Source organism: Sphingomonas hankookensis (genome assembly GCF_001619955.1).
GTDB lineage: Bacteria > Pseudomonadota > Alphaproteobacteria > Sphingomonadales > Sphingomonadaceae > Sphingomonas > Sphingomonas hankookensis_A.
On record NZ_LQQO01000006.1, the window covers coordinates 1 to 55,084 of the forward strand.

Genomic DNA, 55,084 nt, shown 5'->3' on the forward strand with positions numbered 1-55,084 from the left:
CTCTTGACCTGAGAACTCCCATGTGAGGGGCCGTCCTCGCGGACAGCCCCCTCTCCCAACCCTCTCCCCTTCCGGTAGAGGGCTACAAGTTACTTCACCGCAGCATCATAACGCTCACCGACCTTGTCCCAGTCGACCACATCCCACCACGCCTTCAGATAGGCCGGACGCGCATTGCGGTACGTGATATAGTACGCGTGCTCCCACACGTCGTTGCCCAGGATCGGCGTGCCCTTCACCGGCGCTACGTCCATCAGCGGATTGTCCTGGTTCGGCGTAGAGGTGATGGCGAGCTTGCCGTCCTGCCCGACGATCAACCACGCCCAGCCCGAGCCGAACTGGTTCGCGCCCGCCGTGTTGAACTGCTCCTTCAGCTGATCGAGACCACCGAACTGCTGGTCGATCGCGTCCTTCAGCGCGCCCGACGGCTGCGACCCGCCGCCCTTCATCGTTTCCCAGAAGAAGGTGTGGTTCCAATAGCCACCGCCATTGTTGCGCAGCTTGGCCGGCGCGCCCGACATGTTCGCCATCAGCTCCTCGATCGACTTGCCCTCGAGGCTCGGATCCTCCGACACCGCTTCGTTGAGCTTGTCGGTATAGGCCTGATGATGCTTGTCATGGTGCAGCGTCATCGTTTCCTTGTCGATCGTCGGCTCCAGCGCGTCATAGGCATAGGGCAGCGGCGGAAGTTCGAAAGCCATGGGGGTTCCTCCTTGGGCATGTAAGCTCTGGTCGACCGAACGAAGGTCGGCGCGCTTGGCTCCGGTCGTTACGTTCGAGGAACATCTAGGCGTTGGGGGAGCCGGTGCAAGGCCGCTCAGCCCCCCTGCCCCAATAAACCATGCCGTTTCAGCGCGTGGCGCAGCTGGTCGTAGGTCAGCCCCAGCGCATCGGCACAGGTCCGCTGATTATAGCGCGCCTCGGCCATCGCCCGGGTCAGCAGCTGGCGTTCGAACCGGTTCACCCGCGTCTTGAAATCGTCGCACGGATCGTCCGGCGCGGCAGGCTCGGGTGCGTCACCCGTAATGGGCGCCGCCGCCGGTATAGGCGCGGCACCGGCGGTACGTGGCCGGAAGGGTGAGGCGAACGGATCGATCTCCACCAGATCGATCGGCCCCGGCCGTTCCCAGCGATAGACCGAGCGTTCGACCGCGTTGCGCAGTTCGCGGACATTGCCCGGCCAGCGATGCTCCATCAGCTGATCGACCGCGTTGGGGCCGAAGCCCGGCCATTCGTCGCGCCCGATCTCCGCCGCCATGCGCCGCCCGAAAAAGTCGGCCAGCACCATGATGTCGCCCGGCCGCGCGCGTAAGGGGGGCAGCGTCACCACCTCGAAGCTCAACCGGTCGAGCAAATCGGCGCGGAACGTGCCGCGCTCCACCCGGTCGGGTAGGTGCTCGTTGGTCGCGGCGACGATGCGGACATCGACCCGGATCGGGCGCGACGACCCGATGCGCGTCACCTCGCCATATTCGACCGCGCGCAGCAGCCGTTCCTGCGCACCCATCGACAGCGTGCCGAGTTCGTCGAGGAACAGCGTGCCGCCGTCGGCCTCCTCGAACCGCCCGGCGCGCGCCTTGGTCGCGCCGGTGAACGCGCCCGATTCATGGCCGAACAGTTCCGCCTCGATCAGCGTCTCGGGCAGCGCGGCGCAGTTCATCACCACCAAAGGCTGATCCCAACGCCCCGACAGGCGGTGGAGCCGTTCGGCGACCAGTTCCTTGCCGGTCCCCCGCTCCCCGATCACCAGCACCGGACGGTCGAGCGCGGCGGCCCGGCTGGCCCGTTCGAGGGCATCGAGAAAGGGGCCGGATTGGCCGACGACCTGGCTTGCGCGTTCCATCGCCGATGTGTGGCGTATTTTCCCAAACATTCGCAAGCGTCAAATTCATCGACCGGGCGGCCACGCGAAAAGTGACGCAAAACCGTCATTTTCGAAATTGGCACGCCTCCTGCAATGTATTGTGCAAGCCCGGCACAGGGCGCACAAAACAGCTTCAGGGAGTTCCACCATGATCCGCATCAACAAGAACGTGACCGCCCGCCAGTCGATCCTCAGCCTGATGGGCGCGGTCGCGGTCTGCTTCTTTGCCTTTGGCGTCACGACCGCAACCGGTCCGACCGCCGCAACCGTTGCCGCCGCGCCGATGGCGTAAGGCGGCGGGCCGGGGCGGTTCCGCCCCGTTCCACCCCGGCCACCCAGTATCTGTCAGGAGTAACCGATGGGCATTTTCTCCCGCACCCGCGACATCATCGCCGCCAACGTCACCGACCTGCTCGACAAGGCGGAAGACCCCGCGAAGATGATCCGCATGATCATCCTCGAAATGGAGGAAACCCTGGTCGAGGTCCGCGCCTCCGCCGCGCGCACCATCGCCGACCAGAAGGAAATGCGTCGCCACATCACCAAGCTGGAAAAGCTGCAGGACAGCTGGACCGAAAAGGCGGAGCTGGCGCTGAGCAAGGACCGCGAAGACTTGGCGAAGGCCGCGCTGGTCGAACGGCAGAAGGCGGTCGACATGATCGAACAGCTCAATGCCGAGATCGTCGTGCTCGACGATGCGCTGCGCGCGTCGGAAGCCGACATCGCCAAGCTGCAGAACAAGCTGCGCGAGGCGCGGACGCGGCAGAACGCCATCCAGACCCGGATGGAAAGCGCCAACAACCGCACCAAGCTGCGGGAGATGTATGCAGGGTCCAAGACCGCCGAAGCCTTCAGCCGCTTCGACGTGCTGGAACGCCGTGCCGACCTTGCCGAAGGTCGCGCCGAAGCGGCCGGCATGGGCCAGGGTGGCAAGAGCCTGGAGGACGAGATCGCCGAGCTGCGCCAGTCCGACAAGATCGACGCCGAACTGGCCGCGCTGAAGGCCCGCCTCAACCGGGAGGGCTGATCGCATGGGCGATTTCCTGACGGCGGCGGTCGCGATCAGCGTCCTCTTCATCGGTCTGCCGTGGCTGATCCTTCACTATATCACCAAGTGGAAACAGTCGCCGACGCTGACCAACGAGGACGAGCGACTGCTCGACGACATGCACGTCACTGCCCGCCGGCTCGAAGAGCGGCTCCAGACGATCGAGCGGATCATCGCCGCCGACAATCCCGACTTCCGCCCTTCGATGCCGCGCCGGGAATATCCGGAAAGCGATTTCCGCAACAACGATTACGCACGGAGGGACTGATGTCCGGCGCACGCACCAAATTCTATGTCGACAAGGCGAATGGCAAGATGTCGGGCGTGTGCGCCGGCATCGCCGACTATACCGGTGTCGAGGTCATGTGGATCCGCATCGGCACGGTGTTGCTGACGCTGGCCGGTGGCTTTCCCTGGACGGTGATCGCCTACTTCATGATCGCCTGGATGGCGCAGAAGAAGCCGGTCGGCCTGTACGAAAGCTATGAGGACGAGAAATTCTGGCAGGGCGTCCGGTCGAACCCGACCCGCTCGGCATCGGAAATGCGCTCGACCTTCCGCGATATCGACCGTCGCCTTGCCGACATCGAAATGTACTATACCAGCCGCAACACCCGTCTGGCGGACGAGATCGACAGCCTGCGCTGATCGGGTCCCCGCCTGAGCGGACGAAAGGGAGAGAGACGATGAGTTGGGGTGGACCGGGGTTCGTGCTGGCCCTGATCGCGATGAGCATGATCGGCTGGGTCGTGACGACCGCCATTCGCGCCAAGCACGGCTATCCGCTGAACGACGATTGGGGCGGCCCCGCCGCCCGCCGCGACGAGGTGGAACCCAGCCGGCAGGCCCGGCTGATGGCCGAGGAGAACGAACGTCTCGCAGCAAAGGTCGGCCGGCTGGAGGAGCGCATCGCCGTCCTCGAACGCATCGCCACCGATCCTGCCACCCGCACCGCCCGCGAAATCGACGCGCTGCGCTGAACCGTACGGAGTTCCAGTCATGATGAGCTATGTCGACAATGCCACGCCGGAAAAGGTCGCGATGATGCAGATGATCTTTCCCTTCATCGGAACGATCGTCGCCATCTCCGTCGCCGGATGGGTCGTCACCACATGGCTGCGGATCAAGCACGGCTATCCATTGCAGGGCGGCTGGGGCCAGAGCGTCTATCCCAAGCGCGACGACGAGACCGTCGAACGCGTGAAGCTGCTCAGCCAGGAAAACGCCCAGCTCAAGGCCGAGCTGGGATCGATCAAGGACCGGCTCGCCAATGTCGAGCGGATCGTGACCGACGGCGCCCACAGCCTCGACCGCGAAATCGAAGAGCTGCGCAGCCGCGCGAACTGAAAGGACCGGCCATGAGCCCCTTCATCATCCCCATGCTCGCCCTGATGATCCCGATCGTCGCGATCCTCAGCAAGCTAGTGTTCCAACCCTGGCTGGAACTGAAGGAACGCGAACTGCAGGTTCGCGGCACCGAAACCGCCGAAAAGGCCGCGCAATACGCCGCACAGACCGAACGGCTGGAACAGCGGGTCCGCGTCCTCGAACGCATCATCACCGACCGCGGCGTCGACCTCTCCGACGAGATCGAACGGCTCCGCGACAAACCGCTCAACTGACAAACCCGAATGAACAGGGCAGTCCGATGAACCTCACCCTTACCCTCGCACTCGCCATCACCACCCTCGCCGCCGTCGCGATCGTGGCGGTCACGACGCTCGCCGGCTGGCGCGGCTGGCTGGCGCTTCAGCAACAGCGCCTGGGCGACAAGCCGATGGCCCAGCCGACGCCGAACGCCGGCACCCGGATCGAGATCGCCGACCTGAAGGAGCGCATCCGCAAGCTCGAAGCGATCGCCGCCGGGGTGGAACTGTAGGACCAAATGCCTATAGCGGCGTCATGCAGAGCATCGACGACATCCGCGAAGAATATGACTTTCTCGACGGCGACGACCGTTACCGGCTCCTGATCGATCTGGGCCGCCAGCTGGAGCCGATGCCCGATCCCCTCAAGACCGATGCGACCCTCGTCCGCGGCTGTTCGGCATCGGTCTGGGTCTATCCCCAGCCGCAGGGGGACGGCACGCTCCATTTCCTCGCCGACAGCAACGCTGCGATCACCAAGGGGATCATCGCGCTGGTGCTGGCGACCGTACAGGACCGGCGGGCACAGGCGATCCTCGACACCGATATCGAAGCCGCCCTCGCCCCGTTCGACCTGCGCAACCAGCTGAGTTCGAACCGGACGCAGGGCATTCCCAACATGATCGCGCTGATCCGGGAAACGGCCGCGCGGCTGGCCGGAGCCCCCTCCGGCCAATAGCCCGACGCCCCTCGTCGGCGCGACCGGTTCGCCCGGCGGGCATCCGCACGTCGTTCCCGAAAAATTAACCAAGAACCGTATACCAATGGGCCGCATCGGCGGACGGCAGGGAACGGGGATGCGGGTAGATATCAGACTGCTGGAGCAGCAGCACGCCACCATCCGCGCGGCGATCGAGGAACTGCATGCGCTGACCGACATGCCGGCCGATCGCGGGTTACCGATGGTCGTCAAGGCCCGGCTGCGGCTGGCAAAGGCGGTCGCCGACAATGTCGCAACGGAAATCGCCCAAATCCATGCCCCGCTGAAAGCCCATCGGCTGACGCATCACATTCCCGAATATGGCGCGATCGAAGCCTGTTCGAACGAATTGCGCGGGCTCTTTTCCACCCATATCGCCCGGTGGACACTGCCTGCGATCCGACAGGACTGGGTCGGCTATGCCCGATCGATGCGCGACATTACCGGCCAGCTGGCCGACCTGATCGACCGCGAAGACCAATGGCTCTTCCCCGCCGCCGCCGCGCTTCTGGCCAGGATCGAGCCGACCGGATAGCCGGTCGCCGCACCCTATTTTCCCGCCAGCCCCAGCCGTTCGGCCACCGCGTCCAGATCGTCGCCCGGCCGCACCAGCAGCCAGTCGTTCGGCCGCGCGCTGTCCACGACGACCACCGCGCCCTTGGGACATACGTCGAGGCACTTCACCTCGACCACGCCGGCGGCGGATTTCGGTCCGTTCTTCAGCTTCAGATGCTTGCGCAGCGCCTTGGCCAGCGGCTTGCCGCCGTCGCCGAACCCGTCGTCCAGCTTCTTCGAACATTTGGCACAGACCAGCACGGCCTTGTCCCAGCGCGATCGGACGCCGGTTCTCACTGGGCGCTCCTCACGCCGGCTTCCAGCTCCGCCGTTCCTCGGCCACGCGAAGGACATCATAGGCCGCCTGGATCGCGTGGAATTTCTTCGCCGCCTCGGCATCACCCGGCCGGACGTCGGGGTGGAACACCTTGGCCAGCTTGCGCCATGCCAGCCGGATCGTGTCGAAATCGGCATCGGGGTCGCATTCCAGCACTTCGAGCGCGCGCATCTCGTCGCGCGACCGGGTGCCGTCGCCCGATCCGGCCCAGGCGTTCGACGCCGATGCCGCGTAGCCATTGGCGGTGCGGCGTTCCTCGGCTTCCCTCGCGCGGGCCTCTTCCTCGTTCAACCCTTCGAAGTAATTCCAGCCCTTATTGTATTCGGCGGCATGGGTTTCGCAGAAATACCAGCGATCGGGGTTGTTGGGCGATTTGGGCGCGGGGCATTTGCCGGGTTCGGTGCAGCCGTGGCGATCGCACAGCTTGACCGTCTGCGCCTCGCGGCCCTCGCTATAGCCGCGCCAGCGGGGAAAGCCCCAGTCGTTCGATCGCGTTTGTCGTGCCATTGGGTCCGAAATAAGCCGCCGCAGCCTGCACGCAACCCATTGTCGCGTACGAATGTCAGAGGGTCTGTAAGCCGGGTTCTGTCCACCCGCCGAAAGCGGGATAGGCGACCATTCCTCTCGGACGACGCTTGCACGCCGTCTCCAGCAACCAACCCGGGCAGCGGGCCGGAACATGCCCCGAAGCACTTGCGCACTCCATGCCGCCCCTATTCGGTCTTGCTCCCGGTGGGGTTTGCCATGCCGCTGCCGTTACCGGCCGCGCGGTGCGCTCTTACCGCACCCTTTCACCGTAACCCGGCCGAAGCCAAAGGCCGTCTGCTCTCTGTGGCACTGTCCCTGAACCCCGCATGCCGAAGCCTGCGAAGCCCGCCGGGCGTTACCCGGCACCGTCGTTTCCGTGGAGCCCGGACTTTCCTCGGCACGTTCGACACGTGACGCGGCCGCCCGACCCTCTGACGCACCCGCCCCTAGCCGAGCGCGCGCGCCGGTTCAATCGTCGCCTTGCGGCTTGGGCAACAGCAGCGCGAGCAGCAGCATCCGGCATTCGCCGTCGATCACGCCATCGACCATCTCCGGCCGAAACCGCCGCTGGAACGCCGTCACCGCCGCCGTCGCATCCGCCACATCGTATCCGAAGCGCTCCAGCGCCAGCAGGAACCCGGCATCGCTCCATCCCGGGTCCATCAGGTTGCGGGTCGGGCGCGGCAAGGCCAGCCGCAGCCGCGCCAGCCGGTTCCACGGGAACAGTTCGCCCGGATCCTGCTTGCGCACCGGTGCGATGTCCGAATGGCCGACGACATTGCCGCGCGTGATCTGGTGGCGGTCCTTGATCGCATGGACCAGCGGGATCAGCGCGTCGATCTGCGCATCCGGAAACGCGCGATAGCCCCATTCATGGCCGGGATTGACCAGCTCGATGCCGATCGAAGCGCTGTTGACGTCGGTGATCCCGCGCCAATGCGACCGCCCGGCATGCCAGGCGCGCTTGTCCTCGGCCACCATGCGGTGGATCGTGCCGTCCTCGTCGACCAGATAATGCGCCGACACCTGCGCCGCGGGGTCGGTCAGCCGGGCGATCGCCGACGCGGAATCGGTCATGCCGGTATAGTGCAGGACGATCATCGTGATCGGCAGCATGCGTTCGCCGAAGTTCGGCGACGGCGTCTCGATCATGTCCACCCTGGCGCTCCCCTCGTCCACGACCCTCCCCGATTGCGGCGGGACGGACCGAAAGGCAAGCCTAGTGCGCGGCGGGCCGGTACATGCCGCGATAGCGTTCCGACGGCACCAGCGCCTCGGTATGCCCGATCACCGTCTCGCCCGCGCCCAGCACCAGCAGCCCGCCGGGCCGCAACACGCCGGCGATCCGATCCAGCACCTGCCGCCGTGTGGCCGGCGCCAGATACATCAGCACGTTGCGGCACAGCACGATGTCGAACTTGCCCGCCGGCATCGGGTCGGACATCAAATTCTGCTGGCCGTACAACAGGCGGAAACGCAGCTCGGGCTTCGCCTCCCACGCTTCCTCGTGCACATCGAACCAGCGCATCATCCGCCGGATCGACAGCCCGCGCTGGATTTCGAACTGGGTATAGCGCCCCGCCCGCGCACGCTGCAGCGCCCGCGCCGAAATATCGGTCGCGCGGAATTCGGGCATGGTCAGCCCGTCGCGCTCCTGCGCCTCGGCGAACAGCATCGCCAGCGACAGCGGCTCCTGCCCGGTCGAGCAGGCTGCCGACCAGACGCGCAGCCGGCGCTGCACCGACTGCGCCATGTCAGCGGCGGCCGCCACGACCTGATCGAGGACCGACGAATCGCGGAAAAACGAGGTTTCCTGATTGAGCAGCGCGTCGACGACCAGGTCGGCCAGCCCCTGTTCGCACCGCCCGCCCGCGGCGATGCGCGCCACCAGTTCGTCGAGCGAGGTCAGCCCGCGCTCGCGCAGCATCGGCTGCAACTGGCTGTCGATCCGCCATGCGCGCCCGGCGTCGAGCTGTTGCCCGGTCCGCTGCTCCAGCAGGGTGACGATCTTGTTCGCGGCGCTGCTGAGCGGCGGGTGGACCTGCGGCGGCGTCATGCGGAACGCTTTCTCCGGGCGATGAACGCGCCCAGTTCTTCGGGAGTACCTATGGTGGACGCAAGGCCGCTGACCGCGATCGCGCCGGGCATGCCCCACACGACCGAGCTGCCCTGGTCCTGTACCGCGACGACGCCACCGGTCGCGCGGATGCGTTCGGCGCCGCGGCATCCGTCGCGCCCCATGCCCGACAGCACGACCGCCAGCGCGCGCGCACCGAACACTTCGGCGACCGATTCGAACATCGGGTCCACCGATGGCATGCAGCCGCTGACCGCCGGGGTGCGATCCAGCCGGGTCGCCGCCCCTTCGATCGTCGGGACGACGCGGATATGCGCGTCGCCGGGCGCCAGGATCATCCGCCCGCGCTGGATGCGCAGGCTGTCGGCCGCGACATCGACCGGGCGCCTGGCGAGCGCCGCCAGCTGCTGCGCGAAATAGTCGGTGAACGACGCCGGCAGATGCTGGGTGATCAGGATCGGCACATCGAGATCGTCGGGCAGCGCGCGCAGCAGCGGGGCGATGGCGTGGATGCCGCCGGTCGACGCCCCGATGGCGATCACGTCGAACGGACTGCCGCCCGCTGCCGCCATCGTCGCGGCGATCGAATGGGGCGATGCGGCCATCACCTCGCCGACCAGCGCGGTCAGCCGCGCGGCGAAACCCCCGGCCAGCGGCGAGGATTCGGGCTTGGCCAGCGTCGCCGCGGCGCCAAGCGACAGCGCGTGCAGCGCGGTCGGCGACCCGGCGGCGCAACTGCCCGACAGGACGATGACCCGTGCGTCGGGGGCGACCGCGAACAGGGCGGGCAATCCCGACAACCCGTCCCGGCCGGGCAGGTTGATGTCGAGCAGGATCAGGTCCGCCGCCCCCTTGCCCAGCGCCGCTTCGGCCTGGGCGATGCTGCCGACCGCCGCGATCACCTCATACTGCGGGATCGCATCGACGATCCGGGCGATGACGCAGCGCGTGACCGCCGAATCATCGACGATCAGCACGCGCAGCGTGCCCGAGGGCGACGCCGCCGGTCGTGGACAGGCCGCCGCCACCCTGGGTGCTTTTACGAAACGCCGACGATCTGGAGCTTGCTTTCCAGCGTCTCGCGATCGAACGGCTTCATCACATATTCGTCGGCCCCGGCCTCGATCGCGGCACGGATATAGGCCATGCCGTTCTCGGTCGTACAGAACACGACCTTGGGGTGCATGCCGCCTTCGCTCTGGCGCAGCGCGCGCAGGAAATCCATGCCGCTCATCACCGGCATGTTCCAGTCGAGCAGGATCACGTCGGGCTGCCGTTCGGCACAGCGGTCCAGCGCCTCGCGTCCGTCGCCCGCCTCGCGGACCTCGAACTGCAGCGTTTCCAGAATGTGTCGCGCAACCTTGCGGATCACCTTCGAATCATCGACGACCAGGCAATTCTTCATCACGACATCCTAACTCTGCACGCATCCAGCCTAGCGCGACTTCGTAAGCAGCCCGTTAAAGCCTTCAGGCAGCGGCACGTTCTGTGCCCGCCGCCCGCGCGACGACGGCGGACAGGTCGAGCACCAGTACCGCACGGCCCAGATGATCGATGACACCGGACACCACCGGCCCCCATGCCGCACCCGGCATCAGCCCCGATGCCAGCGGCCGCACCTCGCAGCGATAGGCATCGTCGAGCATGTCGACCAGCAACGCATAGTGATGCCCGTCGACCTGCGTCACCACCGCCCGCTTCCGCCGGGACGGCTCGCCATCCGGGTCGATCGCCAGCGCGGTGTCGATCACCGTCACCACCCGGCTGCGCAGCGCCGCCAGGCCGCATACCGCAGGCGCGGTGCGCGGCACCGGCGCGATCGCGGCGATATCCACCACCGATTCGACATGGTCCGACAGGATCGCGACGTCCTGCCCGGCGACCTGGGCGAGAAGGAACAGCTTCGGCATCGTTACCTCCCCACCGCCTGTCGCACCGCCTGCAACACGCCCTCCCGGTCATAGCGATAGACGCTGCCGTCGCCGGTATCGGCCACCGACGCGCGCAGCCGCACGACCGGAGTCGCTCCCGCCGCCGCCACAGGGCCCTCCGCCTGCGCCAGCACCAGCGCGGGGCGTTCGTCGTCCTTCAACCGTTCGACCGCGCGATACCCGGCCTGTTCCAGCATCGGCCGCAGGAAGGTCCGCATCCATCCGCTGCCGCCATCGGCCAGCAGGCAGGTCGGCCGCGCGTCGGAACCCCTGGCCCCCACCCCCGGCGCCACGTCACGCGCATGGCGTTCGAACAGCCAGAGCGGATCGACCTGCTCGACCTGCTCGCCCTTCAGCAGCACGATCCCGCCGCTCGGCCCGAACTCACCCGCCGGCGCCGCCAGCTCGGGCAGCATCACGATGTCGACCGCGTCGTCGATGGCATAGGCCAGCTCGACCATGCCGTCGGTCAGGCGCAGGACCGTCGTCACGCGGTCGATCCCTTCGACTGCGCACGCCGCCACCGGCAGCACCCGTCCGTCGATCGACAGCCAGATACGCCCGCCGCTGCGTTGCAGGCTGCCCGCGCGAATCCGTTCGATCCGGTCGATCACCGCCAGCGGGATGACCCGCCGCCGCCCGTCAAGATCGTCGAACAGCAGCGCGGCGATCCCCGGGTCCGCCACCTCCTCCGCCTCGGTCGCCAGCTCGCGGTCCATCGCGTCGGCAAAGGTCAGGCCGGCGGCACTCGCGACGCCAGCACAGTCGAGCATCAGCATCGGCTGCCCGGTGTCGGGCAGGGTCTGCCCGGCGAACAGCCCGGTCGCCATCACCGCCGGAGCGGCCGGCTTGACCACCAGTTCCTCGGTATCCAGCACCTCGTCGACCGACACGGCCAGGTCGCCGCCGGCGATGCCGACCACGACCAGCATCTTGCCGCACGCCTCGGGCCGCGATTCGACGCTCAGCACCTCGCACAGGTCGACCATCGGTATCCGCCGGTCGCGGATCTGCGCGATGCGGATATCGCCCAGCCGGTCGATCCGGATATGCGCGCCGCGTTCGCGCACGATCTCGCCGATGGTCTGGCGCGAAATGGCGAAGCGATGCTCGCCCGCACGCACGACGATGGTCGACACGATCGACAGCGTCAGCGGCACCTGCACCGCAATCCGCAGCCCCCGGCCGGGCTTGTTGTCCAGCGTGATCCGCCCGCCGATCTGGTCGATCGCCGATCGCACCACGTCCATGCCGACACCGCGTCCCGAAATCTCGGTCGCGACGTCGCGCGACGACAGGCCCGGTGCAAAGACCAGTTCGCATTGCTGGCGCTGGGTCATCCGCCGCAGCTCGGCCTCGCTGCGCTGTCCCGAACCCGCCATCTTGGCGATCAGCCGCTCGGTATCGATGCCGCGCCCGTCGTCGATCACCTCGATCACGATCTGGTTGCCCGACTGGCGCGCCGCGACGTGCAGCCGCCCGCTCTCGCGCTTGCCGGCGGCGCGGCGTTCGGCGGGCGACTCGATGCCATGGTCGATCGCGTTGCGCACGACATGGACCAGCGGATCGCGCATCACCTCGATCATCTCGCGGTCCAACTCGACATCGCTGCCGTCGACGCTCAGCGTCACCGCCTTGCCCACCGCCGCCGCCGTGTCGCGCACGATCCGCGGCAGCGGAGAGAACAGCGTCTCGATCTTCTGCATCCGCGTCCGCGTCACCGCGTCACGCATATCGGCCACCGACGCCGACAGCCGCTCCAGCGCCCCTTCGACCGCCGGATCGAGGTCGAGGTCGCGCAGGCGTCGGAACAGTTCGTTGCGGACCAGCACCATGTCCGACATGCCGCTCATCATGCGGTCGAGCAGGTCGACGTTCAGCCGGACGCTGCGCAGCGGCGTGCGCCCCTGCGCGATCGCCGCCGCCGCGACCGGCGTCGTCGCCTGCGCGATGCTCGCCCCCGGTGCCAGCGCGGCGATCAGCTCGTCCTCACCCTCGTCGGTCAGCGGCAGGCCGGCGTCGATCGCCTCGACCAGTTCGCCGATCCGGTCGACGATCGCCAGCACCGCGTCGACCAGCGCGCGGTCGGGCCGCCGCGTCCCGTCGCGGACCTCGCACAGCGTATCCTCGGCGGCATGGCTCAGCCGCAACAGGCGCGGCAGGTCGAGGAATCCGCAGCTGCCCTTGACCGTGTGGACGAAGCGGAAGATCGCATCCAGCCGCGCCCGATCCTCGGGCGCCGCCTCCCACGCGACGACCTCCGTCGACAACGCTTCCAGCGTCTCGCGGGTCTCGGCAATGAATTCCTGTAACAGATCGTCCATGCGGCCCCGCCCGGTTGTGGCGCGACCATGGGCGGGATCAGGTTAAGGCGGGGTTAGTGCAGGCGCCAATGTCGCGCACGACCGCTTCCACTTCCGTTACCCCGGACTTGATCCGGCGTCCCGCTTCCTCTTGACCTTCTGCATGCAAACGTCACCCCGGCGCAGGCCGGGGTCTTGGGCGGCTCTTGTCCCGCGCGATAACCGGGAAATCCCGGTCTTCGCCCGGATGACGCGATGGGGAGCGATCACCCCGTAACCAGCGACGCCCCGAACAACAGCACCGGCGAATCGACCGGCGAAACCTGCAGCGTCCCGCCGCCCTGTTCGACCAGTTCGCGCACCAGGCACGCCGCTGCCGCACGCGGGGTCATCATCGCCGCGTCGCCCAGCAATGCACCGCGCAGCTCGGCGTCGAGCACGATCCGCAACCCGTCGGCACGCACCGCGATGTCGATGCCGTTCGCGGTCGGCTCCGCCCCGATATCCAGCTGCCCGCCGCGCACCAGCGCGTCGCCCGCGATCAGCGCCAGGTTCAACAGCACCTTGACCGCCGGCTTCGGCAGCGAAGGCGCATCGACCATCCAGCCCAGCTTCACCCGGTGATTGTCGCCGAACAGCCCTTCGAGCGCCGCCCGCGCCTCGCGCGTGTCGATCGAATCGCCCAGCCCGCCCGACGCGCCGAACGCCAGACGGAAGAATTTCAGCTTGTTCGCCGACGCCCGCGCGCTGTCGGCGAGGAGTTCGAGGCAGCGGGCGCGCATGTCCGGATCATGTTCGTCGGCCAGCAGTTCGAGGCCGTTGTTGAGCGCCCCGACCGGGCTCAGCAGGTCGTGGCACAGTCGCGAACACAGCAGGCTGGCGAAATCGGCTGGGCTGATGTTCAATGCGACGACCCTTGTGCTTTGGCGAACGTCATCGTCCGCCCGGCCCGGTCCATGTGCACCGCTTCGCAGTTTTTTTCAACGTGGCCGCCGTCCTTTACCGTGAAGGCGACCGGGTCGAACCGGCCATGGCGTGCCCCGTCCGCGATCGCCCGCCACAGCCGCGCGGTGCCGCCGCCCAGGATCAGCCAGATCATGCCGTCCGCCGCCGCCTGCGCCGCATCGGTCGCCGACGGATCGGCGCTGCCCGAGGGATGCGAATGATACCAGCCCAACACCGGCATCCCGCCCCGCCGCGCATCGCGCAGCGCCACGAACAGCGCGGCGGGATCGATCTCGAAGTGCCGCGCCGGGTCCACCGCGACGTTGCGCGCCGGCTCGGCAGCAATGATCCGGCCGTCGCTTCCCCGCAGGATTCCGCAGATTTCGACAGCACTTTCGTTGGCCGTCCGTAACAGTCGGGCCAGCAGTTCGCTTGAAATTTCCGGTTCCATCCCCATCTCCATACGCAATGGACCGGGGGGTTTCCACGATCGAGGCGCGCATCACCGATGCGGCGCACGGGCAACGGATCGACAAGGCATTGGCCGAGGTCGTCGCCGACCTGTCGCGCGAACGGATCAAGGCGCTGATGGCCGCCGGCCATGTCCGGGGCGAGGACGGACCGGTGTCGGACGGCAAGCGCAAGGTGTCGGCCGGGCAGGTCTTCACCATCACCCTCCCCGCCGCCGTGCCGCTCGACAATGTCGCGCAGGATATTCCGCTGATGATCGCCTATGAGGACGATCACCTGATCGTCATCGACAAGCCCGCCGGGCTGGTGGTGCATCCCGCGGCGGGCAATCTCGACGGGACGCTGGTCAACGCGTTGCTCCACCATTGCGCGGGCAAGCTGTCGGGCATCGGCGGCGTCGCGCGGCCGGGCATCGTGCATCGCATCGACAAGGATACGTCGGGCCTGCTGGTCGTCGCCAAGGACGATGTGGCGCATGAAGGGCTGGCGCGGCAGTTCAAGGATCACAGCATCGATCGCCGCTATCTGGCGATCGCGGCGGGGCGGGTGGCAACTTCGGCGGGAACGGTGGACGCCCCGCTGGCGCGTTCTCCCAATGATCGCAAGAAGATGGCCATCGTCCACAGCCCCACCGCAAAACATGCGGTGACTCACTTTCGCAAACTTCGGCAGCTTCGCGACGCGTCGCTGATCGAATGTCGGCTGGAGACGGGGCGCACCCATCAGGTGCGGGTGCACATGGCGTCGATCGGCCATCCGCTGCTGGGCGATCCGGTCTATGCCGGGCGGCGACCGGCGTTGAAGGCCCAGCTGGAAACCCTGAATTTCCGGCGACAGGCATTGCACGCCGCACATCTGGGGTTCATCCATCCGGTCACAAAAAACGCTTTGTCGTTCGATAGTGACCTTCCGGCAGACATGCAGGAACTGTTGGACCATCTTCACGTATAGGTTTCGGCGATTCCGCGGTGCGGTGTAGCCACAAGGACAAAGGGAGTTTCACGCGATGGCAACTGGCAGCAACGTCCCGGCGACGATCCCGGCGCTTGGCGGCGAGGCGAGCCTCAACCGCTATCTCTCCGAAATCCGCAAGTTCCCGATCCTCGCGCCCGAGCAGGAATATATGCTCGCCAAGCGGTTTCAGGAACATGGCGATCCGGAGGCGGCGGCGCAGCTCGTCACCTCGCACCTGCGCCTCGTCGCAAAGATCGCGATGGGCTATCGCGGCTACGGCCTGCCGGTCAGCGAACTGATTTCCGAAGGGAATATCGGGCTGATGCAGGGCGTGAAGAAATTCGAACCCGACCGCGGCTTCCGCCTCGCCACCTATGCGATGTGGTGGATTCGCGCCTCGATCCAGGAATTCATCCTGCGCTCGTGGAGCCTCGTGAAGATGGGCACCACCGCCGCGCAGAAGAAGCTGTTCTTCAACCTGCGCCGGATGAAGTCGAAGCTCGACGCGTTCGAGGACGGCGACCTCAGCCCCGAACACCTCCAGAAGATCGCGACCGACCTCGGCGTGACCGAAGAGGAAGTCACCTCGATGAACCGCCGCATGGCGATGGGCGGCGACACGTCGCTCAACGTCCCCATGCGCGAGGATGGCGAGAGCCAGTGGCAGGACTGGCTGGCCGATGACAGCCCGTTGCAGGACTCGGTCGTGGCCGAGGCACAGGAAGCCGATGTCCGCCACGGCATGCTGGTCGAGGCGATGGACGACCTGAACGACCGCGAAAAGCACATCCTGACCGAACGCCGCCTGACGGACGACCCCAAGACGCTGGAAGAGCTGAGCCAAGTCTACGGCGTCAGCCGCGAACGCGTCCGCCAAATCGAGGTCCGCGCCTTCGAAAAGCTGCAAAAGGCGATGATGCGCCTCGCCGGCGACCGCCGGATGCTCGCCGCGGTGTAAGGCCGGGGGCGGGGGTGGCGACGGACCACCCCCGCCCCAACCGTCATCCCGGCGAAGGCCGGGATCCATAACCCATGCCGCCCATGGCTCCTCCACCAACGTCAGTTGCCACCTTGCCCTCGCCCGCTCGCTCCGGCTAGCGAGCCTTCATGGCCGCCCGCACCGCATCCCGCCCAAAGCCCGCTGCGAACCGCCGCTGGCCCCGCCGCCTGACCGGCTGGGCGATCAAGGCGATCCTCGGCTTCGTCATCCTCTCGGTCCTCTGGGTGCTGATCCTGCGCTTCGTGCCGCCACCGATCACCCTCACCATGCTCGGCGACGTGCCCACCGGCCACGGCGTCACCAAGAGCTGGCGCCCGCTGTCCAAGATCGACCCCGACATGCCCCGCGCGGTCATCGCGGCGGAGGACAGCCGCTTCTGCGCCCATAACGGCTTCGACTACATCGCCATCGCCAACGCCGCCCGTCGCAATGCCGAGGGCGGGCGCATCCGCGGCGGATCAACCATCAGCCAGCAGACCGCGAAGAACGTCTTCTTGTGGCAGGGCGGCGGCTATTTCCGCAAAGGCTTGGAGGCCTATTTCACCGTTCTGATCGAGGCGATGTGGGGCAAGCGGCGGATCATGGAAGTCTATCTCAACGTCGCCGAAACCGGCATCGGCACCTATGGCGTCGAAGCCGGCGCGCGTCGCTACTTCAAGCACGGCGCCGACAAGCTGGGCGCGCGCGAGGCCGCCCAGATCGCCGCCGTCCTGCCATTGCCCAAGAAGCGCGCCGGCATCGCCCCGACCGGCTTCACCCGCCGCTACGCCCGCACGATCGAACGCCGCATCGCCATCGTCCGCCGCGAGGGGCTGGACAGCTGTCTCAAGTAGCTGCCCCCGCCCCAAACGTCATCCCGGCGAAAGCCGGGATCCATGGTTACGAAACGTCAGCGGCTCCATCGAACCGGCCCGTATCCATGGATTCCGGCCTTCGCCGGAATGACGAGGCAGGGCATAGGAAGTACCTGCCAAAGCACGTCACCCCAGCCTCCGCTGGGGTGACGCTTGTCTCCGGTCAGAAAACGACGTTACTTCGTCGCCCGCTCAACCGCATCGCCGGCCTTGTCCGCCGCATCGCCGACGCTCTTCGCCGCCGACGTCACCGCACCGGTCCGGGCGTTGTCGTTGTTCGCGTTGTTCAGCAGGAAATAGGCCCCGACGATCACCGCCAGCAGGATCGCCAGCCCGATCAACAACCCGCCGCCCGACCCGCGCCGCTCGACGATCACCGTCTGCGGCGCGCCATTGGGGTTGGTTTCGATCCGATCGGGTTCCATGGCCTCTCTCCCTCAATGATGGATGAGCCCAAGAACCGTCACGCCCGCCGCTTGTTCCAGCAGCGTTCCGAACCGCTCAGAACGGCAGCTTGAATCCCGGCGGCAGCGGCAGGCCGTTGGTCAGCTTCGACATTTCGGTCGAGCTCGCCGCATCCGCCTTTGCCCGCGCATCGTTGAACGCGGCGACGATCAGGTCTTCGAGCATCTGCTTTTCCGACGGCTGCAGCAGCGAATCGTCGATATCGACGCCCAGGATGCGCCCCTTGGCCGAGGCACGGACCTTGACCAGCCCCCCGCCCGATTGTCCGTCGACCTCGATCGTGTCGAGGTTCGCCTGCGCCTTGGTCAGTTCGTTCTGCACGTTCTGCGCCATGGCCATGATGTCGTCGAGATTCTTCATCGCGCGATACTCCCGTCGCTGCGTTGCCAATGATCGAGGGTGGCGTCCGGAAACGCCGCCAGTGCCGCCTGTACCAGCGGCGAGTTGAGGACCTGATCGCGCTCCGATTCCGCCTTGGCCGTTTCCTGTTCGCGCAAGGTCGGTTCGCCCGTCCCCTCGCCGATCAGAACGCGCCAATGGCTGCCGGTGATCCCCTTCAGCGCATTTTCCAGATCACGGGTGAAGTCGGCAGGCAAGGGCCGCGCGCCGCTCAGTTCGATCAGCTGCGGCTCCAGCCGGATCAGCCGCGCGCAATTGCGAAACTGCGCCTCCAGCGAATGCCGCCCATGCTTCGATAGCAGCTGGGCGACCTGTTCGGCCGTCTCCGGCACCGGATCGGCCACCGCCACCGGTTCGGCGGCAGGCGCGGGCGCCGGCGCAGGAGGCGCGCCCATCGCCGGAACCTGCCCCGCCGCCAACTGCTTCGCCAGCGTCCCCGGATCGGGCAGCGACGATGCATGGACGATGCGCAGCAACGCCATCTCGCACGCCTCGATCGGCAACGCCGCGCGCGACACTTCCTCATGCCCCTTCAGCAGCAACTGCCACAGCCGGTGCAGCATCGGGAACGACAGCGCGCTCCACCCGTCGAACGCCGCGCGCTCCTCCGCCGACTGGCCCGGTCCGCGATCGCCGCCGACCTTGACGATCGTCACCGCATGCACGGTTTCGAGCAGCGTCCGCAGCACCGACGCCGGATCGACGCCCAGATCATATTGCGCCCTGAGCGCCCGCAGCGCCCCCGGCCCATCCGCCTTCAACAGCAGGTCGAACAGCGTCCGAATCGCCCCCCGATCCGACAGGCCCAGCATCTGCCGCACGGCATCGGCCCGCACGCCCTCGCCGTCCAGCCCGCCATGCGCGATCGCCTGGTCGAGGATCGACAGCCCGTCGCGCGCCGATCCTTCCGCCGCCCGCGCGATCAGTTGCAGCGCCTCCGGTTCGGCCTCGACGCCCTCCGCCTCGACCACATGCGCGAAATGCCCTGCCAGCAGATCGGCAGGAATCCGCCGCAAATCGAACCGCTGGCAACGCGACAGCACCGTCACCGGCACCTTGTGCACCTCGGTCGTCGCCAGCAGGAACTTGACGTGCGCGGGCGGCTCTTCCAGCGTCTTCAGCAGCGCATTGAACGCCGGCGTCGACATCATGTGCACTTCGTCGATGATGTAGATCTTGAAGCGCGCCGACACCGCGGCATAGCGCACCGCCTCGGTCATCTCGCGCACGCTGTCGACGCCGTTGTTCGACGCGGCGTCGATCTCGACCACGTCGATATGCCGCCCCTCGGCGATCGCCCGGCATGGCTCGCACACCCCGCAAGGATCGATCGTCGGCCCGCCCTGCCCGTCCGGCCCGATACAGTTCAGCGCCTTGGCGATCAGCCGCGCGGTCGACGTCTTGCCGACCCCGCGCACCCCGGTCAGCAAAAACGCATGCGCCAGCCGCCCACGCTTGATCGCATTGCCCAGCGTCGTGACCATCGCATCCTGGCCGATAAGCTGGCTGAACGTCTGCGGCCGATATTTGCGCGCGAGCACGCGGTACGGCTGCGCCGCTGCAGGCTGTTCGGGGATATCGAGGGCGAGGAAGGAGTCGGACATTGGGGGTGTCTTAGCGGCTGGCGGCGGCGGTGTCGCCTGTCGTCCGCTACCGTGTGCCGCGGACATCGTCTTGGCACTCAATCGAGGTCGACGACTACGCGATACCTGTCGCCATCCAGTTGCTTGAAGATGAGCGCGTAAGGAACAAGACTGGACTCCTGCCTATATCCAGCGAAACCTTCCTCGATAGCTTCGTCGACTCCAGGGAGGTTTATCAATGCGGCGTTGTCACCATATCCCATAAATGCAAGTGGAATTCCATTGATGACTGGCCACTCGAATGGATTAAAGCAACGTACGCCAGGTGTTCGTGTTAGAACTTCCTTTGCAAGCGAAATCTCTGCGCCAAAGATATCCACATCATGCAGTGTAGCAAGATCATCTTGGAGAAAACCTAAAAGACGATCCTCGGCAATGCATCGTGCACAAACGGTCGGTCGTAGGGAAGTCGTGTAGATGTTACCCGTATATTCCCAGACACTTGCTCGCCGACACAGCTCGCAAACGTCTTGGGAACGTTTGAATGATATTTCGTCCACATACGCATTTGGGTTGAAGCGAAAGAACGGTTGATCAGCGTCCATCACTACAGCTTGCTCGCCATACCAAATGTCCGCAAGCGAATTTTAGCATTGCCCGGCGGCACATACACCAAGACGCATAATTCGACGGGATAGCGGTGACGCCAATCCCCCTACGCCGCCAGCGCCTCCAACGCCTCGTTCGCCTCCATCCACTTCGTCTCCGCCACCTCGATTTCGGTATCGAGGCTCGCGCGGCGCTTCATCAACTGCGCCATCGTCAGCTTGGCCAGCGCAGGCGACGCCTGCCCCGCCATCGCCGCATCCAGGGCATCGCGCTGTTCGGTCAGCCGCGCCAGATCGCGCTCGATCGCCTGCGCCCCCTTGCGCAACACCTGCGCCTTTTCGCGCGCTTCGGCGGCGGCCTTGCGGTCGTTCTTCTTGTTGGCCTTGGCTGCCTTTTCCTTCGCCGAATTGCCCAGCACCAGCGCGATATAGTCGTCGATGGTCCCGTCGAACTCCTTCGCGGTCCCCTCATCGACCAGCACCAGCCGATCCGCCGTCGCCTCCAGCATATGCCGGTCGTGGCTGACCAGCAGCACGCAGCCGGTATAGGCGTTCAATGCCTGCACCAGCGCCTCGCGCGCATCGACGTCCAAGTGGTTGGTCGGTTCGTCGAGGATCAGCATGTGCGGCGCATCCCGCGTAATCAGCGCCAGCGCGAGGCGCGCCCGCTCGCCGCCCGACAGCTTCCCGACCAATGTCGTCGCCTTGTCCCCCGAAAAGCCGAACCGCCCCAACTGCGCGCGGACGGCGGCGGGCGACGCGCCCTTCATCTGCCGCGTCATATGCTCCAGCGGGGTGTCGTCGGTGCTCAGTTCCTCCACCTGATACTGGGTGAAGTAGCCAACCTTCATCTTGCCCGCGGCGTTCATGTCGCCGTCCATCGGCGCCAGTTGCGCCGCCAGCAGCCGCGCCAGCGTCGTCTTGCCGTTGCCGTTGCGGCCCAGCAGCGCGATGCGATCCTCGGGATCGATGCGCAGGTTCAGCCGCTTGAGGATCGGCGTCTCGCCATAGCCGACACTCGCCATGTCGAGCGTGATGAGCGGCGGACGCAGCTCATCGGGATCGGGGAAGTCGAACGACAGGCTGGGGTCCTCGGCCATCGCCGCGATCGGCTTCATCTTGGCGAGAATCTTCAGCCGCGACTGTGCCTGCTTGGCGGTCGAGGCGCGTGCCGAGTTCTTGGCGACATATTCCTGCAGCTTGGCCCGCTGCGCCGCCTGGTTGGCGCGCGCCGCCTCCAGCTGCGCCAGCCGCTCGGCGCGCTGCTTCTCGAACGCGTCATATCCACCCGGATACAGCGTGATCTTGCCCTGATGCAGGTGCAGGATATGGTCGACGACGTTGTTCAGGAAATCGCGCTCGTGGCTGACGACGACGATCGTCGCTTTGTACCCTTTCAGGAAATCCTCGAGCCACATTACCGCTTCAAGGTCGAGGTGGTTCGACGGTTCGTCGAGCAGCAGCACGTCCGGCTGGCTGAACAGCAACGCCGCCAGCGCCACGCGCATCCGCCAGCCGCCCGAATAGCTCTCCAGCGGCCGGTTCTGCATCTCCTCGTCAAAGCCCAGCCCGACCAGAATCCGCGCCGCGCGCGCCGGGGCACCATAGGCGTCGATCGCCAGCAGCCTTTCGTGAATATCGCCTAGCCGGTCGGGATCGGTCACCGTCTCGGCATCGTGCATCAGCTTCGCACGCTCGACATCGGCTTCCAGCACGGTTTCGAACGGCGTCGCCTGTCCGGCCGGCGCTTCCTGCGCGACATAGCCCAGCCGACTGCCCCGCGGCATCTCCGCCACGCCATTATCGGGCTCCAACTGGCCGGCGATCACCCGCACCAGCGTCGACTTGCCCGCGCCATTGCGCCCGATCAGCCCGACGCGGCTGCCCGGCGGCAGCGCCGCACTGGCGTTGTCGAGGATCGTCCGCCCGCCCAGGCGCACCGTGATACCGTTCAGATTGAGCATGGCCGGGCCGTTAGCAGTTTTCACGGCACTTGCGAAGGGTGGCGGGAACGGCCTTTCCTACACGCCATCACCGGCGCATGATCCGCCCCGGCCGCCCCCACGCGCCTGCTCTTTGACACGTCCGATCGCCTGCGCGCGCTTCGCTAGCCGCGCGCATTCAACCGCCCCAGACGTCATCCCAGCGAAGGCTGGGATCTCCCCGTGACGGCACGGGACAATCGCCGCGAATGCTGGATGAACCGTTATTGCAACTGAATAGCATTGTTTCGCTGACTATGTGGCGAGTGTGAACTTAGTGAACTTTAACCGCCTCACACGGTCCGTACCTAAAGCCCGCCACGGGCAAAGCCCGTGTCGTCGGACGGCGCTTCAAGCGCCGCCGGCCGGCCGCGCCTGGAGGCTCGGCCTAGCTGCGCTACGCCTTCGCCCGGCGCGGCGAGTGTGAACTTAGTGAACTTTGACCGTCGCACCTGGGCCCGTACCGAGGCCCGCCGCGGGCAAAGCCCGCGTCGTCGGACGGCGCCTCACGCGCCGCCGGCCGGCCGTGCCTGAAGGCTCGGCCTAGCTGCGCTACCCCTTCGCCCGGCGCGGCGAGTGTGAACTTAGTGAACTTTGACCTTCTCACACGGTCCGTACCGAGGCTCGCCACGGGCAAAGCCCGCGTCGTCGGACGGCGCCTCACGCGCCGCCGGCCGGCCGCGCCTTGGGGACGCGGCCTAGCTGCGCTAGGCCTGGCCCGGCGCGGCGAGTGTGAACTTAGTGAACTTTGGCCGTCGCACCCGGGCCCGTACCGAGGCCCGCCACGGGCAAAGCCCGCGTCGTCGGACGGCGCCTCACGCGCCGCCCACCGGCCGCGCCTCCTGCGGCTCGACGTAGCTGCGCTACGCCTTGCCCGGCGCGGCAAACATCTGGCGCAGCTCGCTTTTCAAAATTTTCCCATTGGCATTGCGCGGCAGCACCGTGTCCGAGAACCGCACCGCCACCGGCACCTTGAACGCCGCCAGCCGCGCACGGACGAAGGCCTGCAGCTCCGCCTCGCTCGCCTCGCATCCCGGACACAGGTGGACGACCGCCGCCGGCACCTCGCCCAATGCCGGATCGGGCACGCCGACCAACGCGGCATCGGTGACCGAAGGATGCGCGTACAACACGTCCTCCACCTCGATCGAATAGATATTTTCGCCACCGCGGATGATGATGTCCTTGGCGCGGTCGACGATGGTGCAAAAGCCCTCCTCGTCCAGCCGCGCCAGATCGCCGGTGCGCACCCATCCGTCGACGAAGGTCTTGGCCGTCTCCTCCGGCGCGTTCCAGTACCCACGCACGATCATCGGCCCGCGCGCCCACAGCTCGCCGACCTCGCCGACCGGCCGTTCGGTCACGCCGTCATCGGCCATGATCTTCAGGTCGGCGACCGGCACCGGCGCACCGCAACTGGTCGGCCGCGCCAGATAATCCTCGCCGACATGCTGCGTCACCGTCGCCATCGTCTCGGTCATGCCCCAGCCATTGCCGGGCAGCGCACCGAACACGTCGAAGATCCGCTTCACCAGATCGGGCGCCGACGGCGCGCCGCCATATTGCACGACCTCCAGCGACGACAGGTCGTATTTCTCGCGGTCGGGATGCTCCAGCAACTGCCACGCGATCGTCGGCACGCCGCCGGTCACCTGCACCCGCTCCCGCTCGATCAGCGCCAGCGCCTCGCCCGCATCCCATTTGCGCATCAGCACCAATGTCGTGCCCCCGGCCAGCGCCCCCATCAGCGACGCGCTGCACGCCGTCACATGAAAGAACGGGATGACCAGCAACCCGACCTTCGGCTCCGGCTCGGGTGGCATCTCGCCCCGCCGCAGATAGGACCTTGCCGCAACATAGGCCGCCGACAGGATATTGGTCGACAGGTTGCGATGCGTGCCCAGCGCCCCCTTGGGCCGCCCGGTCGTGCCGCTGGTATAGAAGATCGTCGCCGCATCGTCAGGCAGGATCTCGACCGCCGGCAGCGCAACCTCAGGCAGCGACGCATAGCCGCTACAATCGCCGATCGCATCCTCCAGCCGCCGGCAGATCCCGCTCAGCGGCACCCGCGCCCGCGCGACCAGCACCGCCTCCAACCCCGGCATCGCGCGATAGTCGCCGTCCAGCCGGTCGTGCCGCTGCCGGTCGACGATCAGCACCCGCGCGCCCGAATCGTTGACACCGAACGCCAGCTCCTGCGGGCTCCACCACGCGTTGAGCGGCACGCAGATCGCCCCGGTCGCGACGATGGCAAAGAAGGCCACCGGCCATTCGGGCATGTTGCGCATGGCCAGCGCCACCCGGTCGCCCTTCGCCACTCCCATCGCGCGCAGTTCGGCGGCGAGCGTCGCGATGGCGCGATACTGCGCCTCATAGGTCACGCGCTGGTCCTCATGGATCGTCGCCAGCCGATCGCCATGCGTCCGCGACAGCGCGATCAGCTGCGTCAGGTTCGCCGGCGCATTCTTCCACACCCGCGTCGCGATCCCGTCGATCGTCACCTGATCCATCTCGAACGGCTGGCCCGGCGCGGTCAGCGCACCCCGTACCGCCGCCATCGACATGCGCGGCCAGTCCGCCGGCACCGTCATCCCTGCTTCGCTACCTGCCACGCAACCGCTCCTGACTATCTGTCGAAGGTCGGGTTTGCCCCGCTCCTTCCGCTTTTCATGGCCGACACTATTGATTGTCATCCCGCGAAAGGCAATAGAATGCAGCAACCCCGCCGGCGTTTAGAATGACCGGTATGGCATTTTATGGAGAAGATGCGACATGCCCGTGACTACCGAACGCCATGGCGACGTCCTGGTCGTCATCGCCGACAATCCCCCGGTCAACGCCCTGTCGGCTCCGGTCCGCAAGGGGCTGACGGCCGCGATCGAGGAAGCCGCCGGCGACGGTTCGGTCCGCGCGGTGGTGATCGCCTGCGCCGGGCGGACCTTCTTCGCCGGGGCCGACATCACCGAATTCGGCAAACCCCCGATCGAACCGATGCTGCCGGAGGTGGTCGACCGGATCGAGGCGTCGGACAAGCCGGTCGTCGCCGCGATCCACGGTACGGCGCTGGGCGGCGGGTGCGAGGTTGCGATCGCCAGCCACTACCGCATCGCCGTTCCCAGCGCGAAGCTCGGCACGCCCGAGGTGAAGCTCGGCCTGCTCCCCGGTGCCGGAGGCACCCAGCGCCTGCCTCGGCTCGCCGGCGTCGCGGTCGCGCTGGAGATGGTGGCGAAGGGCGATCCGATCTCCGCTGCCAAGGCTAAGCAGGCCGGCATCGTCGACCGATTGGCCGGCGAGGACAGCCTGCTCGCCGACGCCATCGCCTTCGCCCGCGAAGTCGCCGACGTCCGCCCGATTCCCCGCGCGTCCGAGCGCCCGCTCTCCCCCGACCCGGAAGCTATCGCCGCCTTCGAGAAAACCAACGCCCGCCGCTTCCGCGGCTTCGAAGCACCCGCCGCCAACATCGCTTGCGTCGTGAAGGCAACCGAAACCCCCTATGCCGAGGGGGTCGAGTTCGAACGCCAGCAGTTCATGAAGCTGATGTTCGGCGTCCAGTCGGCGGCCCAGCGCCATATCTTCTTCGCCGAACGCAAGGCATCGAAGATCGACGGCATCGCCGACGACGTGAAGCTGCGCCCGATCGACCGCGTCGGCATCATCGGCGCCGGCACGATGGGCGGCGGCATCGCGATGAACTTCCTGTCGGCAGGCGTGCCCGTCACCATCGTCGAGATGCAGCAGGACGCGCTCGACCGCGGCACCGCCACGATCCGCAAGAATTACGACGCCACCGCCGCCAAGGGCCGGATGAAGCCCGAACAGGTCGACCAGGCGATGGGCCTGCTCACCCCCACGCTCGACCTGAACGCGCTGGCCGATGTCGATCTGGTGATCGAGGCTGTGTATGAGGAAATGTCGGTCAAGCAGGACATTTTCGCCAGGCTCGACGCGATCTGCAAACCCGGCGCGATCCTCGCGTCGAACACCAGCTATCTCGACGTCAACGTCATCGCCCAGGCGACGAAGCGGCCGGAGGACGTACTCGGCCTGCACTTCTTCTCGCCCGCCAACGTCATGAAACTGTTGGAAATCGTCCGCGGTGATGCGACCGCCGACGATGTGCTGGCAACGGCGATGGCGCTGGCCAAGAAGATCCGCAAGGTCGCGGTCATCGCCGGCGTCTGTCACGGCTTCATCGGCAACCGCATGCTGGAACCGCGCCAGGTCGAAGCGTTGAAGCTGCTGCTGGAAGGCGCCACCCCGGAACAGGTCGACCGGGTCCATGTCGAATTCGGCATGCCGATGGGCCCGTTCCAGATGGCCGATCTGGCCGGCGTCGACATCGGCTGGCACCGCGATCCCAACCGGATCGAAAACCTGCGCGACGCCCTCGCCGCCGAAGGCCGCTGGGGCCAGAAGAAGCAGGCCGGCTTCTACGATTACGACGCGAAGCGGACCCCGTCGAACAGCCCGCGCGTCGCCGAGATCATCGAGGATTTCCGCAAGAAGACCAACACGCCGCAACATGAGGTGACCGATCAGGAGATCATCGAGCGGACGCTCTACACGCTGGTCAACGAAGGCGCGAAGATCCTGGCCGAGGGCAAGGCGCAGCGCGCGTCGGACATCGATGTGGTCTGGATCTATGGCTATGGCTGGCCGGTCTATCGCGGCGGCCCGATGTTCTGGGCCGATACCGAAGGGCTGAAAAAGATCGTCGAGGGGTTGGAGCGCCACGGTTTCGAGGTATCGCCGCTGCTGCGCGAGAAAGCCGAACAGGGCGGGAGGTTCTCGGCATGAGCGACCTCGCCCAATTCCGCGCCGACACCCGCGCCTGGCTGGAGGAGAATTGCCCGCCCTCGATGCGCGAACCGGTCCGCTCCGACAAGGATGCGACCTGGGGCGGCCGCAACGCGACCTACGCCAACCCCGACCAGAAGATCTGGCTCGACCGCATGGCGGCACGCGGCTGGACCGTGCCCGATTGGCCGACCGCCTATGGCGGCGGCGGCCTGTCGCCGGCCGAAGCCAAGATTTTGCGCGAGGAAATGGCGGCGATAAACGCCCGCAACCCGCTCTATTCCTTCGGTATCTCGATGCTCGGGCCGGCGCTGCTGAAATACGGCACCGAAGAACAGAAGCTGGAGCATCTGCCGAAGATCGCCCGCGGCGAAATCCGCTGGTGCCAGGGCTATAGCGAACCCGGCGCCGGCTCCGACCTTGCCGGGCTGCAGACCAGCGCGGTGGAGGATGGCGACGACTTCATCGTCAATGGGCAGAAGGTGTGGACCAGCTATGCCGACAAGGCCGACTGGATCTTCTGCCTCGTCCGCACCGACCGCTCGACCAAGCAGGGCGGCATCAGCTTCCTGTTGTTCGACATGGCCTCGCCCGGCGTCGCCACCCGCCCGATCAAGCTGATCTCCGGCAACTCGCCCTTCTGCGAAACCTTCTTCGACGATGTCCGCGTGCCCAAGACCAATCTGATCGGCGAACGGAACAAGGGCTGGGACGTCGCCAAATATCTGCTCGGCCATGAGCGGGAGATGATCTCCGGCATGGGGCTGACCGATGATCGTCCGCTGATCGACCGCGCGGTGGCGACGGTCGGGCACGACGATCAGGGCCGGCTCGCCGATCCGATGCTGCGCGCCACGCTCGCGACCTTCGATGTCCGCGCCCGCGCCTTTGCCGCCATGTCCGAACGCTTCATCGACGAACTGAAGGCGAACCGCGCCCATCCGGCGCAGCCCAGCATGATGAAATATGTCGGGACCGAGCTGAACAAGACGCGCCACGAGCTGATGATGGCGGCGGGCGGCAGCGACCTGCTCGAATGGGAGGGCTCCGACAGCCGAGACGGCGCCGAAGCCCGCGCATGGCTGCGCACCAAGGCCAATTCGATCGAGGGCGGCACGTCCGAAATCCAGCTCAACATCATCGCGCGTCGTATTCTCGACCTGCCGACCCAGTAACCGTCTGTCAGGAATTACCATCATGCCGTTGTTTCTGAACGAAGATCAGACGATGCTCGCCGATACGGCGCGCGAATTTCTGGGGGAGGCCGCGCCGGTCGCGCATCTGCGCGCGCTGCGCGATGCTGACGACCCCACCGGCTTCGACCGCGACCTCTGGGCCAAGTTCGCCGAGATGGGCTTCACCGGCATGATGGTGCCCGAAAGCGCCGGCGGCCTGGGCCTTGGCCATGTCGAGGCCGGCATCGTGCTGGAGGAGATCGGCCGCAACCTGTCGCCCTCCCCGTTCCTCACCACCTCGGTCGCCGCCGTCGCGGCGCTGGCCGGCACGTCGTCCGGCGAACGCTGGCTTCCCGAAATCGCCGCAGGCCGAACCGTCGCCGCGCTCGCCATCGACGAGCGCGCCAAGCATGGCGACAGCGTGGCGCTCCGCGCCGAGCGCGCCGGCAACGGCTTCCGTCTGTCGGGCACCAAGCAGTTCGTGACCCATGGCCATGTCGCCGACCTGATCCTCGTCGTCGCCCGCACTGCCGGCCAAGCCGACGACAAGGACGGCCTGACCCTGTTCGCGCTGCCGGCCGGCACACCGGGCATGACTGCCGATCCGCGGCGGCTGGTCTACAGCAGCATCGCCGCACGGCTGACCTTCGATAACGTCATGGTCGATGGCGACGCGGTGGTCGGCGCGGTCGATGACGGCGGGACGGCGCTTGCCCGCCTGCTCGGCGCCGCACGGACCGGGGCGGCGGCGGAATCGCTCGGCGTCGGCGATGGCGCCGCCACTCGCACCCTCGACTATCTGCGCCAGCGCAAGCAGTTCGGCCAGACCATAGGCAGTTTCCAGGCGCTGCAACACCGCGCCGCGCATCTTTATTGCGAACTGGAGGTCGCCCGCGCCGCCGTGCTGAAGGCGCAGCAACTGCTCGACCAGGGTTCGCCCGACGCCGACCTCGCCGTCTCCGTTGCGAAGGCGATGACCGGCATCGCCACCACCCTGTCGGTGCAGGAAGCGGTGCAGATGCATGGCGGCATTGGCATGACCGACGCGGCTGATATAGGCTTCTTCATGAAGCGCGCCCGCGTCCTGACCGAAATGTTCGGCGATATCGGCTATCACACCGACCGTGTGGCGCGCGCCGGGGGATATTGATGGAGCCAACACCCGACGATCTGATCGCCGGTCTCGTCCGCCTGCTCGATATCGAGGAGATCGACACCGACCTGTATCGCGGCGCCCGCAATCCGGGCGGCGTCGGCCGGGTGTTCGGCGGGCAGGTTATTGCTCAGGCGCTGCAGGCCGCCCAGCGTTCGATCGGCGGGGAGAAGATCGCGCACTCGCTCCACGCCTATTTCATGCGGCCGGGCGATGAACAGCATCCGATCGTCTATCGCGTGGTCCGCGACTTTGCCGGGCGCAGCTTCGCCAATGCCCGCGTGATCGCGATGCAGCGCGGGCAGGCGATCCTTAACATGGCGGCATCGTTCCAGCTGCCCGAGAACGGGCTGGCGCATCAGGATGCGATGCCCGACGTGCCGCCGCCCGAGGCTTTGCCGACCGACCGTGAACTGCGTGAAACGATGCAGGACCGCATTCCGGAGAAGTTTCGCCGCCTGTTCCTGCGCGCCCGTCCGATCGAGATCCGCCCGGTCGAGGCCGAGCACTGGAGCGACCCGACCAAGCGCGCCCCGCTGCAACATGGCTGGTTCCGGGCGGTCGCGCCGATCGGCGACGACATGACGCTGCACCGCGCGATCCTCGCTTATGCCAGCGACATGATGCTGCTCGGCACCTGCATGTTGCCGCACGGCATCCACTGGATGATGGACCAGGTACAGACCGCCAGCCTCGACCACGCGCTCTGGCTGCACGAACCGTTCCGCGCCGACGACTGGCTGCTGTACCAGACCGACAGCCCCTGGGCCGGCCACGCCCGCGGCTTCAACCGCGGCCGCTTCTTCAGCCGCGACGGGCGGTTGGTGGCAAGCGTCGCGCAGGAAGGGCTGGTGCGGGTAAGGGAGTAGCCACGCCCGCTCCATGACCGTACCCCCGCGAAGGCGGGGGTCCAGGGTTGCCCTGTCACAAACGTTACCGTTTGCCGCCCTGGACTCCCGCCTCCACGGGAGTACGAAAGCCCCCTCAACCCGGCTCGTGCAACGGACACCCGTTGAACCGCCGTCGATACTGCACCGAATGGTCGTAGATCGGCTTGCGCACCCGGTTCACCCCGCCCAGCGGCTGATGCGCCGCCAGCCCGGTCCACACGCTGAAGCGCAGATTGTCGTCCACCTCGGCCACCTGGTCCGCCGACCAGCTGTCCTGCGGCTCTGTCCGGATCGTCGCGACGGTGATGAACGGGCTGACATCTTCCGGCCACGGCGTCGCCGCATCCTCGATCGGCTGGGCATCGGTATCGCGCAGCAGCTGCACCCGGACCTCCCATTCGCCGCGCACCCGGCGGGCATCCGCCTGCATATCCTCACGGATCGCGTTCGGCCGGTCGCTCGTATCGATCACCCGATCGGTCAGCGCGACCAGATCGGGCGACACAGGCACCAGCTGATATTTGGCGACGAACGCCCCGTGGCGGAACGGCGTCGCGGAGAAATAGGTCTCGCCCAGCGGATGGACGTTCTTCGACCCGCCCATCGTCTTGAGCAACGTACTCTCGGTCCCGACCGCTTCCAGCGCCGCTTCCGCCCCGCGCAGGACATAGGACAGCGCCTTCTTCGCCCATTCCGCCTTGTCGGTCGTCTTGGCGAGCAGCTTCAGATTGCCCGCGAATTTCTGCGGCGTCGGCGCGGCGAAGGCAGGCGCATTGACCATCACGAAGTCCTGCGTCCGCCCCTCCGCACCGGAAAGCCGCTCGCCGTCGACCTCCAGCACCTTCCACGCCAGACCACGCGGCAACCCGATCGCATCGTCGATGATGTCGCCCGGATTGGTCGAGAATCGCAGGATCACCGGATGCACGCCCGGCGTCGCGAACAGCCCCTGCGCCAGTTCCGGCGGCAGGTCGTCATGGATGGTCAGCTCACCCTTCAGGATGCCATGCCCCTTGGCATGGACCGCGCGAACCGCCTTGCCATAATCCTTCGAGGTCGTCTCCAGGATCGTGTCGAACGACCGCTCCATATCCGCGACCGCCTCCGCTTCGTCTGGCTGCGGCTGCTCCAGGCTTGCCGAATAGCGGATCGGCGGTTTCAGCAGGGCGGTCATCGGCAAACTCCTTTGTCTTTGAACGACAAAGGGCGGCAATCCGATTCGTTCCGCCCCGTCAGATGGCGGTACGCCCATAGTCCTGCCGGGTGACCGGATGGCTCGACGACAGCCCGCCATCGACCGCCAGCGCCTGCCCGTTGACATAGCTCGCCTCGGCCGAGCTCAGGAACAGCACGACTGCCGCCACCTCCTCCGGCTCGCCACCGCGCCGCAGCGGGTTCAGCCGCCCGATCCGTGCTTCCTTGCCCGACTGCCGCGCATGGTCGTACACCATCGCGGTCATGCCGGTCTCGACCAAGCCGGGGCATACGGCATTGACCCGCACGCCCGATCCGGACAGCTGCTGCGCGGCGGTCTGCACCAGGTTGATGACGCCCGCCTTCGACGCCGAATAGGCCGCGCCACCCGCGCCCGATCGCAGCCCGGCAACGCTGGCGGTGCACACGATCGCCCCGCCGCCGGCCGCCGCCATGATCGGCGCGGCATGGCGGATCGCCAGGAACGGGCCGATCAGATTGACCCGCAGGATTTCCGACCAGTCCTCGGCGGTCGTGTCGAACAGCCCGGCGATCCCGCCCGATATGCCGGCATTGGCATGCACCACGTCGATCTCGCCGAACGTGTCGACCGCCAGTGCGATCGCCCGCGCGACATCCGCGTCCTCCCCGGCATCCATCGCGCACGCGACCGCCCGGCCGCCCATGTCCTCGATCATCGCCGCCGTCACGTCGCCCTGCGCCACATCGGCACACACCACGCCCGCCCCTTCGCGGGCAAAGGCCAGCGCGGTCGCACGCCCGATGCCGGATCCCGCCCCGGTGACCAGCACCGACTTGCCCGCAAAGCGCATCACGCCCCCGCCTTCTTCGCGAAATCCCATGCCATTGCCGCCAGCATCGGCACCTTGGCCGCCATCGCCGCCGCCTGCGCGCTCGCGGCATTGCCGTCGCGCAGCCGCTGCTTGATGCCCTGCACGATGCCGGTCAGGCGGAACAGGTTATAGGCGAAATACCATTCCAGCTGCGGCACGTCGCGCCGCCCGGTCGCGGTGCAGTAGCGCGCCACCACCTCGTCCATCGTCGGAATGCCGCTGTCGCCGCCCGCCAGCCCCTTGATCCCCGACCGCCCATCCGGCTCGGTGCCCCAGTTCATCAGCAGATAGGTGAAATCGGCCATCGGATCGCCCAGCGTCGACAATTCCCAGTCGAGCACCGCCGCGACGCGCGGTTCGGCTTCGGCAAAGATCAGATTGTCGATCCGGTAATCGCCATGAACGATCGACACCCGCTCCTGCGCCGGTACGGTGCGCGGCAGCCAGTCGATCAGCCGTTCGACATCGGGCAGGTCGTCGGTCTGGCTCGCACGATATTGCCGGGTCCAACGCGCCACCTGCCGCTCGAAATAATTGCCCGGCTTGCCATAATCGCCCAGGCCCACCGCCACCGGATCGATCGCATGCAACGCGGCCAGCGCATCGATCATCGCCTCATAATGCCCCCGCCGCTCGACCGGGGTCATGTCCGGCATCGACCCGTCCCAGATCGTCCGCCCGGCCACCCGCTCCATCAGGTAGAAGGGCGCACCGATCACCTCCGTATCCTCGCACAGCGCGATCGGCCGCGGCACCGGAAAGCCGGTCGGATGCAGCGCCGCGATCAGCGCATATTCCCGCTCGACAGCATGGGCACTGGGCAACAGCGGTCCGAACGGCTTCCGCCGCAAGACGAACGACCCCGCTGCCATCTCGACCCGGTAGGTCGGATTGCTCTGCCCGCCCGGATAGCGCGTAACCTCGACCGGCCCCTCGCCCACCGTCGCCGCCAGCCACGGCCCCAGCCGCGCGAGATCGAGGTCAGCGTTCATCGGCCACCTTCGCGAACTCGGCACGGGCGATGGCGCGGTTGTGGACCTCGTCCGGCCCGTCGGCAAAGCGCAGCGTGCGCACCCCGGCCCATGCGGCGGCGAGCGGAAAATCCTCCGACACCCCGCCCCCGCCATGGGCCTGGATCGCATCGTCGAGAATTTGTAGCGCCATGGTCGGCGCCTGCACCTTGATCATCGCGATCTCGCCCTGCGCCGCCTTGTTACCCGCACGGTCCATCATGTCGGCCGCCTTCAGGCACAGAAGCCGCGTCATCTCGATATCGATCCGCGCGCGCGCGACCCGCTGTTCCCACACCGAATGCTCGGCGATAGCCTTGCCGAACGCCACGCGCGATTGCAGCCGCTTCGCCATCGCCGCCAGCGCCATCTCCGCCACGCCGATGGTCCGCATGCAATGATGAATGCGCCCCGGCCCCAGCCGCCCCTGCGCGATCTCGAACCCGCGCCCCTCGCCCAGCAACAGGTTCGCAGCCGGCACCCGCACCTGCTCCAGCACCACCTCGCCATGGCCGTGCGGGGCATGGTCGTACCCATAGACCGGCAGCATCCGCTCGATCCGTACCCCCGGCGTGTCCATGGGCACCAGGATCATGCTCTGCTGCTGGTGCCGCCGCGCATCCGGATCGGTCTTGCCCATTACGATCGCCACCTTGCAGCGCGGATCGCCGGTGCCCGACGACCACCATTTGCGCCCGTCGATCACATAATCATCGCCATCGCGCACGATCCGCGTCTCGATATTGGTCGCATCCGAAGACGCCACCGCCGGCTCGGTCATCAGGAAGGCGGAGCGGATCGTGCCTTCCATCAGCGGCTTGAGCCACGCTTCCTTCTGCTCGCGCGTGCCATAGCGGTGCAGCACCTCCATATTGCCGGTGTCGGGCGCGGAACAGTTGAACACCTCGCTCGCCCAATGCCATTTGCCCATCTCCTCGGCGCACAGCGCATATTCGACGTTGGACAATTGCGTCCCTTCGAACGCAAAGCTCTCATCGACCATCGGCGCGCCCGAATGCGGCGGCATGAACAGGTTCCACAGTCCGGCGGCCTTCGCCTTTTCCTTCAGCGGCTCCAGCATCGCGACCGGTGCCCAGCGATCGCCGCGCGCGACCTCGGCATGATATGCATGGTCGGCCGGGGCGACATGCTCGGCGATGAACGCCGCCACGCGGTCGCGATATTCGGTTTCGCGCGCACTGAACCGAAAGTCCAACATCCGTCTCCCATTGCAACTGTTTTGCCCGGTCTACGCCATACCGGATATTCGGTAAAGCGCAGATGACGTCGCGGTATGGTGCGATAATGGGGCTTGGGGTCCACACCCGATCTGCTAGAGATGGGACCATGACGACGACCGACGGGGCCACCAAACGCTACCGCGCCAAGCGCGACGCCATCCTTGCCGCAGCAGCCGAGGCGATCAACGAAGCGAGTGCCAAGGGCATGACCTTTGCCGATGTCGCGCGCCGCGTTGGGCTGAACACCACCAGCGTCACCTATTACTTCAAGCGCAAGGAGGACCTCGCCGCCGCCGCCTTCGACCACACGCTCGACTGGCTGCACGCGGCGCTCGACGAATCGCTGCGCCAGCCGACGCCACAGGCGCGCGTCGCCGAATTCCTGTCGATCCATTTCGACCGCCAGCGCCGGATCGAGGCGGACGAGGAACGTCCCGTCGCGATGCTGTCCGACCTGCGCGCGATGGAGGATCCGTTCAAGGCCCGGCTGCTGGCGCGCTGGCGCGACGTCTTCCGCAAGGCACGCACGTTGTGGGGGGAACCACGCGACCGCATCGCCAAGGATGTGCAGGGTGCCCGCGCGCACATGCTGCTCGAAAACTGCTTCTGGCTGACCGTCTGGATCGACCGTTACGAACCCGACCAATATGACCGGGTGGAGGCGCGGTTGATGGACGTGTTCACCCACGGCCTTGCCGGCCCCGGCCAGCGCTGGGACCCCGAACCGCTGGTGCTGGAACAGGCGGATGCGGAGCCGGCGCGCGACGCCTTTCTGCGTGCCGCCACCCGGCTCATCAACGAACTCGGCTATCGCGGCGCCTCGGTGCAGCGGATCGCGTCCGAACTGAACGTGACCAAGGGGTCGTTCTACCATCACCTCGATGCCAAGGACGATCTGGTCGCCGCCTGTTACCAGCGCAGCTTCGACACCATTTCCGCCGCGCAGCGCGCCGCCGACCGTGACGGCGGCAGCCACTGGCAACGCCTGTCCAGCACGCTGGCGACGCTGGTCGACGCGCAGTTCACCGAACAGGGGCCGCTGCTGCGCACCACCGCGCTCGCCGGCCTTCCCGTCGGCGTGCGGCAGGCGATGGTCGACCGCTCCAACCGGATCGCCCGCCGCTTTGCCGGCACGATCAGCGACGGCATCACCGAAGGATCGGTCCGTGCGGTCGACCCGCTGATCGCCGCACAGGCGCTGATGGCGTTGCAGAACGCCGCCTTCGACCTGCGCGGCTGGGCGGCGACCATGCCGCGCGACCGCGCGGTCGGCTTCTATGCCTCGACGGTGATGACCGGGCTGTTCACCGACCCGGTCGTGTAGCGATCACGCCAGCACCCCGCGATATTCCCCGCGCAGCGCGGCCTTCTTCAGCTTCCCCGTGGCGCTGTGCGGCAGCGCGTCGACGAAGATCACCCGGTCGGGCAGCCACCATTTCGCGACCTTGGTCGCCAGATGGGCCATCACCGCTTCGACCGTCACCTCCGCATCTGGCCGTTTCACCACCAGCAGCACCGGCCGTTCGTCCCAGCGCGGATGCGGCACGCCGATCGCCGCCGCCTCGGCAACACCCGGACAGCCGACCGCTGCATTCTCCAGATCGACCGAACTGATCCATTCGCCGCCCGATTTGATGACGTCCTTCGCCCGGTCGGTAATCTGCATCGTGCCGTCGGGGTGCAGCATCGCCACGTCACCGGTGTCGAACCAGCCATCCGGCGTCAGCGCGTCGCCCGCCTCGTCGCGGAAATAGCGTTTGATGACCCAGGGGCCCCGCACCTGCAACTGGCCCGACGTCTGCCCGTCGCGCGGCAGGACGTTGCCCTCCTCGTCGACGGTGCGCAGCTCGACGCCGAACGGGACCTTGCCCTGTCGGCACACCTGATCGACCCGCTGGTCGAAGCTCAGATCGTCCCAGTCCGACCCCGGCGCACCCATCGTCCCGATCGGCGATGTCTCGGTCATGCCCCATGCGTGATTGACCCGCACGCCCATCCGCATGATCCGCTCGATCATCGCGCGCGGCGCGGCCGACCCGCCGATCGTCACGACCTTCAGATGCTCGGGCGCCTGCCCCGTCGCGTCCATATATTGGAACATCGCGAACCAGACGGTCGGCACGCCTGCCGAATGCGTCACCCGCTCCCGGTTCATCAGGTCGCACAGCACGGCGGGATCGTTGACCGCCGAGAACACGATCTTCGCCCCCACCGCCGGCGCCGCAAAGGGCAGGCCCCAGCCGACCGCATGGAACATCGGCACCACCGGCAGGCAGACGGCGCGCTGCGACAGGTCGAACTCGTCGGGTTGCAGCTCGGCGATCGCGTGCAGCACGTTCGACCGGTGCGAATAGATCACGCCCTTCGGATCGCCGGTCGTGCCGCTGGTATAGCAGATCATGCAATGCTCGCGTTCGTCCCCCTCGACCCAGGCATAGTCGCCGGTTTCAGGCGCGATCAGCGCGGCAAAGCTGTCCGGCCCGTCGCCGTCCATCACGATGAAATGCTCGATACCCGACAGGCGGGGCTTCATCCGCTCGATGATCGGCGCGAACACCGCATCGTAGAACAGCACCCGATCACCGGCATGGTCGGCGATATAGGCCAGCTGGTCGTCGAACAGCCGCGGATTGATGGTATGGATGATCCCGCCCATGCCGATCACGCCGTACCACGCGATCAGGTGATGGGCGTGGTTCATCGCCATCGTCGCCACGCGGTCGCCGCGCCGGATACCCAGCCGCTCCAGCGCTTGCGCCAGCCGCCGCGCATCCCGCGCGATACCGGCCCAGTTGGTCCGCGTCTCGGTTCCGTTCGCCCAGCGGGTGACGATCTCGCGACCCCCATGCTCACGCTCGGCATGGTCGAGCAGTCGGGGTACTCGAAGTTCGAAATCCTGCATTCCGCCCAGCACGCGCACTCTCCTTCGCGAACGGGGCTGTCACGCCCCTATCCCACGGCGGCGAGCGGTGCCTTCACCGTATCGAACGCCGCCTGGGTGACACCTTGCAGCCTGCCGACCCGTTCGGCAAGCTCGCCATCGATCCGGAAATCGCGGCCCAGGCATACCCGGGCTTCGATTCCTGGCGTAGCCGGCACCGAAACCCAGATCTCGCCGCGTGCTCCCCGCTCATGCTGGACCAGCCCGGCCAGCGCCGGATAGGCGGCGGGATCGTCGATGGTGAGGTCAAGCCGCAGCCGCACGTCGCGGGCGATAACGTCGAACGGCTTCAACGACTTGACCGTCGCCCGCGCACTCTCGTCACCCGCCCGCCGGTCGAGTTCCAGCGTGAACAGCCCGCACCCGCCGACCTTGCCCGCCGCCTCCAGATCGTTCGCCGGCCCCTCGTCGAAACACGTCACCGGCACCTGCCCGGTCGCATCGGACAGCGTCGCCATCATGTACCGCTTGCCACGTGCCGAGGTCCGCCAGCGCGCATCCTCGACCAGCGCCGCCACCGTCGCGCCGACTCGGCCGCCTTCGGGCACATGGGTATCGGCCAGATCGGCTATCTTGCGCGCGCCATGCGCACTGGCGAGATGCGCGTAACGGTCGAGCGGATGGGCCGAGAAATAGAATCCGAACGCATCCTTCTCCGCCGCGATCGCTTGCGTGAGCGACCAATGGACGTCGGGCACGCGCATCGCGGTCTCGACGGCACCGCTCGCTTCCCCGAACAACCCGCCCTGCCCGCTCGACCGGTTCGCCTCGGTCCGCTGCGCGGTCGCCATCAGCGTATCGGCCAGCGCGTGCACGCCCGCCCGGTCGCCCTCGACGCATTCGAACGCGCCCGCCGCCGCCAGCGTCTCGATCTGCCGCTTGTTGAGCAGCTTGGGATCGACCCGCCCCGCGAAATCGTCGAGCGACTTGTACGGCCCCTTCGCCGCCCGCTCCTCGACCATCAGTTCCATCGCCCGCTCGCCGACGCCCTTCAGCGCCGACAACGCATAGCGCACCGCAAGGCCACCTTCCGGCGTCTCCTCGACCCCGAAAGTCGCATCGCTCGAATTGATGCAGGGCGGCAGGCAGTCGATGCGCAACCGCTTCATGTCATCGACGAAGATCGCCAGCTTGTCGGTCTGCGGATAATCGAACGCCATCGACGCCGCGAAGAACTCATGCGGATGATGCGCCTTCAGCCACGCCGTCTGATACGCCAGCAGCGCATAGGCCGCCGCGTGGCTCTTGTTGAACCCGTATCCTGCGAACTTGTCGATCAAGTCGAACAGCTCGTTGGCCTTCGCCTCCGGAATCCCGTTCACCTCGGCACAGCCCTTCACGAAGATGGATCGCTGCGCGTCCATCTCCGCCTTGACCTTCTTGCCCATCGCGCGCCGCAGCATGTCCGCGCCGCCCAGCGAATAGCCCGCCAGGATCTGCGCGGCCTGCATCACCTGTTCCTGATAGACGAAGATCCCGTAGGTCTCCTTCAGGATCGGTTCGAGCAGGTCGTGGGGATAGATGATCTCTTCCCGTCCGGCCTTGCGCGCGCCGAACGAGGGGATGTTGTCCATCGGCCCCGGCCGGTACAGCGACACCAGCGCGATGATGTCGCCGAAATTGGTCGGCCGCACCGCGGTCAGCGTCCGCCGCATCCCTTCCGATTCCAGCTGGAACACCCCGACCGTGTCGCCGCGCTTGAGCAGTTCGTAGGTCGCCGGATCGTCCCAGAGCAGACTGTCGAGATCGACCACGACCCCCCGCCGCGCCAGCAATTCGACCGCGAACTTCAGCACCGACAGCGTCTTGAGGCCCAGAAAGTCGAACTTCACGAGGCCCGCGCCCTCGACATATTTCATGTCGAACTGCGTCACCGGCATGTCGGACCGCGGATCGCGGTACAGCGGCACCAGTTCGCTAAGCGGCCGGTCGCCGATCACCACGCCCGCCGCGTGGGTCGAGCTGTGCCGCGGCAACCCCTCCAGCTTCATGGCGAGGTCGAGCAGCCGCCGCACATCCTCCTCGCGCTCATACTGCTGGTTAAGCTCGGATACGCCGTTGATCGCGCGGTCCAGCGTCCATGGATCGGTCGGATGGTTCGGCACCAGCTTGGCGAGGCGATCGACCTGGCCATAGCTCATCTGCAGCACGCGGCCGGTATCCTTCAGCACCGCGCGCGCCTTCAGCTTCCCGAAGGTGATGATCTGCGCCACCTGATCGCGGCCATATTTCTGCTGGACGTAGCGGATGACCTCGCCCCGCCGGGTTTCGCAGAAGTCGATGTCGAAGTCGGGCATCGACACGCGTTCCGGGTTCAGGAAGCGTTCGAACAGCAGCCCCAGCTTGATCGGGTCGAGATCGGTGATGGTCAGCGCCCAGGCGACCGCCGAACCTGCGCCCGAACCACGGCCCGGCCCCACCGGAATATCATGGTCCTTCGCCCATTTGATGAAGTCGGCAACGATCAGGAAGTAGCCCGGAAACCCCATCTGACAGATGACGTCGAGTTCGAAATCGAGCCGGCTGAAATAGTCGGGGAAGCGCGCGACCAGCTCGTCCTCGGACAATTCCGACACCTCGCCGGTCGCCGCCGGCGTCGGCGCATCCTCCCATGGTGCGGGTGCCGCGACCGCGACCTCGGCGGTCACCATGCCCTCTTCCAGCGCGACGATCTTGCGCAGCCGGTCGACCAGCCCGGCACGCGAATCGACGCGCAGCTTCAACGCCTCGCCCTCGCGATCGCCGGCCAGGCTCGGCAGGATCGGCTTGCGCTTGGGCGCCGCCACCGCGCAACGCTGCGCCACGACCAGCGTGTTGGCCAGCGCCTCGGGCAGGTCGGCGAACATTGCCTGCATCACCGGCGCCGGCTTCAGCCACGCCTCGGGCGACGACCGCTGGCGATCCTCGCTCGCGACATAGCTTGAGGAGGCAATGCACAGCATCGCGTCATGCGCATCGTGGAAATCCGCCTCGGCAAAGCAGCACGGATTGGTCGCGACCAGCGGCAGGTCGCGGGCATAGGCGAGGTCGAGGAGGAACGGCTCCGCCCGCTGCTCGACGCCCTCGCCCCGCCGCGCCAGTTCGACATAGAGCCGGTCGCCGAACAGCGCCTGCAACCGGTCGGTATAGGCCAGGGCTTCGTCCTCGCGCCCGGCAGCGAACAGCCGCGCCAGCGCCCCGTCGCCCGCCCCGGTCAGCGCGACCAGCCCGTCGCTGCGCCCGATCAGCGCATCGATCGGCACATGCGCCGGAATCTCGACCGGCCGGTCGAGATGCGCCATCGACACCAGCGCACACAGATTGTCGTAGCCTTGGCGGTCCTGCGCGAACAGCGGCAACCAGTCGATCTCCGGCTCGACGCCCTCGACCCCGCCCGGCCGCGCAACCGCCAGCAGTGTGCCGACCACCGGCTGCACGCCCTGATCCTTGCACGCATCCGAAAACGCCATGGCTGCGTACAGCCCGTTGCGATCGGTCAGCCCGGCGGCGGGAAAGCCCAGCTTGCGTGCCTGTTTCGCGATCGCCTTGGGATCGATCGCCCCTTCAAGCATGGTGAAGGAGGAAAAGATACGAAGCGGTACGAACCCGGAATGCGCCATCCGACGGACGTAACCATCCGGGCCTGATTCGACCAGAGCGCCTCGCCCGGAACCGCGACGAACCATACCCGTTCCGATGGTATACAGGAGGAGCATGATGACCGATTTCGCCCGCGAACCCCGCAAAGCTGCCCCCGGATGGGGCTGGACGCTCGCCTATGGTGTCGTATCGGTACTGATCGGCATCCTTGCCTTCGCCGCGCCCTTCCCGGCGACGCTGGCGGCGACGATCGTGGTCGGCTTCTTCTTCCTCGTCGGCGGCATCGCCTCGCTGATCGCCGCCTTCCGCAACCGCAGCGGGCGGGGCTATGCGCTGTTCTTCGGGCTGCTGTCGGTCCTTGCCGGCGGCTATATGATCGTCCTGCCGGTCGGCGGCGCGCTGTCGCTGACGCTGATGATGATCATCTGGCTCGGCGCCCGCGGCGTCATGGAGCTGGTGATCGGCTTCCGCTTCAGGCGTTTGCGCGTACCGATGCTGCTGCTCGGCGCGCTCAATATCGTGCTGGCGATCCTGCTCTACACGACCGTGCCTTGGTCGGCATTGACCCTGCCCGGCTATATCCTCGGCGCCAGCTTCCTGTTCGGCGGCATCGTCGCAATCCTCGGCGCGCTCTCCGACCGGCGCGAGGCATAACGACGCCCCCTCGCCCACCCGTCACCCTCGGCGAACCCGGGGGCGAACCTGTCGAGCTGGGGACGTCCCCTCACTCACACGTCACCCCGGGCCCGACCCGGGGTCCCGCTTCCTCTCCTGCAACGGTAGGAACAGGCGGCACCGGGATGCACGGCGAAACCACTAGGGAAGTCCCCAATCCGCACCCCGGCGAAGGCCGGGGCCCAGTTGGGAAACGCCAGTACCGTACGGCAAAGCCTTCCCAACTGGACCCCGGCCGCCGCCGAGGTACGCTGGCCGTTAGGGGATTGGGCGACGCAAGTCCTCTTCGACCACGGGTCAGCGAGCGAGCCTATCCCAACGTCGCGACGACCGCCCCGAACATCGTGCTGGCGATCCCGCTCTACACGACGGTGCCATGGTCGGCACTGACCCTGCCCTGCTATATCCTCGACGCCAGCTTCCTGTTCGGCGGCATCGTCGCGATCCTCGGCGCGCTATCCGACCGGCGCGACCAGGCGGCGTAACGATAAGCCGCCCCTACACACCGTACCCCCGCGCAGGCGGGGGTCCAGGGCCAAGTAACGAGCGTTAGCGTCTGGAACCCTGGACTCCCGCCTGCGCGGGAGTACCGAAACGGCAAGCCTACCCCAACGCCGCGACAACCGCCCCTTCCAGTTCCTCCGGCTTCGTCGTCGGCGCGAACCGCGTAACGCTTCCATCCCGCCCGACCAGAAACTTGGTGAAGTTCCACTTCACCGCCTCGCTGCCCAGCACGCCCGGCGCCGCCTTCTTGAGCGCCCGGAACAGCGGCGCCGCATCGGCCCCGTTCACATCGACCTTCGCGAACACCGGAAAGCTGACATCATAGGTCAGCGAGCAAAACGAAGCGATCTCCGCCGCATCGCCCGGCTCCTGCCCGCCGAACTGGTTGCAGGGAAACCCCAGCACCGCAAAGCCCTGCGGACCGAATTGGCGATGCAGCGCCTCCAGCCCGACATATTGCGGCGTGAACCCGCATTTCGACGCGACGTTGACGATCAACAACACCTGCCCGCGATAGTCCGCCAGCGTCGTGTCCGCCCCATCGGCGGTCCGCACCGGCAGGCCGTACAGGTCGCTCATCGCAGCACCCCGTCGTGCAGCCGCACCACCCGGTCCATCCGCGCGGCAAGCCGTTCGTTATGCGTCGCGACCAAAGCCGCCGACCCTTGCCCCCGCACCAGCCGCAGGAACTCGGCGAACACCACATCGGCGGTCGCCTCGTCCAGATTGCCGGTCGGCTCGTCCGCCAGCACCAGCGCCGGCCGGTTGGACAGCGCGCGCGCCACCGCGACCCGCTGTTGCTCGCCGCCCGACAACTGGCTCGGCCGATGGTGCAGCCGCTTCGACAGGCCCAGCGCGGTGAGCAATTCGGTCGCCCGCGCATCCGCCTCGCCCCGCTCGGCGCCACGCACCAGCTGCGGCAGCACGACATTCTCCAGCGCGTTGAAATCGGGCAGCAGATGGTGGAACTGATAGATGAAGCCCATCCGGTCGCGCCGCACCTCGGTCCGCCGGTTGGCCCCCGCCTTCGCGACCTGTTCGCCGCAGACCAGAATCTCGCCCTCGAACCCGCCTTCCAGCAGGCCGACCGCCTGCAACAGCGTCGACTTGCCCGACCCCGACGGCCCCAGCAGCGCGACGATCTCACCCGGCGCGACGGTCAGCTCGACCCCGCGCAGCACGTCGATCGTCGCATCGCCCTGGGTAAAGCTGCGGCGCAGGTTGCGGGTTTCTAGAACCGGCTCAGTCATAACGCAGCACCTGTACGGGATCGGTATTGGCCGCCTTGAACGCCGGATACAGCGTGGCGAGGAACGAAAAGAGCAACGCGACCAGCGCGATGGTGACGATCTCGACCGGATCGACCTTCGACGGCAATTCGGTCAGGTAGCGCATCGTCGGGTCCCAGATGTCGATGCCCGTCAGCGCGCCGATCCCGCCGACGATCTGCTGCCGGAACGCCAGGAACACGAAACCGAGGATCAGCCCCGCCCCCACGCCCAGCGCGCCGATGGTGGTGCCGACCGTCATGAAGATGCGCAGCAAACCGCCGCGGGTCGCCCCCATCGTGCGCAGGATCGCGATGTCGCGCGTCTTGGCGCGCACCAGCATGATCAGCGACGACAGGATGTTGAACACCGCGATCAGGATCAGGATCGACAGCACGGTGAACGTCACGATCCGGTCGACCGCCAGCGCCTGGAACAGCTCGCCGTTGAGCTGCCGCCAGTCGACGATCTGCGCGCTCGCCACGAACTTGCGCGCCAGCGGGGCGACGATCTGCTCCACCTTGTCGGGATCGGTCGTCTCCAGCTCGATCGACCCGACCGTGTCGCCGCTCAGCAGCAGCGTCTGTGCATCCTCGATCGGCATGATGACATAGGCCTTGTCGAGGTCGTACACCCCGACCTCGATGATTGCGGCGATGCGGTACGGCACCTGCCGGATCATCGTGCCGAACGGGGTGGTCGGCCCCTGCGGGCTGATGATCGTCAGCTCGCTGCCAACGGTGACGCCCAGCGCCTGTGCCAGCCGGCTGCCGATCACCACATTGCCGCTGCCCGGGGTGATCGACCGCAGCGACCCCAGCTTCACATTGTCGCGGATCGTCGGGTTGTCGCGAATATCCTCGATCCGCATGCCGCGCATCAGGATGAATTCGGACCGGCCGTTATAGGTCGCGAACAGCGGCTGTTCGATCAGCGGCGTCGCGCTCGTCACGCCCGGCGTCCGCCGCGCCTCCGCCGCGATGGTCCGCCAGTCGGGCAGCTGGTTGTTATACCCCTGGATCAGCGCATGGCCGTTCAGCCCGACGATCTTGTCGAACAGCTCGGCGCGAAAGCCGTTCATCACGCTCATCACGATCACGAGCGCGGCGACGCCCAGCATGACGGCGACCAGGCTGATCGAGGCGACCAGCGCGATGAACGCCTCCCCCCGACCGGGGAGCAGATAGCGGCGGGCGATCATCCGCTCGTAACGCGATAGCAGCATAGGGGCGGTCGATATCCTGACAGGCGAGCCGAAGTTGGCGCTGTAGGTAGGCGATGCCGCATCCGCAATCCATGCTGTTGCGGAATCGACACATGGTTAGCAAAACCGTAGCAAACGTGCCGCTACCCCGGTGACAGACGAACGCGGGCATCCTACGACGTCCCCACGAAGCGCAGGCAATACAGGCCACGGTTCGGGGAGGCCAACCGGCTCCGCCCTGGAAGGGGGGAAGGGGCGTAGAAGCGGTGGCAACCAAGGGGGCTGACGAGCGATCGTCACGCAGGCGGCCGGGCTGGAAACAGTCCGGCCGTTTGCCGTTCGGGGCCTTCGCGCCCCCGCCGGTGTCAACTTATGCGCCGTTCGTCACCTTCGCCGCCAACATTCCCCCTCCCCGCGCGCGGCATCCGAAACCCCGTTTCGTGTAACCTTCGCTACCTTCGAAATTCCGCAACCGGCCCTCTTGAAGCCGCTCGTCCACGAACCATATCGGTTCACGAACGGTGCCTCCGGGGCCGTTCACGAACCGGCATCGCAACCTTGGATGCCGCCTTCGATCAATTCGCTTCGCCATGGAGGATTTGACATGCGTACCTTCGATTTCACCCCCTATCGCCGCTCGACCATCGGCTTCGACCGGTTGTTCGACCTGCTGGAAAACAACACCCGCGCCAACACGGGCGAGAATTACCCGCCGTTCAATCTCGAACGCGTCGCCGAGGATCGCTACCGCATCACGCTGGCGGTCGCGGGCTTCAAGCGGGACGAGGTGGACATCACCGCCCAGCAGAATCTGCTCGTCGTCTCCGGCCGCAAGGCGGATCAGACCGATGCGCAGAAGAGCGCGGTGCTGCATCTAGGCATCGCCAATCGCAGCTTCGAACGCCGCTTCGAACTGGCCGATTTCATCGTCGTGGAAAGCGCCGACCTGGCCGATGGCCTGCTGACCATCGAACTGCGTCGCGAAGTACCCGACGCGATGAAACCGCGCCGCGTGGTGATCGGCGAGGCGACCGCCCACCCGGTCATTGCCAACGATGCGGCCAAGGGCGACGATTCGGCGAACGCCGCCTGAACGCTACGGCGCGTTGCTCCCTTGCGCGCCGTGGGCGGGCGCCCGGACCTATCTGGTTCGGGCACCCGTTCGTATTTCCGGGTAACATTCCCATGCACCACGACGTCACCCCGGACTTAATCCGGGGTCCCGCTTCTTCTTTGCCGTCCGAAGAAGAACAGCGGGACCCCGGGCCAGGCCCGGGGTGACGCTATGGGTGGGACTACCGGTTCAGCTCAAACCAACCGCGACTGCTTCACTGCCGCCGCAATAAAGCTCGCGAATAACGGGTGCGGATCGAACGGCTTGGACTTCAATTCCGGGTGGAACTGCACGCCGACGAACCACGGATGGTCCGGCCGCTCGACGATTTCCGGCAGCATCCCGTCGGGCGACATGCCCGAAAATACCAGCCCACCCGATTCGAGCATGTCGCGGTACGCCGTGTTCACCTCGTAACGATGGCGATGCCGCTCGCTGATCGTGGTCCCGCCATAAATCGATGCGACCACCGAATTGCCGGCCAGCGTCGCCTCATAGGCGCCCAGCCGCATCGTGCCGCCCAGATCGCCGTCCGATTCGCGCTTCTGGATACCCTCGGGCGACATCCATTCGGTGATCATGCCGACCACCGGCTGCTCGGTCGGGCCGAACTCGGTCGACGACGCATTGGCGATGCCGCCGGTCGAGCGCACGCCCTCGATGCACGCCATCTGCATCCCGAAGCAGATGCCGAAATAGGGCACCTTGCGCTCGCGCGCGAAGCGGACGCTGGCGATCTTGCCCTCGGCACCGCGCTCGCCGAACGCGCCGGGGACCAGGATCGCGTGACACGGCTCCAGCTCGGCGGCGACCATGTCGTGATCGCCCTCGAACAGCTCCGCATCGATCCAGCGGATCTTGACCTTCACCCGGTTGGCGATGCCGCCATGGACCAGCGCTTCGTTCAGCGACTTGTACGCATCCTGCAGCCCGACATATTTGCCGACCACGCCGATCGTGACTTCGCCTTCCGGGTTCTGCAACCGGTCCATGATATCGGACCAGCGCGACAGGTCGGGATTGCCCTCCGGCTCGATGCCGAAGGCACGCAGCACTTCGGCGTCCAGTCCTTCGGCATGATACTGCTCGGGCACCGCATAGATGCTCGGCGCGTCGAGCGCGGGAATGACCGCACCGGCCGGCACGTTGCAGAACAGCGCGATCTTCGCCCGCTCGCTCGCCGGCAGCGGCTTTTCGCAGCGGCAGACCAGCACGTCAGGCTGCACGCCCAGTGCCGCCAGTTCGCGCACCGAATGCTGGGTCGGCTTGGTCTTAAGTTCGCCCGCTGCCGCGATATAGGGCACGAGGGTCACGTGGATGCTGATCGACCGGCCCCGGCCGAGTTCGTTCTTCAACTGGCGAATCGCCTCGATGAACGGCAGCGATTCGATATCGCCGACCGTGCCGCCGATCTCGCACAGCACGAAGTCGAGATCCTGCCCGTCGTCATCGACCGTATCCGCCTGCGCGAACGCCTTGATCGCATCCGTGACGTGCGGAACCACCTGCACCGTCGCGCCCAGATAATCGCCACGCCGTTCGCGCTGGATGATCGTCTGGTAGATGCGCCCGGAGGTCACATTGTCCGACTGGTGCGCCGCGACGCCGGTGAAGCGTTCATAGTGACCCAGGTCGAGGTCGGTTTCCGCCCCGTCGTCAGTCACATAGACTTCGCCATGCTGGTAGGGCGACATCGTGCCCGGATCGACGTTCAGATAAGGATCGAACTTGCGGATGCGGACCTTGTAGCCGCGCGCCTGCAAGAGAGCTGCGAGAGAGGCCGCCATGAGGCCCTTGCCGAGCGACGAGACCACGCCGCCGGTGATGAAGATATACCGCGCCATGGGAGATATCGCCTAGCGTCGAACGCCATCGCCGCCAAGCGCGAGGTTGCCCCCACGCCCGCGAAATACGACGGACCGGTTGATGGAAAGGGTTTTTTAGCGCGCCAGCGGGACGGCGCCGTTGTCGGCCACGGGTGCGCCGGTCAGGTTGCCGACCGGATCGGCCGCCGGATTGGCCGGGCCGTTCACCGCCGGCGGCGGAGTCGTCGGCCGGGCGAGCGAGGTGTCGATCGAGCCACCGCCCCGATTCGCGGCGATCACCGCCAGCGCGATGCTCATCGCAATGAACAGCCCCGCCAGGATCGCCGTCGCCCGCGTCAGGAAATCGGCCGCCCCGCGCGCCGACATCAGCCCCGACGGGCTACCGCCGGTGGTCAGCCCGCCGCCTTCCGACTTCTGCATGAGGATCACCGTCACGAGCAGCGCGGCGATGATCGCATGAACGACGAGCAGGAAGGTGAACATGGTCGGGGAACATTTCCGAAAGAAAGGAGTGCGGGTGGCGAAGGGCGCCACATAGGCGAGGCCGCGCCCGCGATCAATGGAGCGCCAACGCTCCGTCTGTAACATTATCGTATCGACCGGGAAACCAAGCGCGCGATTGCGACGTTCATCTTTCGACCCCGCCCTACGGCTTTGTTCTGACGTTAGGTTCCAGCGATGTTCCCAACAATGCCCCTCAAGAAATGGATGGACGGCCTGGTCGATTATGTCCGCTCGGGCGAGCCGGACCTGACCAATCGTCAGATGGCGCTGATGATGATCGTCTATCTGCAACCCGGTCCCCATACCGTCCGCGGCCTCGCCCGCGCGCTCAACGTATCCAAGCCGGTCGTAACGCGCGCCTTGAACAGGCTGGGCACGCTCGGCTATCTCCGCCGGCAACGCGACGATGCCGACAAGCGGAACATCTTCGTTGCGCAGACCAGCGAAGGGGCAAATTTTCTTGCAGAGTTCGGGCAGTTCATGGGCGGCGACGGCGTCGGCGACTATCACCGGCGACACGCCAGCGCGTAACCGCTTCGCGCTGCGCACCCGCTCGGTCGCAATCGATTCCCGCACCGACGCGGTCCGGCGCGACCTTGCCGACATCCGGCTCGCCGACCGCGTCTTCGCCCCCCATTACGCTGTCCCTACGCGTCGCAGTATCGGCCGCATCACTGCGATCAGCGACAGCGTTGACGGAGTTACCCTGTCCCAGGCCTTGCCCGGTGAGCCGTTCGACGTGCTCGAATTTACCTCGACCCATGGCTGGGGCCGTTCGCCGATCGACGGCAGCGTCGGCTTCGTGTCGCGCGACAGCCTGATCGGCGAGTTCGAGGCGTCGCACATTGTCGTGGCACGGGACGCGACCCTGTACGCCGATGCCTCGACCGCGCGTCCGCTCCCCACTTCTCTGCCGATGGGTAGCCGTGTCGCTGCCATCTCCGCCAATGACGACTGGTGCGAAGTCGATGGCGGCTATGTCGCGGCCGACGCATTGCAGCGGCTCTCTGACGACGCCGGCGATGCGGTCGACCATGCACTCCGGTTGCGCGACACCGCCTTCCTGGCGGGCGGACGGTCCGGCGCGGGCGTCGATGCCGCCGGCCTGATCTTCCTCGCCTTCTCGCTGGCGGGTTCGCCCCCGCCCCGCTTCCTCGACCTGCAGGCCGAAACGTTCGGCACGGCCTTGGCGGAAGGCGACGTCCTGCGGCGCGGCGACCTGTTGTTCTTCGCCGACCATGTCGCCTTGCTGGTCGATGGCGAAACCGTGATCCATGTCGATGACGTCGTGCGCTGCGAGCCCCTTGCCGCGCTCGACCGGTTCGGCCCCATCCGCGCCCGGAGGCGCCCCGCATGACCGTTCGCGTCTTCATCGACGGTGCCGCCGGCACCACCGGCCTCGAAATTGCCGACCGGCTGGGCGACCGCCCCGAGATCGACTTCATCACGCTCGACGAAACGCGGCGCAAGGACGCGACGGCGCGGCGCGAGGCGCTGAACGACGCCGATTTCGTCATCCTCTGCCTGCCCGACGACGCCGCGCGCGAAGCGGTGGCGATGATCGCCAACGACCGGACGCGCGTCATCGACGCGTCGACCGCGCACCGCGTTGCCGATGGCTGGACCTACGGCATGGCCGAACTGGAACCGTCGCAGCCGGGCGCGATCGCGACGGCGATGCGGGTTTCCAATCCGGGCTGCTACCCGACCGGCTTCCTCGCGCTCATCCGCCCGCTGGTCCGCGCCGGGCTCGTGCCCCACGACTGGCCGGTCAGCGTCAACGCGGTGTCGGGCTATTCGGGCGGCGGCAAGGCGATGATCGCCGCGTTCGAAAATGGCGAGACCGACACCGCCTGGCTCGGCTACGGCCTGTCGCTCGCGCACAAGCACGTGCCAGAGATGCAGCGCCACGCCCGCCTCGCCCATCCGCCGCTGTTCCAGCCCTCGGTCGCGCGCGCCTATCGCGGGATGGTGGTCGAAGTGCCGCTCCCCCTGTTCGCCTTCCACCGCCGCCCCAGCCTGTCGGCGATCGAGCAGGCGCTGCACGACGCCTACCGCGAATCGCCGGTCGTCCGCGTCCTGCCCGGCGACGACAGCGCGATTCCGATCGAGGCCGATGCCGGCACCGACCGCCTGACGCTGCGCGTGTTCGGCAACCAGGACACCGGCCAGGCACGCCTCGTCGCGACGCTCGACAATCTCGGCAAGGGCGCGTCGGGTGCTGCGGTGCAGAATATCAACCTGATGGCCGGGTTCGACCAGACCGCCGGGCTGACGCTGTAGCAGCAAACGCAATTTCGTAACGATCCGGGCGATCCTTGCGCACCGCATACCTATGCCGCCTTCGCGTTCGCGAAATAGGCTGCTAGAGGCGCACACGACCACGATTAAAGAGCAGGAGTTGGCATGACGAGGGACCCGGTAGCGAAGCTGCTGCTGTTCGGTGCGACGGGCGATCTGTCGCAGCGGATGCTCCTCCCCTCGCTCTACGGCCTGCATGCCGACGGCCTGCTCCCCGACGGGCTGACCATCACCGGCACTGCGCGCCACGAACATGACGATGCCGGTTTCCGCGACTTCGCGAAACACGCGCTCGACCAGTTCCTGCCCGACGACCGCAAGGACGAGACGGCGATCGAGGGCTTCCTCGCCCGCCTGCACTACCAGCCGCTCGACGCGTCGAACGTCGACGGTTTCGCGGCGCTGGCCGAGAAGCTCGGCGACATCTCCGGCGGCCTCGCCATCTTCCTGTCGACCGCGCCCTGGCTGTTCGGCCCGACCATCACCGGCCTGAAGAGCGCCGGCCTCGCCGGCCCCAAGGTCCGCATCAGCCTCGAAAAGCCGCTGGGCAAGGACCTGAAGTCCAGCCAGGAAATCAACGACCTCGTCGCCGCCGCCTTCCCGGAGGAGCGGACCTACCGGATCGATCATTATCTGGGCAAGGAAACCGTCCAGAACATTCTCGCGCTGCGTTTCGGCAATGCGATGTTCGAACCGGTGTGGAACGCCCGCGGCATCGACAATGTCCAGATCACCATTGCGGAAACCGTCGGCCTAGAAGGGCGCGCGGGCTATTATGACGAGGTCGGCGCGCTGCGCGACATGGTCCAGAACCACGTCCTGCAACTCGTCGCGCTGATCGCGATGGAGCCGCCCGCCCGCTTCGACGGCACCTCGATCCGCGACGAAAAGGTCAAGGTCCTGCGCTCGCTGCGGATGATCGGCCCCGAAGAGGTAAACACCCACACCGTCACCGGCCAGTATGACGCCGGCGCGGTAAAGGGGGAGATCGTTCGCGGCTATGACGAGGAGCTGGGTAAGGAATCCGACACCGAAACCTTCGTCGCGGTAAAGGCGCATGTCGACAACTGGCGCTGGCAGGGCGTGCCCTTTTACCTGCGCACCGGCAAGCGGATGACCGACCGCCATTCGGAAATCTCGATCCAGTTCAAGCCGGTGCCGCATTCGATCTTCGCCGATCGCGGCGGGCAGTTGCAGCCCAACACCCTCGTCATCCGCCTCCAGCCGGAGGAATATGTCCGCCTGCTGGTGATGGCCAAGGAACCCGGCCTCGACCGCGACGGCGTGCGCCTGCGCGAAGTGCCGCTCGACCTGTCGCTGACCACCGCCTTTGCCGGCACCCGCCGCCGCATCGCGTATGAACGCCTCCTGCTCGACCTGATCGAGGGCGACCCGACGCTGTTCGTCCGCCGCGACGAAGTGGAGGCGCAGTGGACCTGGGTCGACGCGATCCGCGACGGGTGGAAGGCCAACGGCACCAAGCCCAAGGGCTATGCCTCGGGCAGCTGGGGACCGAATGCCAGCGTCGCGCTGACCGAACGCGACGGGGTGACGTGGAACGAGTGAGCCGCTGACGCGCTCCCCCTTTCAGTCTCTCCGTTTACTTCGAGCAGCATCGAGCCTGTCGAGATGTGCCCGTCGAGAAGCAGTTCTCGACAAGCTCGAACTAAACGGTTTTTTGCAGGATAAGAGATACATGACCGAGATCGAATGGTGGGAATATGACGAACCCGCCGAATTTGCCGAAGCATTGGCCGGCGACATCCAGTTCATCATCGAATCGGCGATCGACGCACGCGGCGCGGCAGTGATCGCGCTGGCCGGCGGTCGCACCCCCGCCCCGATCTATGACAAGCTGGTCAAGGCCAAGCTGGACTGGAAGCGGGTGACGATCGTCCCCACCGACGACCGCATCGTGCCGATGGGCGACGCGCTGTCGAACGTTACCGGCCTCGCCAAAATCTTCCTGCCCAAGGGCGCGCGGGTCATCCCGCTGACCGCCGAAAAGGCAGCGGATTACAAGGCTGCCGGCCGCGCGGCGGATGCGCGGTTGCAGGACCTGCACTGGCCGCTCGACCTCTGCCTGCTCGGCATGGGTGCCGATGGCCATACCGCCTCGATCTTCCCCGGCCCCGACCTGACCGAGGCGCTGACCGGGCCGAAGGAACGCCGCGCGCTGGGCGTCATGCCCGACCCGCTGCCGCCCGAAGCCCCCGTCGCCCGCGTGACCCTCAGCCATGCCGCGATCGCCTCGGCGCGCGCGCTGATGATTGCCATCACCGGAGACGAAAAGAAGGGTGTGCTCGAACGCGCGATCGATCAGGGCGCGTCCTCTTCCTACCCGATCGGCCGCGTGCTGGCCGAAGTCGAACTTCCCGTCGATATCCACTGGAGCGCATGATGGCCCTCAACGCCGCAATCGCCGCCGTCACCGACCGCATCATCGAAGCGTCGCGCGAAAAGCGCGCCGCCTATCTCGCGCTGATCGATCGGGAGCGTGAGAGCGGCGTCGATCGCCCGATGCTGGGCTGCGCGAACCTCGCGCACGCCTATGCCGGCACTGACGAGGATCGCGATGCGATGCGTCCGGCCAACCGGATGAACATCGGCATCGTCACCGCCTATAACGACATGCTGTCGGCCCACGCGCCCTATTATCGCTACCCCGAACAGATGAAGGTCTGGGCGCGCGAAGCGGGCGTGACCGCCCAGGTCGCGGGCGGCGTGCCGGCGATGTGCGACGGCGTGACGCAGGGTTTTCCGGGCATGGAGCTGTCGCTGTTCAGCCGCGACACCATCGCGCTGTCGACCGCGGTGGCGCTCAGCCACGGCACGTTCGAGGGTGCCGCGCTGCTCGGCATCTGCGACAAGATCGTACCCGGCCTGCTGATGGGCGCGCTGCGCTTCGGCCATCTGCCGATGGTACTGATCCCCGGCGGTCCGATGCGCTCGGGCATCCCCAACAAGCAGAAGGCAGCGGTCCGCGAAGCCTATGCCGAAGGGAAAGTCGGCCGCGAGGAACTGCTCGACGCCGAAATCGCCGCCTATCATGGCAAGGGCACCTGCACCTTCTACGGCACCGCCAATTCGAACCAGATGATGGTCGAGGCGATGGGCCTGCATGTCCCCGACGCCGCCTTCGCCAATCCGGGTACGAAGCGTCGTCAGGAACTGACCCGCTACGCCGTGCACCGTCTGGCCGAAGTCGGCTGGGACGGCGACGATTATCGTCCGATCGGGCGGGTGGTCGATGAGAAGGCGATCGTGAACGCCGCCATCGTGCTGCTCGCGACCGGCGGCTCGACCAACCACCTGATCCACCTGCCCGCCATCGCGCGTTCGGCCGGGATCATCATCGATTGGGACGATTTCAACCGTCTGAGCGACGTCGTGCCGCTGCTCACCCGCGTCTATCCCAACGGATCGGCCGATGTGAACGGGTTCGAGGATGCCGGCGGCCCTTCCTTCGTCATCCGCGAGCTGCTGCGCGGCGGACTGCTCCATGACGACGTCCTGACCATCGCGAAGGACGGCATGGCCGCCTATGGCCGCCAGTCGACGATCGAGAACGACCAGCTCGTCTGGAAGGATCACGCCGCGACGAGCGGCGACGACACCATCGTCCGTACCATCGACGCGCCCTTCTCGCACGAAGGCGGCTTCCGCATCCTGCAGGGCAATATCGGCCGCGCCTGTATCAAGGTGTCGGCGGTCGATCCCGATCGCTGGGTCATCGAAGCGCCCTGCCGCGTGTTCAGCGATCAGGCAGCGGTGCAGGCGGCGTTCAAGGCCGGCGAACTCGACCGCGACGTCGTGGTCGTCGTCCGGCATCAGGGTCCTAAGGCCAACGGCATGCCCGAACTGCACAAGCTGACCCCGCCGCTGGGCGTGCTGCAAAATCGCGGCTTCCGCGTGGCGCTGGTCACCGATGGACGCATGTCGGGCGCGTCGGGCAAGGTGCCGGCCGCGATCCACCTGTCGCCCGAAGCGCTGGGCGGCGGTCCGATCGGCAAGCTGCGTGACGGTGACGTGATCCGTCTCGACGCCAATGCCAACACGCTGCAGGCACTGGTCCCGGCGGACGAATGGGACGCGCGTGAACACGCACCCGTCCCGCCGGCGGCGGATGGCACCGGTCGCGAAATCTTCGCAATGATGCGGCAGGGCGCGAGCGAGGCGGAAGCCGGCGGATCGGCGATGCTGGCCGCGGCGGGGCTGTAACAGCCGACCATATTATGACGTACCCCCGCGCAGGCGGGGGTCCAGAGTTACAGGCGTGAACCTGCATAACTCTGGATCCCCGCCTTCGCGGGGATACGCTTTCGGGCTATAAGGAGAGGTCATGGAAGTCGTTGCGGTAGATATCGGCGGAACGCACGCCCGCTTCGCGATCGCCGAGGTCGAGAACGGCCAGGTCGTCCATCTGGGCGAACCGATCACGCAGAAGGTTGCCGAACATGGCAGCCTCCAACTGGCATGGCGCGCCTTCGAACGCGATCTTGGCCGCCCGCTGCCCAAGGCCGCCAGCCTTGCCGTCGCCTCTCCGGTCAACGACACGCTGATCAAGTTCACCAACAACCCCTGGATCATCCGCCCGCCGCTGA

At 66.8% G+C, this 55,084-nt stretch carries 57 protein-coding genes and 1 other RNA gene (1 of these 58 cut by a window edge); 28 read left to right on the top strand and 30 right to left on the bottom strand.

Annotated features, from left to right (window positions below; all coding sequences use genetic code 11):
* Positions 1–89: 89 nt before the first annotated feature.
* Positions 90–701, bottom strand: coding sequence for a superoxide dismutase (locus AVT10_RS05040; protein ID WP_066689042.1), 612 nt, complete (start codon positions 699–701; stop codon positions 90–92).
* A gap of 116 nt (positions 702–817) precedes the next feature.
* Positions 818–1,843 carry a phage shock protein operon transcriptional activator gene (gene pspF / locus AVT10_RS05045; protein WP_066689047.1) on the bottom strand — a complete coding sequence of 342 codons (1,026 nt, stop codon included), beginning with the start codon at positions 1,841–1,843 and terminating at the stop codon, positions 818–820.
* A gap of 169 nt (positions 1,844–2,012) precedes the next feature.
* Between pspF and AVT10_RS18100 the strand changes: the two genes are divergently transcribed.
* The 10 genes from AVT10_RS18100 to AVT10_RS05090 all read left to right on the top strand — a co-directional run bounded on the left by AVT10_RS18100 (position 2,013) and on the right by AVT10_RS05090 (position 5,793).
* Positions 2,013–2,156 (top strand): hypothetical protein, encoded by a 144-nt coding sequence (locus AVT10_RS18100; protein ID WP_157092689.1) that lies wholly within the window; start codon positions 2,013–2,015, stop codon positions 2,154–2,156.
* A 66-nt stretch (positions 2,157–2,222) separates the two neighbouring features.
* A complete protein-coding gene (pspA, locus tag AVT10_RS05050) occupies positions 2,223–2,891 on the top strand; it encodes a phage shock protein PspA (RefSeq protein ID WP_066689049.1) in 669 nt (222 codons plus the stop codon).
* A gap of 4 nt (positions 2,892–2,895) precedes the next feature.
* Complete coding sequence (gene pspB, locus AVT10_RS05055; RefSeq protein WP_066689054.1) at positions 2,896–3,180, top strand: envelope stress response membrane protein PspB; 285 nt, start codon at positions 2,896–2,898, stop codon at positions 3,178–3,180.
* Positions 3,180–3,560, top strand: coding sequence for an envelope stress response membrane protein PspC (gene pspC, locus AVT10_RS05060; protein WP_066689058.1), 381 nt, complete (start codon positions 3,180–3,182; stop codon positions 3,558–3,560). Before pspB ends, pspC begins: the two co-directional genes overlap by 1 nt.
* 38 nt (positions 3,561–3,598) lie before the next feature.
* Positions 3,599–3,892 (top strand): hypothetical protein, encoded by a 294-nt coding sequence (locus tag AVT10_RS05065; RefSeq protein WP_066689060.1) that lies wholly within the window; start codon positions 3,599–3,601, stop codon positions 3,890–3,892.
* A gap of 61 nt (positions 3,893–3,953) precedes the next feature.
* Positions 3,954–4,259, top strand: a complete 306-nt coding sequence (locus AVT10_RS05070) for a hypothetical protein (RefSeq protein ID WP_066689169.1) — start codon at positions 3,954–3,956, stop codon at positions 4,257–4,259.
* An 11-nt stretch (positions 4,260–4,270) separates the two neighbouring features.
* Positions 4,271–4,534 carry a hypothetical protein gene (locus AVT10_RS05075; protein ID WP_066689062.1) on the top strand — a complete coding sequence of 88 codons (264 nt, stop codon included), beginning with the start codon at positions 4,271–4,273 and terminating at the stop codon, positions 4,532–4,534.
* A gap of 26 nt (positions 4,535–4,560) precedes the next feature.
* On the top strand, positions 4,561–4,791 hold the full coding sequence (locus tag AVT10_RS05080; RefSeq protein WP_066689064.1) for a hypothetical protein: 231 nt from the start codon (positions 4,561–4,563) through the stop codon (positions 4,789–4,791).
* Between the two features lie 23 nt (positions 4,792–4,814).
* Entirely contained in the window at positions 4,815–5,237 is a 423-nt protein-coding gene (locus AVT10_RS05085; protein WP_066689070.1) for a SufE family protein, read from the top strand.
* 118 nt (positions 5,238–5,355) lie between these two features.
* Positions 5,356–5,793, top strand: coding sequence for a hypothetical protein (locus AVT10_RS05090; protein ID WP_126013347.1), 438 nt, complete (start codon positions 5,356–5,358; stop codon positions 5,791–5,793).
* A 14-nt stretch (positions 5,794–5,807) separates the two neighbouring features.
* Here AVT10_RS05090 and AVT10_RS05095 read toward each other — a convergent pair whose 3' ends face one another.
* From AVT10_RS05095 to AVT10_RS05145, 11 genes are all read right to left on the bottom strand, one after another.
* Complete coding sequence (locus AVT10_RS05095; RefSeq protein WP_066689074.1) at positions 5,808–6,110, bottom strand: (2Fe-2S) ferredoxin domain-containing protein; 303 nt, start codon at positions 6,108–6,110, stop codon at positions 5,808–5,810.
* Positions 6,111–6,120: 10 nt separating this feature from the next.
* Positions 6,121–6,657: a J domain-containing protein gene (locus tag AVT10_RS05100; RefSeq protein WP_066689076.1), complete on the bottom strand. Its 537-nt coding sequence runs from the start codon at positions 6,655–6,657 to the stop codon at positions 6,121–6,123.
* Positions 6,658–6,708: 51 nt separating this feature from the next.
* Positions 6,709–7,113, bottom strand: an RNA gene (gene rnpB, locus AVT10_RS05105) — RNase P RNA component class A.
* A 33-nt stretch (positions 7,114–7,146) separates the two neighbouring features.
* Positions 7,147–7,830: an N-acetylmuramoyl-L-alanine amidase gene (locus AVT10_RS05110; RefSeq protein WP_066689170.1), complete on the bottom strand. Its 684-nt coding sequence runs from the start codon at positions 7,828–7,830 to the stop codon at positions 7,147–7,149.
* Positions 7,831–7,897: 67 nt separating this feature from the next.
* Entirely contained in the window at positions 7,898–8,734 is an 837-nt protein-coding gene (locus tag AVT10_RS05115; protein WP_066689078.1) for a CheR family methyltransferase, read from the bottom strand.
* Positions 8,731–9,783: a chemotaxis protein CheB gene (locus tag AVT10_RS05120; RefSeq protein WP_232307884.1), complete on the bottom strand. Its 1,053-nt coding sequence runs from the start codon at positions 9,781–9,783 to the stop codon at positions 8,731–8,733. Before AVT10_RS05120 ends, AVT10_RS05115 begins: the two co-directional genes overlap by 4 nt.
* A gap of 11 nt (positions 9,784–9,794) precedes the next feature.
* Positions 9,795–10,160, bottom strand: coding sequence for a response regulator (locus tag AVT10_RS05125; protein ID WP_066689080.1), 366 nt, complete (start codon positions 10,158–10,160; stop codon positions 9,795–9,797).
* Between the two features lie 64 nt (positions 10,161–10,224).
* Complete coding sequence (locus tag AVT10_RS05130; protein WP_066689082.1) at positions 10,225–10,665, bottom strand: chemotaxis protein CheW; 441 nt, start codon at positions 10,663–10,665, stop codon at positions 10,225–10,227.
* A 2-nt stretch (positions 10,666–10,667) separates the two neighbouring features.
* Positions 10,668–13,010 carry a chemotaxis protein CheA gene (locus tag AVT10_RS05135; RefSeq protein ID WP_066689086.1) on the bottom strand — a complete coding sequence of 781 codons (2,343 nt, stop codon included), beginning with the start codon at positions 13,008–13,010 and terminating at the stop codon, positions 10,668–10,670.
* 245 nt (positions 13,011–13,255) lie between these two features.
* Positions 13,256–13,894: a histidine phosphotransferase family protein gene (locus AVT10_RS05140; RefSeq protein ID WP_066689092.1), complete on the bottom strand. Its 639-nt coding sequence runs from the start codon at positions 13,892–13,894 to the stop codon at positions 13,256–13,258.
* Complete coding sequence (locus AVT10_RS05145) at positions 13,891–14,385, bottom strand: Mov34/MPN/PAD-1 family protein (protein ID WP_084401383.1); 495 nt, start codon at positions 14,383–14,385, stop codon at positions 13,891–13,893. The genes AVT10_RS05140 and AVT10_RS05145 overlap by 4 nt, the downstream gene beginning before the upstream one ends.
* 17 nt (positions 14,386–14,402) lie before the next feature.
* On the opposite strand from AVT10_RS05145, the gene AVT10_RS05150 reads away from it, so the two are divergent.
* From AVT10_RS05150 to mtgA, 3 genes are all read left to right on the top strand, one after another.
* Positions 14,403–15,356 (top strand): RluA family pseudouridine synthase, encoded by a 954-nt coding sequence (locus tag AVT10_RS05150; RefSeq protein ID WP_066689094.1) that lies wholly within the window; start codon positions 14,403–14,405, stop codon positions 15,354–15,356.
* A gap of 55 nt (positions 15,357–15,411) precedes the next feature.
* On the top strand, positions 15,412–16,317 hold the full coding sequence (rpoH, locus tag AVT10_RS05155; RefSeq protein WP_055792879.1) for an RNA polymerase sigma factor RpoH: 906 nt from the start codon (positions 15,412–15,414) through the stop codon (positions 16,315–16,317).
* Between the two features lie 149 nt (positions 16,318–16,466).
* Positions 16,467–17,192 carry a monofunctional biosynthetic peptidoglycan transglycosylase gene (mtgA, locus tag AVT10_RS05160; RefSeq protein ID WP_066689096.1) on the top strand — a complete coding sequence of 242 codons (726 nt, stop codon included), beginning with the start codon at positions 16,467–16,469 and terminating at the stop codon, positions 17,190–17,192.
* A gap of 197 nt (positions 17,193–17,389) precedes the next feature.
* Here mtgA and AVT10_RS05165 read toward each other — a convergent pair whose 3' ends face one another.
* The 6 genes from AVT10_RS05165 to AVT10_RS05185 all read right to left on the bottom strand — a co-directional run bounded on the left by AVT10_RS05165 (position 17,390) and on the right by AVT10_RS05185 (position 24,841).
* Positions 17,390–17,638, bottom strand: coding sequence for a hypothetical protein (locus AVT10_RS05165; RefSeq protein ID WP_066689098.1), 249 nt, complete (start codon positions 17,636–17,638; stop codon positions 17,390–17,392).
* A 76-nt stretch (positions 17,639–17,714) separates the two neighbouring features.
* Entirely contained in the window at positions 17,715–18,038 is a 324-nt protein-coding gene (locus AVT10_RS05170) for a YbaB/EbfC family nucleoid-associated protein (RefSeq protein ID WP_066689100.1), read from the bottom strand.
* The gene (locus AVT10_RS05175; RefSeq protein WP_066689102.1) at positions 18,035–19,681 is read right to left on the bottom strand and encodes a DNA polymerase III subunit gamma/tau; all 1,647 of its coding nucleotides are present in this window, start codon (positions 19,679–19,681) and stop codon (positions 18,035–18,037) included. The genes AVT10_RS05170 and AVT10_RS05175 overlap by 4 nt, the downstream gene beginning before the upstream one ends.
* A gap of 77 nt (positions 19,682–19,758) precedes the next feature.
* Entirely contained in the window at positions 19,759–20,265 is a 507-nt protein-coding gene (locus AVT10_RS17695; protein ID WP_084401378.1) for a CbrC family protein, read from the bottom strand.
* Positions 20,266–20,375: 110 nt separating this feature from the next.
* Positions 20,376–22,232, bottom strand: coding sequence for an ABC-F family ATP-binding cassette domain-containing protein (locus tag AVT10_RS05180; protein ID WP_066689104.1), 1,857 nt, complete (start codon positions 22,230–22,232; stop codon positions 20,376–20,378).
* Positions 22,233–23,113: 881 nt separating this feature from the next.
* Positions 23,114–24,841, bottom strand: a complete 1,728-nt coding sequence (locus AVT10_RS05185; protein ID WP_066689106.1) for a class I adenylate-forming enzyme family protein — start codon at positions 24,839–24,841, stop codon at positions 23,114–23,116.
* A 181-nt stretch (positions 24,842–25,022) separates the two neighbouring features.
* Between AVT10_RS05185 and AVT10_RS05190 the strand changes: the two genes are divergently transcribed.
* The 4 genes from AVT10_RS05190 to AVT10_RS05205 are packed head-to-tail and all read left to right on the top strand — an operon-like array spanning position 25,023 to position 30,244.
* Positions 25,023–27,047 carry a 3-hydroxyacyl-CoA dehydrogenase NAD-binding domain-containing protein gene (locus AVT10_RS05190; protein WP_066689108.1) on the top strand — a complete coding sequence of 675 codons (2,025 nt, stop codon included), beginning with the start codon at positions 25,023–25,025 and terminating at the stop codon, positions 27,045–27,047.
* Complete coding sequence (locus AVT10_RS05195) at positions 27,044–28,222, top strand: acyl-CoA dehydrogenase family protein (RefSeq protein WP_066689113.1); 1,179 nt, start codon at positions 27,044–27,046, stop codon at positions 28,220–28,222. The genes AVT10_RS05190 and AVT10_RS05195 overlap by 4 nt, the downstream gene beginning before the upstream one ends.
* A gap of 22 nt (positions 28,223–28,244) precedes the next feature.
* Entirely contained in the window at positions 28,245–29,372 is a 1,128-nt protein-coding gene (locus AVT10_RS05200) for an acyl-CoA dehydrogenase family protein (protein ID WP_066689114.1), read from the top strand.
* Complete coding sequence (locus AVT10_RS05205; protein WP_157092690.1) at positions 29,372–30,244, top strand: acyl-CoA thioesterase; 873 nt, start codon at positions 29,372–29,374, stop codon at positions 30,242–30,244. The genes AVT10_RS05200 and AVT10_RS05205 overlap by 1 nt, the downstream gene beginning before the upstream one ends.
* Positions 30,245–30,359: 115 nt before the next feature.
* Here the strand turns inward: AVT10_RS05205 and AVT10_RS05210 are convergent, their stop codons facing one another.
* Genes AVT10_RS05210 through AVT10_RS05225 form a run of 4 tightly spaced genes read right to left on the bottom strand, consistent with a single transcriptional unit; the run spans position 30,360 to position 34,539 of the window.
* Positions 30,360–31,439, bottom strand: a complete 1,080-nt coding sequence (locus tag AVT10_RS05210; protein WP_066689172.1) for a catalase family protein — start codon at positions 31,437–31,439, stop codon at positions 30,360–30,362.
* 58 nt (positions 31,440–31,497) lie between these two features.
* Positions 31,498–32,292, bottom strand: coding sequence for an SDR family NAD(P)-dependent oxidoreductase (locus AVT10_RS05215; RefSeq protein WP_232307887.1), 795 nt, complete (start codon positions 32,290–32,292; stop codon positions 31,498–31,500).
* Positions 32,292–33,305 carry a phosphotransferase family protein gene (locus AVT10_RS05220; protein WP_066689118.1) on the bottom strand — a complete coding sequence of 338 codons (1,014 nt, stop codon included), beginning with the start codon at positions 33,303–33,305 and terminating at the stop codon, positions 32,292–32,294. The genes AVT10_RS05215 and AVT10_RS05220 overlap by 1 nt, the downstream gene beginning before the upstream one ends.
* The gene (locus AVT10_RS05225; protein WP_066689173.1) at positions 33,295–34,539 is read right to left on the bottom strand and encodes an acyl-CoA dehydrogenase family protein; all 1,245 of its coding nucleotides are present in this window, start codon (positions 34,537–34,539) and stop codon (positions 33,295–33,297) included. Before AVT10_RS05225 ends, AVT10_RS05220 begins: the two co-directional genes overlap by 11 nt.
* Before the next feature lie 131 nt (positions 34,540–34,670).
* Between AVT10_RS05225 and AVT10_RS05230 the strand changes: the two genes are divergently transcribed.
* Positions 34,671–35,888, top strand: coding sequence for a TetR/AcrR family transcriptional regulator (locus AVT10_RS05230; RefSeq protein WP_084401380.1), 1,218 nt, complete (start codon positions 34,671–34,673; stop codon positions 35,886–35,888).
* A 3-nt stretch (positions 35,889–35,891) separates the two neighbouring features.
* Here the strand turns inward: AVT10_RS05230 and AVT10_RS05235 are convergent, their stop codons facing one another.
* Positions 35,892–37,466: a long-chain fatty acid--CoA ligase gene (locus AVT10_RS05235; RefSeq protein WP_066689120.1), complete on the bottom strand. Its 1,575-nt coding sequence runs from the start codon at positions 37,464–37,466 to the stop codon at positions 35,892–35,894.
* A 47-nt stretch (positions 37,467–37,513) separates the two neighbouring features.
* Positions 37,514–41,104 carry a DNA polymerase III subunit alpha gene (dnaE, locus tag AVT10_RS05240; protein ID WP_066689122.1) on the bottom strand — a complete coding sequence of 1,197 codons (3,591 nt, stop codon included), beginning with the start codon at positions 41,102–41,104 and terminating at the stop codon, positions 37,514–37,516.
* Positions 41,105–41,201: 97 nt separating this feature from the next.
* Here dnaE and AVT10_RS05245 point away from each other — a divergent pair, with 97 nt between their 5' ends.
* Positions 41,202–41,738, top strand: coding sequence for an HdeD family acid-resistance protein (locus AVT10_RS05245; protein WP_066689176.1), 537 nt, complete (start codon positions 41,202–41,204; stop codon positions 41,736–41,738).
* 287 nt (positions 41,739–42,025) lie between these two features.
* A complete protein-coding gene (locus AVT10_RS18105) occupies positions 42,026–42,244 on the top strand; it encodes a hypothetical protein (protein ID WP_126013317.1) in 219 nt (72 codons plus the stop codon).
* Between the two features lie 118 nt (positions 42,245–42,362).
* Here AVT10_RS18105 and AVT10_RS05250 read toward each other — a convergent pair whose 3' ends face one another.
* Genes AVT10_RS05250 through AVT10_RS05260 form a run of 3 tightly spaced genes read right to left on the bottom strand, consistent with a single transcriptional unit; the run spans position 42,363 to position 44,756 of the window.
* The gene (locus tag AVT10_RS05250) at positions 42,363–42,842 is read right to left on the bottom strand and encodes a glutathione peroxidase (RefSeq protein WP_066689124.1); all 480 of its coding nucleotides are present in this window, start codon (positions 42,840–42,842) and stop codon (positions 42,363–42,365) included.
* Entirely contained in the window at positions 42,839–43,513 is a 675-nt protein-coding gene (locus AVT10_RS05255; protein WP_066689125.1) for an ABC transporter ATP-binding protein, read from the bottom strand. Before AVT10_RS05255 ends, AVT10_RS05250 begins: the two co-directional genes overlap by 4 nt.
* Entirely contained in the window at positions 43,506–44,756 is a 1,251-nt protein-coding gene (locus AVT10_RS05260) for a lipoprotein-releasing ABC transporter permease subunit (RefSeq protein ID WP_066689126.1), read from the bottom strand. The genes AVT10_RS05255 and AVT10_RS05260 overlap by 8 nt, the downstream gene beginning before the upstream one ends.
* Before the next feature lie 583 nt (positions 44,757–45,339).
* On the opposite strand from AVT10_RS05260, the gene AVT10_RS05265 reads away from it, so the two are divergent.
* Positions 45,340–45,828 carry an Hsp20 family protein gene (locus AVT10_RS05265; RefSeq protein WP_066689127.1) on the top strand — a complete coding sequence of 163 codons (489 nt, stop codon included), beginning with the start codon at positions 45,340–45,342 and terminating at the stop codon, positions 45,826–45,828.
* A gap of 215 nt (positions 45,829–46,043) precedes the next feature.
* On the opposite strand, the gene AVT10_RS05270 is transcribed toward AVT10_RS05265, so the two are convergent.
* Together AVT10_RS05270 and secG are read right to left on the bottom strand one after the other, a co-directional pair.
* Positions 46,044–47,693 carry a CTP synthase gene (locus AVT10_RS05270; protein ID WP_066689128.1) on the bottom strand — a complete coding sequence of 550 codons (1,650 nt, stop codon included), beginning with the start codon at positions 47,691–47,693 and terminating at the stop codon, positions 46,044–46,046.
* Between the two features lie 96 nt (positions 47,694–47,789).
* Positions 47,790–48,158 (bottom strand): preprotein translocase subunit SecG, encoded by a 369-nt coding sequence (gene secG, locus AVT10_RS05275; protein WP_066689130.1) that lies wholly within the window; start codon positions 48,156–48,158, stop codon positions 47,790–47,792.
* Positions 48,159–48,383: 225 nt separating this feature from the next.
* Here secG and AVT10_RS05280 point away from each other — a divergent pair, with 225 nt between their 5' ends.
* The 7 genes from AVT10_RS05280 to AVT10_RS05310 form a co-directional block, all read left to right on the top strand.
* The gene (locus AVT10_RS05280) at positions 48,384–48,710 is read left to right on the top strand and encodes a MarR family transcriptional regulator (RefSeq protein ID WP_055761039.1); all 327 of its coding nucleotides are present in this window, start codon (positions 48,384–48,386) and stop codon (positions 48,708–48,710) included.
* Positions 48,640–49,536: a C40 family peptidase gene (locus AVT10_RS05285; protein WP_164523839.1), complete on the top strand. Its 897-nt coding sequence runs from the start codon at positions 48,640–48,642 to the stop codon at positions 49,534–49,536. Before AVT10_RS05280 ends, AVT10_RS05285 begins: the two co-directional genes overlap by 71 nt.
* The gene (gene argC / locus AVT10_RS05290; protein WP_066689133.1) at positions 49,533–50,462 is read left to right on the top strand and encodes an N-acetyl-gamma-glutamyl-phosphate reductase; all 930 of its coding nucleotides are present in this window, start codon (positions 49,533–49,535) and stop codon (positions 50,460–50,462) included. The genes AVT10_RS05285 and argC overlap by 4 nt, the downstream gene beginning before the upstream one ends.
* Before the next feature lie 123 nt (positions 50,463–50,585).
* Positions 50,586–52,046, top strand: coding sequence for a glucose-6-phosphate dehydrogenase (gene zwf / locus AVT10_RS05295; RefSeq protein WP_066689135.1), 1,461 nt, complete (start codon positions 50,586–50,588; stop codon positions 52,044–52,046).
* 130 nt (positions 52,047–52,176) lie between these two features.
* Positions 52,177–52,881, top strand: a complete 705-nt coding sequence (pgl, locus tag AVT10_RS05300; protein WP_066689136.1) for a 6-phosphogluconolactonase — start codon at positions 52,177–52,179, stop codon at positions 52,879–52,881.
* On the top strand, positions 52,881–54,701 hold the full coding sequence (edd, locus tag AVT10_RS05305; RefSeq protein WP_198158503.1) for a phosphogluconate dehydratase: 1,821 nt from the start codon (positions 52,881–52,883) through the stop codon (positions 54,699–54,701). Before pgl ends, edd begins: the two co-directional genes overlap by 1 nt.
* 121 nt (positions 54,702–54,822) lie before the next feature.
* A protein-coding gene (locus AVT10_RS05310; protein ID WP_066689138.1) for a glucokinase crosses the window boundary here: on the top strand, positions 54,823–55,084 show its beginning. Its footprint extends 707 nt past the window's final position; only the first 262 of its 969 coding nucleotides appear in the window; it begins with the start codon at positions 54,823–54,825; its stop codon lies beyond the right edge, outside the window.

What these genes read in the sequence shown, in the direction of transcription:
- edd (WP_198158503.1), top strand. Translation starts at nt 52,881, where the DNA reads ATGGCCCTCAACGCCGCAATCGCCGCCGTCACCGACCGCATCATCGAA.
- AVT10_RS05075 (WP_066689062.1), top strand. Translation starts at nt 4,271, where the DNA reads ATGAGCCCCTTCATCATCCCCATGCTCGCCCTGATGATCCCGATCGTC.
- AVT10_RS05070 (WP_066689169.1), top strand. Translation starts at nt 3,954, where the DNA reads ATGATGCAGATGATCTTTCCCTTCATCGGAACGATCGTCGCCATCTCC.
- pspB (WP_066689054.1), top strand. Translation starts at nt 2,896, where the DNA reads ATGGGCGATTTCCTGACGGCGGCGGTCGCGATCAGCGTCCTCTTCATC.
- AVT10_RS05250 (WP_066689124.1), bottom strand. Translation starts at nt 42,842, where the DNA reads ATGAGCGACCTGTACGGCCTGCCGGTGCGGACCGCCGATGGGGCGGAC.
- AVT10_RS05135 (WP_066689086.1), bottom strand. Translation starts at nt 13,010, where the DNA reads ATGGACGATCTGTTACAGGAATTCATTGCCGAGACCCGCGAGACGCTG.
- AVT10_RS05235 (WP_066689120.1), bottom strand. Translation starts at nt 37,466, where the DNA reads ATGCAGGATTTCGAACTTCGAGTACCCCGACTGCTCGACCATGCCGAG.
- rpoH (WP_055792879.1), top strand. Translation starts at nt 15,412, where the DNA reads ATGGCAACTGGCAGCAACGTCCCGGCGACGATCCCGGCGCTTGGCGGC.
- AVT10_RS05040 (WP_066689042.1), bottom strand. Translation starts at nt 701, where the DNA reads ATGGCTTTCGAACTTCCGCCGCTGCCCTATGCCTATGACGCGCTGGAG.
- mtgA (WP_066689096.1), top strand. Translation starts at nt 16,467, where the DNA reads ATGGCCGCCCGCACCGCATCCCGCCCAAAGCCCGCTGCGAACCGCCGC.
- AVT10_RS05255 (WP_066689125.1), bottom strand. Translation starts at nt 43,513, where the DNA reads ATGACTGAGCCGGTTCTAGAAACCCGCAACCTGCGCCGCAGCTTTACC.
- pspC (WP_066689058.1), top strand. Translation starts at nt 3,180, where the DNA reads ATGTCCGGCGCACGCACCAAATTCTATGTCGACAAGGCGAATGGCAAG.
- pspA (WP_066689049.1), top strand. Translation starts at nt 2,223, where the DNA reads ATGGGCATTTTCTCCCGCACCCGCGACATCATCGCCGCCAACGTCACC.
- secG (WP_066689130.1), bottom strand. Translation starts at nt 48,158, where the DNA reads ATGTTCACCTTCCTGCTCGTCGTTCATGCGATCATCGCCGCGCTGCTC.
- AVT10_RS05210 (WP_066689172.1), bottom strand. Translation starts at nt 31,439, where the DNA reads ATGACCGCCCTGCTGAAACCGCCGATCCGCTATTCGGCAAGCCTGGAG.
- AVT10_RS05150 (WP_066689094.1), top strand. Translation starts at nt 14,403, where the DNA reads ATGGACCGGGGGGTTTCCACGATCGAGGCGCGCATCACCGATGCGGCG.
- AVT10_RS05090 (WP_126013347.1), top strand. Translation starts at nt 5,356, where the DNA reads ATGCGGGTAGATATCAGACTGCTGGAGCAGCAGCACGCCACCATCCGC.
- AVT10_RS05170 (WP_066689100.1), bottom strand. Translation starts at nt 18,038, where the DNA reads ATGAAGAATCTCGACGACATCATGGCCATGGCGCAGAACGTGCAGAAC.
- AVT10_RS05200 (WP_066689114.1), top strand. Translation starts at nt 28,245, where the DNA reads ATGCCGTTGTTTCTGAACGAAGATCAGACGATGCTCGCCGATACGGCG.
- AVT10_RS18100 (WP_157092689.1), top strand. Translation starts at nt 2,013, where the DNA reads ATGATCCGCATCAACAAGAACGTGACCGCCCGCCAGTCGATCCTCAGC.
- argC (WP_066689133.1), top strand. Translation starts at nt 49,533, where the DNA reads ATGACCGTTCGCGTCTTCATCGACGGTGCCGCCGGCACCACCGGCCTC.
- AVT10_RS05185 (WP_066689106.1), bottom strand. Translation starts at nt 24,841, where the DNA reads ATGACGGTGCCGGCGGACTGGCCGCGCATGTCGATGGCGGCGGTACGG.
- AVT10_RS05100 (WP_066689076.1), bottom strand. Translation starts at nt 6,657, where the DNA reads ATGGCACGACAAACGCGATCGAACGACTGGGGCTTTCCCCGCTGGCGC.
- AVT10_RS05195 (WP_066689113.1), top strand. Translation starts at nt 27,044, where the DNA reads ATGAGCGACCTCGCCCAATTCCGCGCCGACACCCGCGCCTGGCTGGAG.
- AVT10_RS05110 (WP_066689170.1), bottom strand. Translation starts at nt 7,830, where the DNA reads ATGATCGAGACGCCGTCGCCGAACTTCGGCGAACGCATGCTGCCGATC.
- AVT10_RS05145 (WP_084401383.1), bottom strand. Translation starts at nt 14,385, where the DNA reads ATGGAACCGGAAATTTCAAGCGAACTGCTGGCCCGACTGTTACGGACG.
- AVT10_RS05175 (WP_066689102.1), bottom strand. Translation starts at nt 19,681, where the DNA reads ATGTCCGACTCCTTCCTCGCCCTCGATATCCCCGAACAGCCTGCAGCG.
- zwf (WP_066689135.1), top strand. Translation starts at nt 50,586, where the DNA reads ATGACGAGGGACCCGGTAGCGAAGCTGCTGCTGTTCGGTGCGACGGGC.
- AVT10_RS05260 (WP_066689126.1), bottom strand. Translation starts at nt 44,756, where the DNA reads ATGCTGCTATCGCGTTACGAGCGGATGATCGCCCGCCGCTATCTGCTC.
- pgl (WP_066689136.1), top strand. Translation starts at nt 52,177, where the DNA reads ATGACCGAGATCGAATGGTGGGAATATGACGAACCCGCCGAATTTGCC.
- pspF (WP_066689047.1), bottom strand. Translation starts at nt 1,843, where the DNA reads ATGGAACGCGCAAGCCAGGTCGTCGGCCAATCCGGCCCCTTTCTCGAT.
- AVT10_RS05080 (WP_066689064.1), top strand. Translation starts at nt 4,561, where the DNA reads ATGAACCTCACCCTTACCCTCGCACTCGCCATCACCACCCTCGCCGCC.
- AVT10_RS05115 (WP_066689078.1), bottom strand. Translation starts at nt 8,734, where the DNA reads ATGACGCCGCCGCAGGTCCACCCGCCGCTCAGCAGCGCCGCGAACAAG.
- AVT10_RS05230 (WP_084401380.1), top strand. Translation starts at nt 34,671, where the DNA reads ATGACGACGACCGACGGGGCCACCAAACGCTACCGCGCCAAGCGCGAC.
- AVT10_RS05215 (WP_232307887.1), bottom strand. Translation starts at nt 32,292, where the DNA reads ATGCGCTTTGCGGGCAAGTCGGTGCTGGTCACCGGGGCGGGATCCGGC.
- AVT10_RS05245 (WP_066689176.1), top strand. Translation starts at nt 41,202, where the DNA reads ATGACCGATTTCGCCCGCGAACCCCGCAAAGCTGCCCCCGGATGGGGC.
- AVT10_RS05065 (WP_066689060.1), top strand. Translation starts at nt 3,599, where the DNA reads ATGAGTTGGGGTGGACCGGGGTTCGTGCTGGCCCTGATCGCGATGAGC.
- AVT10_RS05280 (WP_055761039.1), top strand. Translation starts at nt 48,384, where the DNA reads ATGGACGGCCTGGTCGATTATGTCCGCTCGGGCGAGCCGGACCTGACC.
- AVT10_RS17695 (WP_084401378.1), bottom strand. Translation starts at nt 20,265, where the DNA reads ATGGACGCTGATCAACCGTTCTTTCGCTTCAACCCAAATGCGTATGTG.
- AVT10_RS05265 (WP_066689127.1), top strand. Translation starts at nt 45,340, where the DNA reads ATGCGTACCTTCGATTTCACCCCCTATCGCCGCTCGACCATCGGCTTC.
- AVT10_RS05130 (WP_066689082.1), bottom strand. Translation starts at nt 10,665, where the DNA reads ATGCCGAAGCTGTTCCTTCTCGCCCAGGTCGCCGGGCAGGACGTCGCG.
- AVT10_RS05125 (WP_066689080.1), bottom strand. Translation starts at nt 10,160, where the DNA reads ATGAAGAATTGCCTGGTCGTCGATGATTCGAAGGTGATCCGCAAGGTT.
- AVT10_RS05205 (WP_157092690.1), top strand. Translation starts at nt 29,372, where the DNA reads ATGGAGCCAACACCCGACGATCTGATCGCCGGTCTCGTCCGCCTGCTC.
- AVT10_RS05180 (WP_066689104.1), bottom strand. Translation starts at nt 22,232, where the DNA reads ATGCTCAATCTGAACGGTATCACGGTGCGCCTGGGCGGGCGGACGATC.
- AVT10_RS05270 (WP_066689128.1), bottom strand. Translation starts at nt 47,693, where the DNA reads ATGGCGCGGTATATCTTCATCACCGGCGGCGTGGTCTCGTCGCTCGGC.
- AVT10_RS05190 (WP_066689108.1), top strand. Translation starts at nt 25,023, where the DNA reads ATGCCCGTGACTACCGAACGCCATGGCGACGTCCTGGTCGTCATCGCC.
- AVT10_RS05220 (WP_066689118.1), bottom strand. Translation starts at nt 33,305, where the DNA reads ATGAACGCTGACCTCGATCTCGCGCGGCTGGGGCCGTGGCTGGCGGCG.
- AVT10_RS05085 (WP_066689070.1), top strand. Translation starts at nt 4,815, where the DNA reads ATGCAGAGCATCGACGACATCCGCGAAGAATATGACTTTCTCGACGGC.
- dnaE (WP_066689122.1), bottom strand. Translation starts at nt 41,104, where the DNA reads ATGGCGCATTCCGGGTTCGTACCGCTTCGTATCTTTTCCTCCTTCACC.
- AVT10_RS05165 (WP_066689098.1), bottom strand. Translation starts at nt 17,638, where the DNA reads ATGGAACCCGATCGGATCGAAACCAACCCCAATGGCGCGCCGCAGACG.